Below are 43,304 nucleotides of genomic sequence, written 5' to 3'. Positions count from 1 at the left end.
CGCACCAACGCCTCGCGGTCCAACGCCGCCACCGACGCGATCACCGGCAGGCGCCCGATGAACTCCGGGATCAACCCGAACCGGTGCAGATCCTCGGGCCGCACCTGCGCGAACAGGTCCTCCCCCGCACCCGTCTCGATCGGCGCACCAAAACCCACACCCCGCTTGCGCGCCCGCGCCGCCACGATGTCGTCCAACCCCGCAAAAGCCCCCGCCACGATGAACAGCACGTTCGAGGTGTCCACCTGGATGAACTCCTGGTGCGGATGCTTACGACCACCCTGCGGCGGCACCGACGCGCTCGTGCCCTCGATGATCTTCAACAACGCCTGCTGCACACCCTCACCCGACACGTCCCGCGTGATCGAGGGGTTCTCCGCCTTGCGCGCCACCTTGTCGATCTCATCGATGTAGATGATGCCCGTCTCAGCCTTCTTCACATCGAAGTCCGCCGCCTGCACCAACTTCAACAAGATGTTCTCCACGTCCTCACCGACATACCCCGCCTCGGTGAGCGCCGTCGCGTCCGCGATCGCAAAAGGCACGTTCAACATCCGCGCCAGCGTCTGCGCCAGATACGTCTTGCCCGTCCCCGTCGGACCGATCAACAAGATGTTCGACTTCGCCAGCTCCACGAAGTCCGCGTCGTCGGGGTTCGACGGCTTGGCCTGCTCCCCCGCCTGCACGCGCTTGTAGTGGTTGTAGACCGCGACGGCCAGGGCCCGCTTCGCGGCGTCCTGGCCGATGACGTACTGCTCGAGGAACTCGAAGATCTCCTTGGGCTTGGGCAGCTCCGTGAGGCCGAGCTCAGTCGCCTCGGCGAGCTCCTCCTCGATGATCTCGTTGCAGAGGTCGATGCACTCGTCGCAGATGTACACGCCGGGGCCCGCGATGAGCTTCTTGACCTGCTTCTGCGACTTGCCGCAGAACGAGCACTTCAGCAGGTCGGCACCGTCTGAGATACGAGCCACTACGCGTCTCCTTGTCCCGGTGCCCGGTCCTCCGGCCGTCGGGTTCGACGGCTCAGGGCCCGGGCACGGCCGAGCGGGTCCTGCTCCCCATTCCACACCACGGGGCCCCCGTTGTCAGGTGGGCTCTCCGCACGGGGCGCAAACGTGTCGCGCCGCCGGCCCCGACGGGGACGGCGGCGCGGCGCGTGGTCAGGCGTGCCGGGTCACGGCTTGTTGATCGCGACGGCCTTGCGGCTCTCGAGGACCTGGTCCACGAGGCCGTACTCCTTCGCCTGCTCGGCGGTGAGGATCTTGTCGCGCTCGATGTCCTGGCGGACCTGCTCGACCGACTTGCCCGAGTGCAGCGCGAGGGTGTCCTCGAGCCACTCGCGCATGCGGATGAGCTCGTTCGCGTGGATCTCGATGTCGGACGCCTGCGCGTAGCCGCCGCCCTCCATCGCGGGCTGGTGGATGAGCACGCGCGCGTTGGGGAGCGCGAGACGCTTGCCCGGCTGGCCCGCGGCGAGCAGCACGGCCGCGGCGGAGGCCGCCTGGCCGAGGCAGACCGTCTGGATCTGCGGCTTGATGTACTGCATCGTGTCGTAGAGCGCGGTCATCGCGGTGAACGACCCGCCCGGCGAGTTGATGTAGAGGATGACGTCGCGGTCCGGGTCCTGGCTCTCGAGCACGAGGAGCTGGGCCATGACGTCGTCCGCGGACGCGTCGTCGACCTGGACGCCCAGGAAGATGATGCGGTCCTCGAACAGCTTGGTGTAAGGGTCCTGCCGCTTGAAGCCGTAGGCCGTGCGCTCCTCGAACTGCGGGAGCACGTAGCGGGCGGACGGCGCGCCGCCCGGCAGGGCGACGCCGCCGGGACGGGCCGCGGGGCCGGCGAGGCGCTGGGCGGTGGACAGGTACTGGGACTCGGCGCTGAAGCTCACGGGTTCTCCTCGGTGAAGTCTGGTGTCCGGTGCGGGGTCAGGAACCCGTGGTGCCGCCGCCGCCGGTCACGGACGACGCGTTGGTGACGACGTGGTCGATGAAGCCGTACTCCAGCGCCTCCTGCGCGGTGAACCAGCTGTCCCGGTCGTTGTCCTTGAGGATCTGCTCGAGCGGCTTGCCGGTCTGCTCGGCCGTGAGCTCGGAGAGCACCTGCTTCATGTGCATGATGAGCTGCGCGTTGATGCGCACGTCCGTCGCGGTACCGCCGATGCCACCGGACGGCTGGTGCATCATGACGCGCGCGTGCGGCGTCGCGTACCGCTTGCCCTTGGTGCCGGACGACAGCAGGAACTGCCCCATCGAGGCCGCCATGCCCATGGCGATCGTCGCGACGTCGGGCTGGATGTACTGCATGGTGTCGTAGATCGCCATGCCGGCCGTGATCGAGCCGCCGGGCGAGTTGATGTACAGCCAGATGTCCTTGTCCGGGTCCTCCGCGGCGAGCAGCATCATCTGGGCGCAGATCGCGTTCGCGTTCTCGTCGCGCACCTCCGAGCCGAGCCAGATGATGCGCTCCTTGAGGAGCCGGTTGTAGATGGAGTCGTTGAGTCCGAGGCCCGGACCCTCGGCGCGGTTCACCGGGGCCGTCGCGTCGGACGGCAGGTACAGCTCGTTCACATCCATCTCCTTCGTCGCTCCCGCGGGTCGCCCCCGCCTGCGCTGCCCTGGCCGGCCGGGACGGCGTCCCGGTCCAGCCGTGCTGCAGTGACCCTAACGCGGTCCGTGCCCGCCGTTCGTCCCGGCGGGCCGCGTTTTCGCTGACGGCGCACCAGGTGCGCCGACCCTCGCCGACGACGACGGCCCGCACCCTCGCGCAGAGGGTGCGGGCCGTCGTGGGGACCGTCCGGCCGAGGCCGCCGAGGCGTCAGGCCTTGGTCGCGTCCTTCTCGTCGTCCTCGACCGGGGCGTCGGCCGCGGGGGCGGCGGAGTCGTCCACGAGCGCCTCCTCGACCGGCTCACCGGCGACGTCCTCGACGGGCTCGTCCGCGGCGGCGTCCTCGTCGTCCGAGCCGATGAACTCGGTCAGGTCCACCACGTTGCCGGCGGTGTCCTTGACCTCGATCTGGCGCAGCGCGACGGCGAGCGACTTGGAGCGCGCGACCTCGCCGACCATCGCGGGGATCTGCCCGCCCTGGTCGAGCGACTGGATGAACTGGTTCGGGTCCATCCCGTACTGGCGCGAGGCGCTCACGAGGTACTCGAGGAGCTCGTTCTGCGCGACCTTGATCTCGAGCTGCTCGGCGAGCGTGTCGAGCAGGATCTGGTTGCGCAGGGCGTCGGTCGCCTCGACCGTGACCTCGGCGCGGTGCGTGTCGTCCTCCAGGCGGCCCTCGGACTCGAGGTGGCGGTGCACCTCGGCCTCGACGGCGCCCGCGGGGACGGGGATCTCGACGGCGTCGTTGAGCGCCTTGAGCAGCTCGTCGCGCGCCGCGACGGCCTGGTTCGACGTCTTGATGCTCGCGACCTGCTCGCGCAGGTCCGCGGTGAGCTCCTCGAGCGTGTCGAACTCGGAGGCGAGCTGGGCGAACTCGTCGTCGGCCTCGGGGAGGTCGCGCTGCTTCACGGAGGTGGCGGTGACGGTGACCGCGGCCTCCTTGCCCTCGTGCTCGCCGCCGGCCAGCGGCGCGTTGAACGTGGTCGTCTCCTCGGCAGACAGGCCGGTGAGCGCCTCGTCGAGGCCCTCGAGCATGTTGCCCGAGCCGATCTGGTAGCTGACGCCGGAGACGGAGTCGACCTCCTCGCCGTCGATCTCGGCCTTCAGGTCGAGCACGACGAAGTCGCCCTCGGCCGCGGGGCGGTCGACGCCGACGAGGGTGCCGAAGCGCTCGCGCAGCGCGTCGAGGCGCTCGGTGACGTCCTCGTCCGTGACCTCGGCGGGCTCGACGGTGATCGCGAGCGAGTCGAGCGCGGGCAGCGTGATCTCGGGGCGGACCTCGACCTCGGCGGTGAAGACCAGCTGACCCTCGCCGGCCTTCGCCGGGATCTCGGTGACCTCGACCTCGGGCTGGCCGAGGGGGCGCAGGTTCTCCTCGCTCGCGGCCTGGCGGTAGAAGCCGGAGAGCGCGTCGTTGACGGCGTGCTCGATCACGGCGCCCCAGCCGACGCGCTGGTCGATGACGCGGGGCGGGACCTTGCCCTTGCGGAAGCCGGGGATGTTCACCTGCTCCGCGATGTGCTTGTAGGCGTGGTCGATGCTCGGCTTGAGCTCGTCGTACTCCACCTCGACGGTCAGCTTGACCTTGGTGGGGTCCAGGGTCTCGACGGCGCTCTTCACTTCGATGATCTCCAACTGATCGGGGCGGGCCGCGGACGGCCGGGGACGGCACCGCACGCGGGCGTACGGGCAACCGTCCCATCGTACGCGAGCGGTCAAGCGCGCTCGACGCGGCGGCTCGCCCGTGGCGCCCGTCGCGGCACGGCGAGCAGCACCGCGAGCGCCACGACCGCCGTCGCCGCGACGGTCGGCCACCGCAGTCCGACCGCGCCGACCGCGTCGAGGAGCACCGCCATGACCATCTGCCCGCCGACGACGGTCAGCGTGAGGACGAACGTGCCGAGGTGCCGGACGGCGCACGCGGCCGCGACGGTGACGAGGGTCCCCAGGGGGCCGCCGAGGTAGAGCCACCACTGCGCCGGGAGGGTGACGCCGTCGAGCAGCCCGAGGGGGACGCCGAGGGCGCACACGAGCGTGATGCCGGCGAGGCCGCCGGTGACCGAGGTGAGGGTCGCCACGACGGGGTCGCCCGTGAGCTCCGTGACACGGCCGTTGCCGGCCTGCTGGCCGCACAGCACCGCGCCGCCGACGAAGAGCGCCGTACCGGCCGCGACCACCGCCCACCCGGGGCCGCCCGCGCTGCTGCCGAGCACCGCGATCCCGAGCCCCGCCACCGCGGCGAGGCCCGCTCCCGCGCGACGCGGCGTGAGCCGAAGGGGCGCGGGCAGCCCGACGCCCCGCGCGTCGAGCGCGAGCCCGGCGACGGTCTGGCCGGCCACGGCGCAGACCGAGGCGACCGCGACCCCGACGAGCGGGATCCCCGCGGCCATCGCGACGACGATCGGCACGCTGCACAGCCCGACCGCGAACCACCACCACGAGGCGGTCGAGCGCACGACGGCGAGCGTCGACCGGACGCGGCGGCGGACGACGATCACGAGCACGGTCCCGAGGAGGGTGCCCACGTAGGAGAGCCATGCGGCGAGGACGGGTCCCGTCCCTGCGGCACCGAGATCGCCGTTGAGGCGCCCCTGGAGCGAGAGCACCGCGCCGCTCCCGGCGGCGACGAGCGCGGCGACGGTGACGCGGGCCGCCGGGCCGGCGGGCGCGAAGGCCTCGCTCAACGGGCACCTCCTGGGGACCGGGGCCGCCGCGACGGCCCGGACGTCGGCGACGTCCCGCGACGCCCCCGCAGGGCGCCGCGCGAAGGTCGGGGTGACAGGATTTGAACCTGCGACCTTCCGCTCCCAAAGCGGACGCGCTACCAACCTGCGCCACACCCCGTCGTCCGCCGCGGCGGGCGGACCAGGGGCAAGTGTACTGGCGGGACGGTGCGCCACCGACGGCGCCGGCCGCGCACGGACGCGCAGGGCGACGACGCGGGCACCGGCCGCCCGCCGACGTTTGCTAGGGTGGCGGCCGCAGGTCGGTGGCACGCCGTCCCGGGCGGCCGCAGAGGCCGACCACCGGACGCATCTCACGACCCGCGCGGGCGTAGCTCAATGGTAGAGCCCCAGTCTTCCAAACTGGCTACGCGGGTTCGATTCCCGTCGCCCGCTCCGATCGTCCTCGACACCACGGGCGCCCCGCCTCCACGGCCGGGCGCCCGTCGTCGTCCCCCGTCCGTCCTGCCGCGCACGGCGCTCCGGGCCCGACGCCGCCCGCACGCTGCCACGAGCCCTCCCCGGACGGCGTTGCAGGGCCGCGCCGCGGACCGATAGCCTCAGGGCACGCGCGCCGTCGGCACGCCCGGAGCTCCGGGCGGCTCCCGGCGCGACCGACCAGGAGGAGCGAGGAATGACCGCGACGACCGCGCGTCCTGCATCGCTGCACCGCGCCGCGCCGCGCACCTCCTGTTGTCGCTGTCTCGGCTGCCGCTGACGACGGCCGTCCCCGCGTGCCCCGGCACGCCCGCGCACGTCCCTCGTCCCGCCCGAGCCCGTCCCGCCGTCCGCGCGCGTCCGCGCCGCCCCCGCGAGACGCTGGACCCCGGCCACCGGGCGCGCCCCGCTCCCCATCGGTACCCCCACCTGGCTCACCCCGAGCCGTCGACAGAAGAGGAAGACATGGCACGCATCTACGACGACGTCACGCAGCTCGTCGGCAACACCCCGCTGGTCCGGCTCAACAAGCTCACCGAGGGGCTCGGCGCCACCGTGGTGGGCAAGCTCGAGTTCTACAACCCCGCCAACTCGGTCAAGGACCGCATCGGCGTCGCGATCATCGACGCCGCCGAGGCGTCCGGGGAGCTGAAGCCCGGCGGGACGATCGTCGAGGCGACGTCGGGCAACACCGGCATCGCGCTCGCGATGGTGGGTGCGGCGCGCGGGTACGACGTCGTGCTGACGATGCCGGAGACGATGTCGAAGGAGCGCCGCGCGCTGCTGCGCGCGTTCGGTGCGGAGCTCATCCTCACGCCGGGCTCCGAGGGCATGAAGGGCGCCGTCAGCCGCGCCGACGAGATCGTCGCCGAGCGCGAGGGCGCGATCCTGGCCCGCCAGTTCGCCAACGAGGCGAACCCGGAGATCCACCGCCGCACGACGGCGGAGGAGATCTGGGCCGACACCGACGGCGCGGTGGACATCGTCGTCGCGGGCATCGGCACGGGCGGCACCATCACGGGCGTGGGCCAGGTGCTCAAGGAGCGCAAGCCCGGCGTGCAGATCGTCGCGGTCGAGCCGGAGGAGTCGGCCATCCTCAACGGCGGCCAGCCCGGCCCGCACAAGATCCAGGGCATCGGCGCGAACTTCGTGCCGGAGATCCTCGACACCTCGGTCTACGACGAGGTGATCGACGTCAACGCCGAGACGGCCGTCGAGTACGCGCGCCGCGCCGCCAAGGAGGAGGGCCTGCTCGTCGGCATCTCGTCGGGCGCCGCGATCGCGGCCGCGCTGCAGCTCGCCGCGCGTCCCGAGAACGCGGGCAAGCTCATCGTGACGATCATCCCGTCGTTCGGCGAGCGCTACCTGTCCTCCGTCCTCTACGCCGACCTGCTGGACTGACGTGACCGACCCCCACCCCCGCGCACGGACGGCCGGCCACCGGCTGCGCCGGTTCGTGCGCGTGCTCGGCGAGGACCTCGAGGCGGCCCGACGGCGGGACCCCGCCGCGCGCAGCCGCCTCGAGGTCGCTCTCGCGTACCCCGGCGTGCACGCCGTGTGGGCCTACCGGCTCGCGCACCGCATGTGGCGCGAGCCGCTGCTGCGCCTGCCGGCACGCCTCGTGTCGCAGGCGGCGCGAGCGCTCACCGGCGTGGAGATCCACCCCGGGGCGCGCATCGGCCGACGGCTGTTCATCGACCACGGGATGGGCGTCGTCGTGGGCGAGACCGCCGTGGTCGGCGACGACGTCGTGCTCTTCCACACGTCGACGCTCGGCGGGCGCTCGATGAAGCGGGGCAAGCGCCACCCCACGCTCGGCGACCGGGTCGTCGTCGGTGCCGGGGCGAAGATCCTCGGCCCGGTGTGGGTCGGCGACGACGTCCAGGTCGGGGCCAACGCCGTCGTCGTCAAGGACGTGCCCGCGGGCGCCGTCGCCGTGGGCGTGCCGGCCACGGTCCGGATGCCGGCGGGCACGCCCGCCGCGCGCGAGACCGTCGAGGACCCGTCGCTCCTCATCGAGTACGTCATCTGAGGGCCGCGACGGCGCCCCCGGATCGGCTAGTGTGGTCGCGGGCGGTACCTGAGACCGCGCGTACCGGATACCCCCCTGCCCGGTACGCCCTCGGGTACCGCCCGCTCACCGCCGCTCGCGGCCGCCCGTCCGCGGCAGCCCGGCCCGGCACCACGACCCTCGACGAGGAGGAGCGCGCATGCGCCTCGGCATCCACACCGGCTACTGGTCGGCCGGTCCCCCCGACGGCATCCAGGACGCGATCGTGGCGGCCGACCGCCTCGGCGTCGACTCGGTCTGGACCGCGGAGGCCTACGGCTCCGACGCGTTCACGCCGCTCGCGTGGTGGGGCTCGCGCACGACCCGCATCCGCCTCGGGACGGCCGTCGCGCAGGTCTCCGCACGCACCCCGACCGCGACGGCGATGGCCGCGCTGACGATGGACCACCTCTCGGGCGGCCGGTTCGTCCTCGGCCTCGGCGTGTCCGGGCCGCAGGTGGTCGAGGGCTGGTACGGGCAGCCGTACGCGAAGCCGCTCGCGCGCACGCGCGAGTACGTGCAGGTCGTGCGCGACGTCCTGCGCCGGGAGGCGCCCGTGACGTCGTCCGGGCCGCACTACCCGCTCCCCCTGCCCGAGGGCGCCGGGACGGGCCTGGGCAAGCCGCTGCGCTCGACCGTCCACCCGCTGCGGGCCGACCTCCCGATCCATCTCGCGGCCGAGGGACCCAAGAACATCGCGCTCGCGGCCGAGATCGCGGACGGTTGGCTCCCGCTGTTCTACTCGCCGCGCATGGACGCCACGTTCCGCGAGCTCCTCGCCGACGGCTTCGCGCGGCGTGCGCCCGACCGCTCGCCCGAGTCGTCGTTCGAGGTGAGCGCGACCGTCCCCGTCGTCGTGCGCGAGCACGTCGAGCAGGCGGCGGACCAGGTGCGCCCGTTCCTCGCGCTGTACGTCGGCGGGATGGGCGCCAAGGGCGCGAACTTCCACCGCGACGCGCTCGACCGCCTCGGGTACGCCGAGGCGTGCGACGAGATCCAGGCGCACTACCTCGCGGGCCGCAAGGACCTCGCCGCCGCCGCCGTCCCGACGTCGATGGTCGAGGACGTCGCGCTCGTGGGGCCGCCCGAGAAGATCGCGCGCGACCTCGCGGCGTGGCGCGAGACGGCGGTGACGACGCTCCTCGTCCAGGGCGACGCGACGGCCGTGCAGACGCTCGCCCCGCTCCTCGCGGCACCGACCCCGGGCTGATCCCGACCGCGGCGGTCAGTCGTTTGCGCCGGGGAACCAGACGGCACGGCGCAGGTCCACACGGCGCCCGTCGCGCGACAGCGGGCACCCCTCGGCGCGGAGCTCCGCGAGCGCCGCGTCGAGGTGGTGCGCGGGCGGCGACCCCGCCGCGTTGACGATCCGCCACCACGGGACCGGGGCGCCGTCGTCGTCCACCCCGGACGACCCGGCGAGCACCTGCCCGACCTGGCGCGGGCCGCCCCGCCCCAGCGACTCCGCGACGATCTCCGCGACGAGCCCGTAGGTCATGGCCCGCGCGGGCGGGACGCGCCGCACGAGGTCGAGCACCGCGGTCGCGTACTCCTGGGCGAGGGCCCGGGGGTCGGCGCGGTCGTCGTCGCCGGCTCCGTCACGTCCGGGGGTGCGTCGTGCCATGGCGCCCGACCCTAGCCGTCGCGAATGTCCTGGCGCGAGCACCGCCCGGGACGCCAGGATCGGGGGCATGAACGACCACCGACCCGCCCGCCTCCCCGACGGCTACGAGATCGTCCCCCTCACGTCCGCCGACCTGCGCGACGTGCTCGACCTCGACACCACGACGTTCCCCTCGCCGGTCGAGGTCGACGAGCTCGTCGACCTCCCCTTCCCGCTCACCTGGGAACGCGCGCTCGGTGTGACGGTCGAGCGCGAGGACGTCGACGCGCCGCCGGTCGACGGTGCGCGCCCCGTGCGGCGCGAGCTCGTGGGGATGCACGCGTCGTACCCGTTCGCGCGCTTCCCGGTCCCCGGGGCGACCGCACCGGTCGCGGGCCTCACCTGGGTGGGCGTCCACCCCGCGCACCGGCGGCGCGGCATCCTCAGCGCGATGATCGACACGCACCTCGCCCGGTGCCGCGAGCGGGGCGAGCCGGTCTCGGCGCTCTTCGCGGCGGAGGCGGCCATCTACGGCCGCTTCGGGTACGGCAAGGCGGCCGACGACGTACGGCTCACCGTCCCGCGCGGCGTCGCGCTGCGCGACGTCCCGGGTGCCGAGCGCCACACCGTGCGCATCGAGCGCGCCGACCGCGCGCGGCACGGCCAGCTCGTCGCGACGATCCACGAGCGCGCGGGCGCCGACCCGACGGGCCAGGGCGCCGGCATCAACCGTCCGGGGTGGGCGACGCGCGAGACGCCCGAGCTCCAGGCGACGTTCTGGGACGACGCCAAGGTGTGGCGCAAGGACCGCGAGCCCACGCGCATCGCGGTCGTCGAGCTCGACGGCGAGCCGCGCGGGTACGCGCGCTTCCACCGCAAGCTCTCGTGGGAGGCGACGGGCCCGCGCGGCCCGGTGAGCACGGGCGAGGTCGTCGCGCTCGACGCCGCGGCCGCCCGCGCGCTGTGGGGCGTGCTCACCGACCTCGACCTCACGCACGAGGTGACGCCCTTCATGCTGCCCGTGGACGACGTCGTCACGAGCCTGCTCGTGGACCCGCGCTCCGCGTCGCCGCGCCTCGCGGACAACCTGTGGGTCCGGGTCGTGGACGTGCCCGGCGCGCTCGCCGCGCGCCGGTACGCGGCGGACGTCGACGTCGTCCTGCACGTGACCGACGCGCGCCTGCCCGACAACGCGGGACGCTGGCGCCTGCGGGCGGAGGCCTTCGGCGCGGCGACGGCCGAGCGGACCGACGACGCGGCGGACGTCTCGCTCGACGTGCGCGAGCTCGGCGCGGCCTACCTGGGCGGGACGTCGCTCGCGGCCCTCGGCGCGGCGGGTCTCGTCGCCGAGCACTCCCCCGGCGCGCTCGCGCGCGCGAGCGCGGCCTTCGGCTGGCCCGTCGCGCCGGTGTGCAGCTGGGTGTTCTGACGCGGCGGGTGCACCCGGGTCCCGGGTGCACCCGCGGTCACGTCTGGCAGACGCCGCACCAGAAGAGGTTGCGCCCCGCGAGCTCCTTGAGCAGCACGGGTGTGCCGCACACCCGGCACGGCAGCCCGTCGCGGTGGTACACGTAGAACGCCTCGTCCGCGGGCACGGCGTCGGGCGCGACGTCGGTGTTCTGCCGCACGCGCCGCCGCCCGGTCGCCGCGCCGCCGGGGGCCGTGCCGTCGGGGGCCGTGCCGTCGTCGCGGTGCTCCGGGCGGGTCGTGACGATCGCGCCCGTGCGCGCGCCGTCGCGCATGAGCACGACGAGGTCGTCCCACACGGTCCGCAGGTCCTCCGCGGGCACGTCGCGGCCGGGGCGCATCGGGTCGAGCCCGGCCCGGAACAGCGCCTCCGCGCGGTAGATGTTCCCCACGCCCGCGACGACGTCCTGGTTCATGAGGAGCAGCCCGACGGGGCTCCGCGAGCGCCGCACCGCGGCGACGAACGCGTCGCGCGCGTCAGGCTCCCCGGGGCCCGGAGCACGGATCGGGTCGGGCCCGAGCCGGTCCTCGACGGCACGCTTCTCGTCGGCCGTGACGACCTCGCACGCCGTCGGGCCCGTGAGGTCCGCGACCGCGTGCGCGCCGACGAGCCGGACGCGCACGGCGCCGCGCGGCGGCGGGGGCGACCAGGCGCCGTCGGGCGCCTCCCCCGGGCCCGCCGGGACGGTCTCACGCTCACCGATCCGGCGCCGGGGCGCGCCGATCGCGTGCACGACGGCGGTGCCGCCGTCGCCCGCGAACGTCCACGCCCCGTAGAGGCCGAGGTGCACGCGGAGCCAGCGGACGTCGTCGGACGCGGCACCCGGCGCGGCGAAGCCGAGGAACATCTGCTTGCCCCACGCCTCGCTCGCGACGAGCACGCGCCCGTCGAGCAGGGCCGCGCCGGGGGCGAACCGGCCCTGCGGGCTGCTCACCGCGAGCGGCTCGCCCGTGAAGAGCTCGCCGAAGGCGCGCGCGAGGCGGTGGACGGTGTGGCCCTCGGGCACGTCAGGCCGAGGTGCTGCGTGCCGCCTCGTACGCCGCGAGCTGGTCGATGCGGCGCTGGTGGCGCGGGTCGCCGCTGAACGGCTCCGCGAGGAACGCGTCGACGAGCTCGACCGCCTCGTCCACCGAGTGCTGGCGCGCGCCCACCGCGACGACGTTCGCGTCGTTGTGCTGCCGCCCGAGGCGCGCGGTCTCCAGGTTCCAGGCGAGCGCGGCGCGCACGCCGACGACCTTGTTCGCCGCGATCTGCTCGCCGTTGCCGGAGCCGCCGATGACGACGCCCAGCGAACCGGGCTCCGCCGCCACCGCCTCGCCCGCCGCGAAGCAGAACGACGGGTAGTCGTCCTGCGCGTCGTACGTGTGGGCACCGTGGTCGACGACGTCGTGACCCGCCGCCCCCAGGTGCTCGACGAGATGGGTCTTGAGCTCGTAGCCGGCGTGGTCCGCGGCGATGTGAACGCGCATGGGCTCATCATGCCCCAGCGGGCCCCCTCGCCGCCGGGGTGAGGCCGTAGCCTGAGACGCATGACACAGACCTCCCCGACGTCCACGCCTCCGGCCTCGTCCGGCACCCCCGACGCCGCGCGCTCCGGCATCGACCTCGACGCGCTGGACCCCGCCGTCCGCCCGCAGGACGACCTGTACCGCCACGTCAACGGGCGCTGGCTCGCGACGCACGAGATCCCCGCCGACCGCGCGATGGACGGCGCGTTCCGGGCGCTCTACGACCAGGCGGAGGTGCACGTCCGCGAGATCATCACGGACCTCGGGGAGCAGGTCGCGGCGGGCGGCGCGGACGTCGGGCCGGACGCCGCGAAGGTCGGGTCCCTCTACGCGAGCTTCATGGACACCGAGCGGATCGAGGCGCTCGGGACCACGCCGCTGCAGCCGGACCTCGCGCTGATCGCGTCCGCGACGACGCAGGCCGAGCTCACCGGCGCGCTCGGCGCACTGCAGCGCACGGGCGGCGCCGGCGCCGTCGGATTCTGGGTCGACAACGACGCGAAGGACCCCGAGCGCTACGTCGCCTACCTCTACCAGTCGGGGCTCGGCCTGCCGGACGAGGCGTACTACCGCGAGGACCAGTACGCGCCCGTGCGCGAGAAGTACGTGCCGCACGTCGCGCGCATGCTCGCGCTCGCGGGCGTGACGTCCGAGACGTGGGGCGCGACGCCCGAGGACGCCGCCGAGCGGATCATGGCGCTCGAGACGAGGCTCGCCGCGAAGCACTGGGACGTCGTGCGCGACCGCGACGCCGACCTCACCTACAACCCGCGCACGCTCGCCGCGCTCGTGGAGGAGGCGCCCGGGTTCGACTGGCGTGCGTGGGTCCTCGCGCTCGGCGCGCCGCAGGGCTCGCTCGACGACGTCGTGGTGCGCGAGCCGGACTTCGCCGCCGGGTTCGCCGAGCTCTGGGCGAGCGAGCCGCTCGAGGACTGGAAGCTGTGGATGGTGTACCACCTCGTCACCGCCCGGGCGCCCTACCTCTCCGACGACCTCGTCGAGGCGAACTTCGACTTCTACGGGCGCACGCTGTCGGGAGCGCAGGAGGTGCGCGAGCGCTGGAAGCGCGCCGTCTCCGTCGTCGAGGGCGCGCTCGGCGAGGCCGTCGGCGCCCAGTACGTCGCGCGGCACTTCCCGCCCGCGCACAAGGCGCGCATGGAGGAGCTCGTGGCCTCCCTCGTGGCCGCCTACCGCGAGTCGATCACGACGCTCGACTGGATGACCGACGAGACGAAGGAGAAGGCGCTCGCCAAGCTCGAGGCCTTCACGCCGAAGATCGGCTACCCCGTGCGGTGGCGCGACTACTCGGCGCTCGTCGTCGACGCGCACGACCTCGTGGGCAACGTGCGCCGCGCGCACGCGTTCGAGCAGGACCGCGAGCTCGGCAAGATCGGGCGTCCGCTCGACCGCGACGAGTGGTTCATGACGCCCCAGACGGTCAACGCGTACTACAACCCGGGCATGAACGAGATCGTCTTCCCCGCCGCGATCCTCCAGCCCCCGTTCTTCGACCCCGAGGCCGACGACGCCGTGAACTACGGCGGCATCGGCGCCGTGATCGGCCACGAGATCGGTCACGGGTTCGACGACCAGGGCTCCAAGTACGACGGCGCGGGCCGCCTCGAGGACTGGTGGACGGCACGCGACCGCGAGGAGTTCGAGAAGCGGACGACGGCGCTCGTCGCCCAGTACGACGCGTACCGACCCGCCCAGCTCGGCGAGGACGGCCCGCACGTCAACGGCGCGCTGACCATCGGCGAGAACATCGGCGACCTCGGCGGCCTGTCCATCGCGCTCAAGGCCTACCGCATCGCCCTCGGCCGTCCGCTGGACGAGGCGCCCGTGGTCGACGGGCTCACGGCCATCGAGCGCGTGTTCCTCGGCTGGGCCCAGGTGTGGCAGTCGAAGGGCCGGGACGAGGAGGTCGTGCGGCGCATCGCGACCGACCCGCACTCGCCCAACGAGTTCCGCTGCAACGGGGTCGTGCGCAACGTGGACGAGTTCTACCGCGCCTACGACGTGCAGCCGGGCGACGCGCTCTACCTCGCGCCCGAGGAGCGCGTGCGCATCTGGTGACGCCGGACGCACGAGGGCCCGCGGCGGGTCGTCCCGCCGCGGGCCCTCGTGCGTGGTGGTCGGTCCGGTCAGAGCGTCCGGATGCCCGCGCGCGCGATCGTGAAGCCCTTGCCCGTGGCGTCGTCGCGGCACGTCATGCCGGTCTCCGCGCTGTCGCACGTGAAGGGGCCGACCGTCTTGGACGTGCCGTAGTCGAGGATCGCGGTGTCCCCCGGCGCGGGCTGCGGCTGCTCGGCCGCGGGCACGCACGGCTGGTCGACGCCGCCGCCGGCCTCCAGCACGACCTTGTAGCCCACCGTGCCGTCGCACCCGTCCACCGGGGCGGGCTGCGCGCCGAGCTGGGCGATGACGCACGTCGCGCTGACGTCCGTCACCTCGCAGGTGATGTTCCGCGACTCCGACGCGAACGTCTCGGACACCGTGGGCTCGGCCGGAGGCGTCTCCTCCGCTCCCTCCGTGGCGGACGCCGCCGGGGACGTCGACGCCCCGCCGAGCGGTTCCTCGTCGCCGCCGCCGAGCAACGAGATCGCGAAGACGATCGCCCCGAGGACGAGCAGCGCGTCGACCACGATGAACGCGATCCATCCGGCGCCCAGACGGTTCGAGCCGCGACCGTCGCCGCTCCCCCCGCGCCCGCCGCGACCGCCGGTCGACGGCCCGGACGGTGCGCCCGTCGACGCCGCGCGCGGCGCGGCGGCCGGGGCCGCCGAGGCCGGCGGGTGGTACGCGGGCTGCTGCGACGCCGGCGTGGCCGCCGCGTGGGCGGGCTGGCCGGTCGGCTCGTACGCCGCGGTACCGCCCGCGTACGGGCCTGCCGCGGCGTACCCGGCCGACGTGTCGCCCGGCGCGTAGCCCGGACGGCCCGCGGCCGTCCCGACCGGGGCCGCGACGCCGAAGCCGTTCTGCTCGGTCGCGTAGCGCACGCGCTGCGGCGGCACGGGGGACGGCGAGGGCGCCGGGACGGCGGGCTGCGCCGCCGTCGGGAGCTGCGTGATCGGCGTGACGTGCTGGACCGTCGTCGCCTGGAAGGACGCCGCCGACGCGACGACGGTCGGCTGACCGTCCGCGGGCGTGGCGCGCGGTGCCTGGGCCGTCGGTCCGCTCGTCGGGGCGAAGGAGGGCGGCCCGGAGGACGCGTGCGCGGGCACGGGTGCGAACGCCGTGGTCGGCTGGGCGTCGTCACGACCGACCGCGGCCCCCGGGACGCCGCCGGGGGGCGGCGGCGGCGGTGGCACGGGTGCGTTCGGGGACATGCTCGGCTCCTCGCGGGCTTCCTCGGCGGACTCGCCCGGTGCGACCGGGCGGCGGGCGCTCCTGACACCGCCCGCGAACTGACGAAGCATGGCACGAGCCACCCGCACCGGTCGAACCCCGGGAGCCCCGCGACGCCCCTGCCCCCGCGGTCTGCACGACGTCGGCACGACGTCCGCACGACGGCGACGCCGTGCCCGACGTCAGTCGAAGACCGGCCCCTGGGTGCGCGTGCGCTTGAGCTCGAAGAAGCCCGGCGTGCTCGCGACCAGCACGCACCCGTCCCACAGCCGGCCGGCGGCCTCGCCCTTCGGGGCGGGCGTCACCACGGGACCGAAGAACGCCGTCCCGCCGAACGCGACGACGGGGGTGCCGACGTCCTCGCCGACGCGACCGATGCCCTCGGCGTGCGACGCGCGCAGCTGCTCGTCGTAGGCGTCGGAACCCGCCGCCTCGGCGAGCGACGCGGGCAGGCCCACCTCGGCGAGCGCCTCGCGCACCACGGCGTCGTAGTCCGTGCGACCGCCCGGGTGCAGGCGCGTCCCGATCGCGTCGTAGAGGGGCTTGACGACGTCCTCGCCGTGCTCGACGCGCGCGGCGGTGACCACGCGCACCGGGCCCCACGCCTTCTCCATGAGCTCGCGGTACTCCTCCGGCAGGTCCCGGCCCTCGTTGAGCACCGCGAGGCTCATCACGTGCCAGCGGACGGTCACGTCGCGCACCTGCTCGACCTCGCCCATCCAGCGGCTCGTCATCCACGCCCACGGGCACACGGGGTCGAACCAGAAGTCGGCGACGCGCAGGTCGTCCTCGGTCGCGGTCGGGTCGGTCGTGGCGGTGAGCGTCACGGGGCGGTCTCCTTCGTCGTCGGTCGCGCCCGGGGGTCCGGGTCGCCGGGGCGCGCGGCCGGGCCGACGGCGTCCCCACCTCGTTCCGACACCGCGCGACCGCAGCGTATTCCCGGGAGCGGGCGCGGGCACGCGTGGGATGATCGTCCGTGGCCCACAGGCCGCCGTCGAGGCCGACCGGCCCGACCACGAGACCGAGGAGATGCAGTGCCCGGAGAGAACCTCACCCGCGCCGAGGCGAGCGAGCGCGCGGCGATCGTCGACGTCCAGTCCTACGAGGTCGACCTCGACCTCACGACGGGGGCGACGACGTTCGCGTCGACGACCGTGGTGCGGTTCACCGCGACCGAGGGCGCGAGCACGTTCGTCGACCTCGTCGCGCCGACCGTGCGCGAGGTCGTGCTCAACGGCCGCCCGCTCGACCCGGCGCAGGTGTTCGCCGACTCGCGCATCGCGCTCGACGGCCTCGCGGCCGACAACGAGCTGCGCGTCGTCGCCGACTGCGCGTACACGAACACGGGCGAGGGCCTGCACCGGTTCGTCGACCCCGTCGACGGCGAGGTCTACCTCTACACGCAGTTCGAGGTCCCGGACTCGCGGCGCGTGTTCGCCGTGTTCGAGCAGCCCGACCTCAAGGCCACGTTCGCGTTCACGGTCACCGCGCCCGCGGCGTGGGAGGTCGTGAGCAACCAGCCGACGCCGGCACCCGAGGCGCTCGGCACGAAGGCCGACCCGACCGGCACCGGCGCCGGCGACGTCGAGGTCGCGCGCTGGGCGTTCGAGCCGACGCCGCGCATCTCGTCGTACATCACCGCGCTCGTCGCGGGTCCCTACGTCGTGGAGCGCAGCGAGCTCACGTCGTCCGACGGCCGCACGATCCCGCTCGGGGTCTTCTGCCGCGCGTCGCTCGCCGACCACATGGACGCCGACTACGTGTTCGACAAGACGCGCGAGGGCTTCGCGTTCTTCGAGTCCGCGTTCGAGCACCCGTACCCGTTCGACAAGTACGACCAGCTCTTCGTGCCCGAGTACAACATGGGCGCGATGGAGAACGCCGGGTGCGTGACGTTCACCGAGACGTACGTCTTCCGGTCCAAGGTCACCGACGCGGTCAAGGAGCGTCGCGTCGTGACGATCCTCCACGAGCTCGCGCACATGTGGTTCGGCGACCTCGTGACCATGAAGTGGTGGAACGACCTGTGGCTCAACGAGTCGTTCGCGGAGTACGCGTCGACGCTCGCGACCGCCGAGGCGACCGAGTGGCGCGAGGCCTGGACGACGTTCGCCGCGATGGAGAAGTCCTGGGCCTACCGCCAGGACCAGCTGCCCTCGACGCACCCCATCGTCGCGACGATCAACGACCTCGAGGACGTGTTCGTCAACTTCGACGGCATCACCTACGCCAAGGGCGCGTCGGTGCTCAAGCAGCTCGTCGCGTGGGTCGGCAAGGAGCAGTTCCTCGCCGGCGTCGCGGCCTACTTCCGCAAGCACGCATGGGGCAACACGGAGCTGCGCGACCTGCTCGTCGAGCTCGAGACCACGAGCGGCCGCGACCTCACCGCGTGGTCCGCGCTGTGGCTGGAGACCGCGGGCGTGAACACGCTGCGACCCGAGTTCGACCTCGACGCCCACGGCCGCTTCACCACCTTCTCCGTCGTGCAGACGGCGGCCGCCGACCACCCGACGCTACGCCCGCACCGGCTCGGGATCGGCTTCTACGACGTGCAGGAGGTCGACGGCGAGCAGGTCCTGACCCGCGTGCACCGCACCGAGGTCGACGTGGCCGGGCCGCGCACCGAGATCCCCGAGCTGCTCGGCCTCGACCGCCCGCAGCTCGTCCTGCTCAACGACGACGACCTCGCGTACGCGAAGATCCGCCTCGACCCCGCGTCGCTCCAGGTCGCGACCGAGCACCTCGCGGACCTCGCCGACCCGCTGGCCCGCTCGCTCGTCTGGGGCTCCGCGTGGGACGCGACGCGCGACGGCGAGACCCCGGCCAGCGACTACGTGCGCCTCGTGCTGGGCAACATCGCCCGCGAGACCGAGTCGACGACGATCCGTACGACGCTCAACCAGCTCGCGCTCGCCGCGAAGACGTACGTCGCGCCGGAGCGCCGCGAGGAGACGCTCGCGCACGTCGGCGACGTGCTCTGGTCGCTCGCGCAGGACGCCGCCCCCGGCTCGGACCTGCAGTTCCAGCTCGTGAAGTTCTTCGCGCACCTCGCGTCCACGCCCACGCACGGCGAGGCGCTGCGGTCGCTGCTCGACGGCTCCGCGGCCCTCGACGGGCTCGAGATCGACACCGACCTGCGCTGGGAGATCCTCGAAGGGCTCGTCCTGCTCGACCTCGCGGACGACGCCGAGATCGAGGCGACGCTCGACGCCGACTCGACCGCGACGGGTCAGCAGTCCGCCGCGCGGGCCCGCGCGACCGTGCCCACCGCCGCGGCGAAGCGCGCCGCGTTCGACCGCCTCGTGGGCTCGGACGACGCCCCCAACGCGATCGTCCGCGCCACCACGCTCGGGTTCCAGCACGTCAACGACCCCGAGTCGCTCGCCCCGCTCGTCGGCGCGTACTTCGACGCGCTGCTCCCCCTGTGGGACCAGCGGTCCTACCACATCGCCGAGGCGCTGGTCACGGGCCTCTACCCCGCGCCGCTCGCGAGCACGGTGCTGCGCGACGCGACGCAGGAGTGGCTCGACGCCAACGCCGACGCCGCCCCCGCGCTGCGCCGGCTCGTCGTGGAGAACCTCGCCGGCGTCGAGCGCGCCCTCGCCGCCCAGGCCGCCGACGCCTGACCCGCCGGGCCGGCGCCCCGCACGACCCCGCGCCGGGTCGCTCCGTCCGACGGAGCGACCCGGCGCTCGTCGTCCCGGGCGGGTCCGCGACCAGGCGGTACCGGCGCGTCGAGCAGGCGGTCCCGGCGCGTGCGGCGGTCAGGACGGGCCAGGACGGCCTGCTCGGCCGGTCAGAGGGAGTCGTTCATCGCCTTGGCGAGCGAGCGCAGGCGGGCGGAGTCGAAGAGGTCCTCGAGCAGGACGAGGTTGCCCGACGAGTCGCCGAGCGGCACCTTCCAGTTCGGGTACTCCTGGTCCGTGCCCGGCTGGTTCTGCGAGCGGCGCTCCCCCACGGCGTCGGCCAGCGAGACGCCGAGCAGCACGGCCGGGGTGCTGCGGACGAGGCGGTGCAGGGCCTCGACGAGCTCGCGCTCGGACGGGTCCTCGCCCACGAGCGAGCGCTCGCGCAGGAACGCGATCATCGCGTCGCGCTCGGCACGGGCGGCCCGTCGCACGTCGGCGACGTCCTCCGTCAGCACGCCCAGACGGTCCCGCAGCTCGACGTGCTCGCCCGCGAGGTACCCGGCGGTGGGCGGCAGGTCGTGCGTCGTGACGGTCGCGAGCGCGAGGCGCCGGTAGTCCTCCGGGGGCAGCGGCCGGCCGTCGTCGGTCTTCTCGAACCACAGGACGGACGTGCCGAGGACGCCGCGGTCCGCGAGGTAGTCGCGCACCCAGGGCTCGAACACGCCGAGGTCCTCGCCGATGACCATCGCGCCCGCGCGGTGCGCCTCGAGGCACAGGATGCCGACGAGGGCCTCGTGGTCGTAGCGGACGTACGCGCCCGCGTCGGCGCGCGCGCCGCCCGGGATCCACCACAGCCGGAACAGGCCGATGACGTGGTCGATCCGGATCGCGCCCGCGTGCCGCAGGACGGTGCGCAGCATGTCGCGGTACGGGGCGTACCCGGCCCGCGCGAGCGCGCGCGGGTGCCACGGCGGCTGGGACCAGTTCTGCCCCTGCTGGTTGTACATGTCCGGGGGCGCCCCGACGGACACCCCGGTGGCCAGCACGCCCCGGTGCGACCAGACGTCCGCGCCCTCGGGGTGCACGCCGACCGCGAGGTCGTGCATGATCCCCACCGACATCCCCGCCTCGCGCGCCGTGCGCTGCGCGACGCGGAGCTGCTCGTCGGCCACCCACTGGAGCCAGCAGTAGAACTCGACGCGGTCGGCGAGCTGCTCGCGCAGCGCCGCGACGGTCGGGCCGTTCGGGTCGGACGCGCCGGGCGGCCAGTCGCGGTCGCCGTAGTGGTCGGCGAGCGCGCACCACGTGGCGAAGTCCTCGAGCCCCTTGCCCTGCTCGGCGCGGAACGCGTCGAGCGACGCCTGCCGGGCGGTCGACCGGGGCGCGGTGAACACGACCTCGAGCGCCGCCTTCTTGGCCTCCCACGCGGCGTCGCGGTCGATGGGGCCGGGGTCGGTGTCGAGGTCGCGCACCGGGTCGAACGCCCACTCGACGAGCGAGCGGTCGGCCGCGGACAGGTACCCCGTCTCGCGGATGTCCTCGACCCTGATGTACAGCGGGTTGACGAAGCGGCGGCTCGTCGGGAGGTAGGGCGAGGGCGTCATCGGGGTGCGGGGCTCGGCGGCGTGCAGCGGGTTGACGAGGACGAAGTCCGCGCCGGCCTCGTGCGCGGCGAGCCAGGCCAGGTCCGCCAGGTCGGCCAGGTCGCCGACGCCCCAGGACGCGCGCGACCGCACCGAGTACAGCTGGGCCATGAAGCCCCACGCGCGGCGTTCCGCGACGGCTGCGGGCAGCTCGAGCCGCTGCGGCGTCACGACGAGCGTCGCGCGCGCGTGGGCGCCGTCGCTCTCGGCGTGCAGGTCGTGCCACCCGAGGGGCAGGTCGGCCGGGATCTCGAACGTCGCGCGGCCGACGCGCCGACCGTCGACCGTGCGCGGCTCGACGAACAGGTCGAGCTGGCCGAGGTCGCGGCGCTCGCGCGCAGGGCGCGCGGCGTGGTGGCCGGCCGCGCCGCCGTGGCGACCCTGCTCGGCCTCGAGCTCGACCCAGACGTCGACGGCGGAGCCGTCCTGGACGTGCACGGGGACCGGCACCGCGTCCCCCTGCCGGACGACCACGGTCGGGGGCAGCATCTGGCGCCACGCGTCGTCGCGCGAGTGCTCGAGGCTGACGGCGACCTTCTCCGGGGACGACGCGGGGACGCCGAGGGCCTCCAGCACGGCGACGAGGGTCGAGGCCCGGACCTGGCGGCGCGTCCCGTCGAAGTCCCAGAAGTCGGACGCGACGCCGTGGGCGTCGGCCAGCTGCACCAACGGCTCGGGCAGGTCCGTCTGCGGGGGTTCGCTCACGCCTGCATCCTGCCAGACCAGGGCCTTGCGGGCAGGACGATCGCCCGGCGTGCCCGGGGCGCTCTCATGTGCCCCGGGTACCCTGCCCGCATGTCCCTCCCCCTTCTCGCTCCTGCCGTGCGCGCGCCCGCGGAGGTCACGGAAGAGCTCGCCAACGGCTTCGACGCGAGCAACCCCGACGACTGGTTCGAGTGGTTCGTCGGCCTCCCGCTGCGCGTGCTGCTCATCGTCGTGATCGGCGCGCTCGTCCTCGCGGTCGTGCGCCGGCTCATCCGCCGCGTCTCCGAGCACATCGCCGAGGGCACGCCCACGCTCCGGGGCAAGCGGCTCAAGGGCCTGGGCCAGTCCGAGGTCGGCACGGTGCTGCTGCGCGCCAACCCGCTCGCGAGCGCCCGTCGGGCGCAGCGGGCGCGGACCGTGGGCTCGGTGCTGCGCTCGACCGCGAACATCGTCATCGGCGCGACGATCGTGCTCATGGTCCTCACCGAGCTCGGCGTGAACATCGCGCCGTTCCTCGCGTCGGCCGGGATCGCGGGCGTCGCGCTGGGCTTCGGCGCGCAGAGCCTCGTGAAGGACTTCCTCTCGGGCACGTTCATGCTCCTCGAGGACCAGTACGGCGTGGGCGACACGGTCGACTTCGGCGAGGTCACGGGCACCGTCGAGGAGGTCGCGCTGCGCGTGACGAAGGTCCGCGACGGCAACGGCACGCTGTGGTTCGTCCGGAACGGCGAGATCCTGCGCACGGGCAACAAGACCCAGGAGTGGGGACGCGCGGTGGTGGACGTCCGCGTCGCGTACTGGGCCGACGTCGAGGCCGTGCGCGCGGCGCTGCTCGCGGCCGCCGAGGACGTCGGGAGCGACCCGGTGCTCGGCACGTACTTCCTCGAGCCGCCCGAGGTCACGGGCATCGAGGCCATGACGGCCGAGGCCCTGCAGCTCAAGGTGCAGGTGAAGACGCAGGCCGCGATGCAGTGGGAGGTGGCGCGCGCGCTGCGCTCGCGCGTCCGGCAGGCGCTGTCCGACGCGCGCATCCCGCTCGCCGGGGCGCAGCAGGTGGTCGTCCTCGACCACTCCCCGTCCCTGCCCGACGACCGGGCAGACGCGCGGTCCGGCACAGGGCCCGACGACCGGCCCGACGACACGGACGACAGGTCCGCGCAGGCGGCTCGCGAGAGGCGCGGTGCCGCCGCGGCGACCGTGGTGCAGGACGCGGCGGGGGGCACGGCGCCCTGAGCCGCGCGGCGCCGTCGGGCACGACCACGACGGCGCCGGTCCCTCCGTGCGGAGGGACCCGGTGGAGGCTCAGCGCAGGCCGTCGAGCTCCGCGGCGAGGTTGTCGGCCTCCGGGCCGACGATGACCTGGACGACGCGGCCCGAGCGCACGACGCCGAACGCGCCCGTCGCCTTGAGGCGCGCCTCGTCCACGAGCTGGGGGTCCGTGACCTCCACGCGCAGGCGCGTGATGCACGGCTCGAGGTCGACCACGTTGCCCTGACCCCCGAGGGCGTCGAGGATGTTCTGTGCCTTCTGGTCCGAGGGGGTGCTCATCGAAAGTGTCTCCTGAGGCGAGTCGCGGGTGGGGATCCGCGCGGGGGATCCGGGGTGTCGGGGTGCCGAGCACCTGGGAACAGCCTAGTCTCCTGGCGAGGTTGTCACCGGATCGACGCGGCCCCGCAACGCCCCCGCAACAGGGACGTGCACGGCGGCCTGGCGGTCGACCGTGACGGGCACGCGTGCGCACCGGCCCGGGCACCCGGGTCGCACGCCCGAGGCGGACAGGAGCGAGGGTCGTGACGGGCGGAACCGAGGACGAGGCACGGCAGGTCATCACGGGCATCGGCGTGTGCCCCGGCACGGTCGTCGGGCCGGTGGTGCTCATGCCGGAGGCGATCGACGAGCCGGCACCCGGGCTGCGGATGGGCCCGCGCGAGGACCACGAGGCGCAGGCCCGGCGTGTCGACGCCGCGGCGGAGCAGGTCGCGGGCGACCTCCAGCGCGCGGCCGACGCCGCCGACGGCGACGCGCGCGACGTGCTCGAGGCGACGGCGGCCATGGCGGCCGACCCCACGCTCGCGGCCGACGCGCGGCGCCGCGTGCTCGACGAGCACCTCGTGCCCGAGCGCGCGGTGTGGGAGGCCGCGGAGGAGGTCGTGCGGCAGTTCACCGAGCTCGGCGGGTACTTCGCCGAGCGCGCCCGCGACGTCGCGGACGTCCGCGACCGCCTCGTCGCGGCCCTCACCGACCGTCCCGCGCCCGGGGTGCCCGAGCACGCCGAGCCGTTCGTCCTCGTCGCGTACGACCTCGCGCCGTCGGCCACGGCCGCGCTCGACCCCGCGCGCGTGCTCGCGATCGTCACCGACGGCGCCGGGCCGACGTCGCACACCGCGATCGTCGCGAACGCCAAGGGCATCCCCGCCGTCGTGGCGGCCACGGGGGCGAGCGCGGCGCTCGCCCCGGAGGACGTCGTCCTCGTCGACGGCGCGGCGGGGACCGTCGTCGTGCACCCGTCGCCCGAGCAGGTGGCCGCGGCGCGGGCCCGCTCGCAGCAGGTGCGCACGTTCGACGGCACGGGTCGCACGCGCGACGGGCACCGCGTGCAGCTCCTCGCGAACGTCGGCGACCCGGCGGGCGCCGCGGCGGCGGCCGCGTCCGGCGCGGAGGGCGTCGGGCTGTTCCGGTCCGAGTTCTGCTTCCTGGACCGCGAGCAGCCGCCCACCGTCGAGGAGCAGGTCGCCGCCTACCGCACCGTCTTCCACGAGTTCGGCGGGCGCAAGGTCGTGATCCGCACCCTCGACTCCGGCGCGGACAAGCCGCTGCACTTCCTCACGGTCGACGACGAGGAGAACCCGGCGCTCGGCGTGCGCGGGCTGCGCACCGCCGCCCGCTGGCCCGAGCTCCTCGAGCAGCAGCTCGACGCGATCGCGCAGGCGGCCGCGGCCGAGGAGGCCGAGGTGTGGGTCATGGCGCCCATGGTCTCGACCGTCGGGGAGACCGAGTGGTTCGTCGAGCGCTGCCGCGCGCACGGGCTCGACGTGGCGGGCGTCATGGTCGAGGTCCCGAGCGCGGCCCTGCTCTCCGGGCCGATCCTCGCGCGCGCGGCGTTCGCGTCCATCGGCACGAACGACCTCACGCAGTACACGATGGCCGCGGACCGGCTCCTCGGGTCGCTCGCCGAGCTGAGCGACCCGTGGCAGCCCGCCGTCCTCCGGCTCGTCGAGGCGACGTGCGCGGGCGGGGCCCAGCAGGGCCGGCCCGTGGGGGTGTGCGGCGAGGCGGCGTCCCAGCCGGTGCTCGCCGTCGTGCTCGTCGGGCTCGGGGTGTCGTCGCTGTCCATGACGGCCCGCGCCATCCCCGACGTCGCGGCGCTCCTGCGCGAGGTCGACGTCGACGAGTGCCGACGGCTCGCGCGCCTCGCGGTCGAGGCGGAGAGCGCGGCGGAGGCGCGCGCCGTCGTCCGCGAGAACCTGCCGGTGCTCGCCGAGCTCGGGCTGTGACGTGCGCCCGGACCGCCCCGGGCGGCGGCTCCGGGCTCGGGAGCGCGCCGCGGCCGGTGCGATGATGGGCCGGTGACGACCGAGCCCACCCCCCGCCCGACGCTGCCCGTCGTCGGCCTCTCGAACGGCGCGCCGGCCGGCCCCGCGGGCGCGGCCGCGCCGGTCCGCCCGAGCCGCACGTTCTACGACGAGGTCGGCGGCCACGAGACGTTCGTGCGCCTCGTCGACGCGTTCTACGAGGGCGTCGCGGACGACCCGGTCATGCGGCCCATGTACCCCGAGCAGGACCTCGGCCCGGCGCGCTGGCGGCTCACCGCGTTCCTCGAGCAGTACTGGGGCGGCCCGACGACGTACAGCGAGCAGCGCGGGCACCCACGCCTGCGCATGCGGCACGCGCCCTTCAAGGTCAACCCCGACGCGCGCGACCGCTGGCTCGCGCACATGCGCGCCGCCGTCGACACCCTGGACCTGGCGCCGATCCAGGAGGCGACGCTGTGGGACTATCTGGAGCGCGCGGCGCACTCCCTCCTCAACACCTTCGAGGACTGACCGACCCGCCGCCCGAGCGAAGGAGCCCCCACCCGTGACCCCCGAGCCCACCCCGCCGTCGACCTCGTCGGCCTCCCCCGGCCCGACGTCGGACACCGCCCCGCGCGAGCAGGTCCCGAACCCGCTGCACCACCTCCTCGACGTGCTGCGCCTCGAGCGGGTCGGCGACGGCGACGGGTCGGCCGCCGACCCGGAGCACTTCCGCGGGGTCTCCGTGCACCAGCCGACGGGCCGCGTCTACGGCGGGCAGGTGCTCGCGCAGGCGGTCCTCGCCGCGGGCCGCACGGTCCCCGAGGGCCGGCTCCCCCACTCCCTGCACGGGTACTTCCTGCGACCCGGTGGCCTCGACGTGCCGATCGACTTCGCGGTCGAGCGGCTGCGCGACGGGCGCTCGTTCAGCGCCCGCCGGACGCACGCGATCCAGCACGGCAAGCCGATCCTGTCGATGATCTCCTCGTTCCAGGAGGAGCAGGGCGGCATCGAACACTCGTCCGAGATGCCCGACGCCCCGGCGCCCGAGGACGTACCGTCCGCGCTCGACGTGCTCGGCGGCATCGACCACCCCATCGCGCGGTTCTGGTCGCACCACTCGGCGTTCGAGCTGCGGCACGTGGGCGGGTCGCTCTACCTGCACCCGGACCACGAGCCCAAGGACCACCAGATGGTGTGGATGCGGGCGCGGGGCGACGTCGGCGACGACCAGCTGCTGCACCGCGCGCTCATGGCGTACGCGTGCGACCAGGTGATGCTCGAGCCGATCCTGCGGCAGGCGGGCACGAGCTGGGTCACGCCCGACATGTCGATCGCGAGCCTCGACCACGCGATGTGGTGGCACCGCGACGCACGCGTGGACGAGTGGCTGCTCTACGTCCAGTCGGCCCCGAGCGCCCAGGGCGGCCGCGGTCTCGGCGCGGCGCGGGTGTTCGCGCAGGACGGCACGCTCGTCGCGTCGATCGCCCAGGAGGGCATGGTCCGCCTCCCCGCGCTCTGACGGGCGACGGACGCGCGTCGGCCCGACACTGTCCTGGTGCGACTGCGCCGCGTGACCGTGACCTCGCCGGGGTACACCCGCCGCCCCAAGGGCGACGCGTGGGTGTTCCTCGACGTCGAGGGCCTGCCCCTGGCCGACGAGGAGGAGGTCGTGCGGTGCGAGCGCCTCGCGGTCCCGCCCGCGTGGTCCGACGTCTGGATCTGCCGGTACCCCAACGGGCACATCCAGGCGTTCGGCCGGGACGTCGCCGGGCGCGGCCAGTACCTCTACCACGAGCAGTGGCAGGTGCGGCGGTCGCGCCGCAAGCACGACCACGTGCTCGACGTCGGCCGTCGCCTGCCCGCCGCCCGGCGCCGGGTCGCGCGCGAGCTCGAGCTGCCCGGCATGCCGCGCGACAAGGTGCTGGCGCTCGCGTTCCGGCTGCTCGACCTCGCGTACTTCCGCGCGGGCGGCGAGATCTACGCGAAGCAGAACAACAGCTACGGCCTCGCCACGATCCGCAAGGAGCACGCGCGCGTCCGCCGCGACGGGAGCGTGCACTTCCACTACCCGGCGAAGTCGGGCCAGGTGCGCGACGTGGTCGTCGACGACCCGGTCGTCGCCGAGCTCGTGACGACGCTCAAGCGGCGCCGCGGCGGCGTCGAGCTGCTCGCCTGGCGCGACGTGGACGCGACCGGCAGCGCCGTGTGGCACGACGTCACGAGCGCCGACGTGCAGGCCGGCATCAAGGAGCGGCTGGGCGACGACGCGACGCCCAAGGACTTCCGCACGTGGCACGCGACGGTGCTCGCGGCGCGCGCGCTGGCCGACGCCGGTACGGCGCCCGCGTCCGAGCGCGCCCGGCGCCGGGTCGTCACGGGGATCGTCAAGGACGTCGCGGAGGAGCTCGGGAACACGCCCGCCGTGGCGCGGTCGTCGTACATCGACCCGCGGCTGTTCGACCTGTGGGAGCGCGGCGAGACCATCGGGTCGACGCGCTCGCAGGCGCGCGCCGAGCGCGAGGTCCTGGAGCTGCTCGGATGAGGGCCGCGGTCACCGGGGTCACCGGGTACGTGGGCGGGCGGCTCGTGCCCGAGCTGCTCCGCGCCGGCTTCGAGGTCCGTGCGCTCGCCCGGCACCCCGAACGGCTCGCGGGCCGCGAGTGGGCGGACGACGTCGAGCTCGTCGAGGCGGACGCGAGCGACCTGGACCAGATCCGGGCGGCGCTCGAGGGCGCCGACGTGGCGTACTACCTCGTGCACTCGCTCGGCACCGGGCGCACGTTCGAGGTCCGCGACCGGCGCACCGCGCTGACGTTCGCCCGCGCGGCGCGCGAGGCCGGCGTGCGACGCATCGTCTACCTCGGCGGGCTGTTCCCCGACGTGCCGGAGGGCGAGCTGTCGCCGCACCTCGCGTCGCGCAAGGAGGTCGGGGAGATCCTGCTCGCGTCGGGCGTCCCGACGACGGTGCTGCGTGCCGCGGTGATCCTCGGGTCGGGCTCGGCGTCGTTCGAGATGATGCGCTACCTCACCGAGCGGCTCCCGGCCATGACCACCCCGAAGTGGGTCGACAACCGCATCCAGCCGATCGCGGTCCGCGACGTCCTGCGCTACCTCGTCGGCTCGGCCTCGATGCCCGACGACGTCTCGCGCGGCTTCGACATCGGCGGTCCCGACGTGCTCACCTACCGCGACATGATGCAGCGCTACGCGCGCGTGGCGAACCTCCCCCGGCGCCGGATCGTCAGCGTGCCCGTGCTCACGCCCCGGCTGTCGTCGCACTGGGTGGGGCTCGTGACGCCCGTGCCGAGCGGCATCGCGCGACCTCTCGTCGAGTCGCTCCAGCACGAGGTCGTGTGCCACGAGCACGACATCGCGCAGTACGTGCCCGACCCGCCCGAAGGGCTCATCGGCTTCGACCGGGCCGTCGAGCTCGCGCTCGAGCGCATCCACGACGGCGAGGTCACGACGCGCTGGTCGTCGGCGTCGGTGCCGGGTGCGCCGTCGGACCCGCTGCCGAGCGACCCCGACTGGGCGGGCGGCTCGCTCTACGTGGACGAGCGCCGCACCGTCGTGGACGCGCCGCGCGAGGTGCTCTGGCGCGTGATCGAGGAGATCGGCGGGCAGGGCGGCTGGTACTCGTGGTCGCTCGCGTGGCGCGTGCGCGGCCTCATGGACCGGGTCGTCGGCGGGCCGGGCCTGCGCCGCGGCCGGCGCGACGAGCGCTACCTCCGCGTCGACGACGAGCTCGACTGGTGGCGCGTCGAGGCGATCGAGCCCGGCCGCCGGCTGCTGCTGCGTGCCGAGATGCGGCTCCCGGGCCTCGCGTGGCTCGAGCTGCGCGTCGACGAGGCCGCGGCCGAGCTCCCGGACGCGACCGACCCCGACGCGCCGGGCCCTTCCCCGGAGGACGCCAGCGGGCCGGGCCGCACGTACTTCGCGCAGCGCGCGCTGTTCCACCCCCACGGGCTCGCGGGCCAGCTCTACTGGTGGGCGGTCAAGCCGTTCCACGGCGTGGTGTTCGGCGGGATGCAGCGCAACGTCGCCGAGGCCGCCGAGCGCGCCGCCCGCAGCGGCCGCCCCTCCGCGGACCGGCCCGGCGCGGGCGCCGGACCCGGTCGAGGGACGGGCTGACCGGGGCGGCGGCGCGCGCCGCCGTCCCGAGGGCTCAGCGGCGCCGACGGAACGTCAGCGGCTCCTCGACGAACGGCTCCCACGCCGCGCGCTCGGCCTCGCTGATGCGCCGGGGCGAGCCCGTCGCGGCGTCGACCACGACGATCGTCGTCGCGGCCTTCGCGTACGGGGCCCCGCCCGAGGTGGGGCCGGTGCGCTCGAAGCGCGCTGCGCCGTCGTGCACCTCGTAGCAGACCTCGAGGCTGGCCCCGCCGAGGTGCCCGATCCACAGCTCGACGCGGACGGGCGTGCGCGTGAAACCGAGCGGGCGCAGGTACTCGATCTCCTGGCGCGCGACGAGCGTGTGGCTCGTCGCGTGGGGGCCGGTCTCCAGGACGGCCGTCGGCCAGGCGTCCTCGCCCGCGTCCGGGTGGGTCCAGAACGCGGTGATGCGGGCGTCCTCCAGCAGGCGGAACATCTCGACGTTGTTGACGTGCGCGTACGCGTCGAGGTCCGACCACCGCAGGGAGACGGGGACGTGCAGACGGGTCATGGAGGGTCCTTTCGCTCGACGGGCGGCCCGGCGCGACCGGCAGGACGGATGCCCCGGTCACCGGACCGGGTCCATTCTCCACCGGCCCGCCGACCACGAGGCTCCTCCGCGCCGAGCACGAGGCTGCCGTCGTCCTGGCGCCCAGAACGACGGCAACCTCGTGCTCGGCGTCAGGAGGGGGCGGCGAGGTCAGGACGCGGCGACGAGGGCCGCGGCGCGGCAGCTTGCGAGCGCGGAGAGCTCCTCGCCCACGGGGAGCCGCACCCGGCGGTCGGCCACCTGGCCGACGGCGTCGCGCAGGCGCCGTCGGGCGCGCGCCGCACGCCGCCGTCCGCCCACCGCGGCCGCGGCGCGGGACACGAGCGCGACGAGCACGCCCACGACGACCCCGCCGAGCGCGAGCAGCGTCGGCCACGGGAGCTCCGGGGCCCCCGGCCCGCCGAGCGTAAGGACTGGCGTCGGCGGCTCCGGCAGGCGCAGGTAGGTGAACCCCCACAATGCGGCGAGCCACAGCAGGCCCACGACGAGCGCCGCGAGCACGAGCCACTGGAACGCGCCGACGACGCGCCACCACACCGGACGGCGGGCCGCCTCGAGCTCCGTCCCCGCGACGGCCTGGTCGAGCGCGTCGGCGAGGTCGGCCGCGCCCTCGGACGCCCGACGGCGCACGGCGAGCGCCCAGTCGTCCGGCACGCCCGCGGTGGCCTCGGCCGCGTAGTCGCGCACGGCCGTCTGGGCTCCGGCGCGCAGCGCGGCACCGACCGCCGGGAGCGAGGTCCGCGCGAGCTCGGGCCGGCTCACGGTGTCGGCCGTGCCCAGCTCCTTCGCCGCCCGCGCGCGCGACGAGCCCGGCGCGGGGCCGGTGCGCAGCCCGATGCGGCGCAGGGGGTCGGGCCGGAACCGGCCGACCCAGCGCGTCACGGGCCAGCCCGTCGCGGCGCGCGCGTCCCGCACGGCCGAGCCGCGCACGGCGGCGACGACCGTCGGGACGCCCGCCGCGGCCTCCAGGGCGTCGACCAGGCCGTCGCGCGCGCGGCGCGCCGCCCGCTCCGGGACGGGCTCGCCGCACGCCGCCGCGACGCGACGCGCGACCGCCCGCACGTCGGCCGCGAGCCGGTCGTTCGACGCACGACGCCGGGCCGCGGCGTCCGCGAGCAGCCCGCGCAGCTCGTCCAGGCCCTGACCGGTGCGGGCCGAGACGCCGAGCACGCGCGCGTCGGCGAGCCCGTCCTCCGCCGCGAGCCGGCGCAGGTCGGCGAGGCACGCGTCGGCGTCGGCGGGCGTGAGCCGGTCCACCTGGTTGAGCACGAGGACGACGACGGACCCGTGGCCCGCGAGCGGGCGCAGGTAGCGCTCGTGCAGCGCGGCGTCCGCGTACTTCTGCGGGTCGACGACCCACACGAGCAGGTCGGCGCGCTCGACGAGGCGTTCCGCGCGCACGCGGTGCTCGACGACGACCGAGTCGTGGTCGGGCAGGTCGAGCAGCACGAGGCCGCTCGTCAGCTCGCCCGCGCGGCGACCGCGCAGGAGCGCGCGCAGGCCGCCGCCCGCCCGCGCGTCGGCGGGGTCGCCCGACGTGAGCGGCGTCCCCATCTCGTGCCGTCGCCGCACCTCCAGCCAGTCGAGCAGCGCGGCCGGTCCCGCCGGGCCGGCGGCGGGTCCCGACGCGCCCCACACCGCGGCGAGCGGGTGGGACGTCGTGGGCCGCTGCACCCCGACCGTCGCGAGCTCGGTGCCCGCGAGCGCGTTGAACACCGACGACTTGCCGGAGCCGGTCGCGCCCGCGAGCGCGACGACGGTGTGGTCGGCCGAGAGCCCGGCCCGCTCGCGCGCGCGGGCGACCACGGTCCGCGCGTCGGCGAGCAGGTCGGCGTCGACGCGTCCCTCCCCCGCGCGCACGGCGGTCTCCAGCGCGGTCGTGCGCGCCGCGAGGTCGATCGTCATGCCTGGTCACCCCCCAGCAGGCGGCGCCAGAACCCCGGCCGCCGGGCCGGCTCGGTACCCTCGCCCCCCGGCGCGGCTGCGGGCTCGTCCGGGGGCGGCGGGGTCCACCCAGCGCCGCGCAGGAGGCGCGCGGCGTGCCGGCCCACGGTGGACCGGCCGCCATCCCCACCGGCCGCGCGGTCCGGGCGCGCGGACCGCTCGACCCGGGCCGCCGCCTCGACCGCGCGCGCCGCCTCGAGCACCGAGCGGGCGGTCTCGTCGGCGTCGGCCGTCCCGAGCGCGTCGAGCTGCGCGGTGTAGCGCAGCGCCTCGTCGTCGAGCACGACCCGCACGCGCTCCGCGAGCCGCTCGCGCGCGGTCCGCGTCAGACGCCGCACGGCGTCGTCGCCGAACACGGCCTCCAGGAGCTTCTGCGCGAGGATCGCCGTCCCGCCCGCGATCCCGACCTCGGCGCCCGTCAGGCCGCCGGTCGAGGCGAACACCACGACCATGAGGCTCAGCCCCAGCCCGTTGATCCCGAAGGACAGCGCTCGCGCCGCGCCACGCTTGCCCGCGCCCTGCTCGCCCACGAGGTCGAGCACGTCGGACTGCCAGCCCCGGATCTCCTCCGCGACGCGCGCCCGCACGCCCGCGGACGACCGCGCCAGGTCCAGACCGTCGAGCAGCGCCGACCCCGCCGGGTCCGCGCGCCACCCGCCGTACGCCCGCTCGGCCGCGGCGTCCGTCGCGTCGAGGACCACCGCCTCCAGGCCGTGCGCGATCGCCTGCTCGACCTGCGGCGCCTGCGCCGGACGCCCGCGGAAGAACGCCGCGAGCGCGTCGCGCACCCGGCCGACGCCCTGCTCGACCGAGCGGAACAGCTCGCTCGTGCCCACGAAGTCCTGCCAGCGCGCGAGCACCTCACCACGCAGCAGCACACCGTCGCTCGTCGCGGCGTCCACGGTCGTCGCCGCCTCGTCGTACGCGCGCTCGACGACGGCGCGCAGCCGCGCGTCCGACGCCGCCTGCGCGTCGGCCGCACCCGCCACGAGGACCGCCCGGCGCACGAGGTCGTCCACGACCCCGTCGCGCGTCGCGGTCGCGACCCGGTCCCGCTCGTCGCCGTCGGCCCCGAGCGCGGACAGCCACGACGCCACTTCGGCCACCGCCTGCTCGGGGAGGAAGCCGTCGACCAGCTCGGACTCCCCCACGACGAAGAGCGACGCGGCGTCGAGGCCGTTCTCGTCCATCATCCGGCGCAGGTCGTCCGCCACGGCCTCAGCGCCCGGGTCCACCCGGTCGAGCACCATCGCGACCTGGGCGCGGCGCTCGGCGGCGCGGTGCAGGAGGTCCCACGGGACGGCGTCGGCGTAGCGGGCGGCCGTCGTGACGAACAGCCACAGGTCGGCCGCGGCGAGGAGCTGCGCCGCGAGCTCGCGGTTCGCGGTCTCCACGGAGTCGACGTCGGGCGCGTCCACGAGCGCGAGGCCCTGCGGCAGCGCGTCGCTCGCCACGAGGCGCAGCGTCCGCGTCGGGTCCGGCGGGGTGACCGGCTGCCCGGTCCTGCTCCCGGTCGCGCTGCCGATCGACGTGCCGGTCGACGTGCCGGTCGACGTGCCGGTCGACGTGCCGGTCAGGGCACCGGTCACGCTGCCGGTCGGCGTGCCGGCGGCCGCGGACCGCGCGCCGTGCTCGCTCACGCGCGCGAGCCCGGGCAGCACGCGGTCGGTCGAGAACCAGCGCTCGTCGAGCGGGTGGTGCACGAGGACGGGAGCCCGCGTCGTCGGGCGCAGCACGCCGGGTGCCGAGACGTGCTCGCCGAGGAGGGAGTTCACGAGCGTCGACTTCCCCGCTCCGGTCGACCCGCCGACGACGACGAGCAGCGGCGCCGCGTGCGAGCGCAGCCGGGGCAGCAGGTAGTCGTCGAGCTGGTGGACCGCAAGACCGAGGTCCTCGCGCGCGAGCGCCGCGCCGGGCAGGTCGAGCGGGAGCCGCGCGGCGGCGAGCCGCCCCCGCAGGATCTCCAGCGCCTCGACGAGCCCCGTGGTCGCCGCGGCGCCCGCCGCGACCCTACCGGCGCGCGAACCGTCGGGAGGCGGGCCGTCGAGGCGCGGCCTGTCGGGACGCGGGCCGTCGGGTGCCGACGCGCCAGAGTGGACTGCGTCGTCTCCGGAGTCACCGCTGGCCGTCATCCCGCCAGTCTGCCGGAACGCCGCTGGCCAGGCCCGATATGACACCACAAGCCGCCGACACCACCGGCGAGATCGACCCGCCCGGCCCGACATCGCCCTGCGGAAGGTCGATCTCGACCGCACGGGCCGATCTCGCGGTGGCTCCCTCCCCCACGCGATGCCGGAGCCACGCCACCCCGACCTCCGCCTGCGCCCGCTGGAACGCGCGCGGGTGCGGGATGCCCGGCGGGAGCATGCCGACCGCGTCCCAGAACGCGGCGCAGCGCGCCGCGCCCGGCCAGTCGACGGCGACGGCGGCGCGGTCGACAGGCACCGTGCTGTCGCCCCGGAGGTCGCCGTGGACGAGGTGGTCCCCCGCCGTAGCCTGGCGGTCTGGACGGCTCCACGGCTCCCACCGGCTCGGTCGGCCAGGGCGGGCCCGGACGCGCCGACGCCGGGCGGGAACGGGTCCCGCCCGGCGTCGTGCCGAGCCGTGCGACGAGGGTCGCTCAGTCGCGCGTGAGCTTGCGGTACGTCACGCGGTGCGGGCGAGCCGCCTCCGCGCCGAGGCGCTCCACCTTGTTCTCCTCGTAGGAGGCGAAGTTCCCCTCGAACCAGTACCAGCTCGCCGGGTTCTCCTCGGTGCCCTCGTACGCGAGGATGTGGGTCGCGACCCGGTCGAGGAACCACCGGTCGTGGGACACCACGACGGCGCAGCCGGGGAACTCGAGCAGCGCGTTCTCGAGCGAGCCCAGGGTCTCGACGTCGAGGTCGTTCGTCGGCTCGTCGAGCAGCAGGAGGTTGCCGCCCTGCTTGAGCGTGAGCGCGAGGTTGAGGCGGTTGCGCTCACCACCGGACAGGACGCCCGCGGGCTTCTGCTGGTCCGGTCCCTTGAACCCGAACGACGCGACGTACGCGCGCGACGGGATCTCGACGTTGCCGACCTTGATGAAGTCGAGGCCGTCGGACACGACCTCCCACAGCGTCTTCTTCGGGTCGATGCCGCCGCGCGACTGGTCGACGTAGGAGATCGACACCGTCTCGCCGACCTTGAGCTCGCCGCCGTCGAGCGGCTCGAGCCCGACGATCGTCTTGAACAGCGTCGTCTTGCCGACGCCGTTCGGGCCGATGACGCCGACGATGCCGTTGCGCGGCAGCGTGAAGCTCAGGCCGTCGATGAGCTGGCGGCCGTCGAAGCCCTTCTGCAGGTTCGACGCCTCGAGGACCAGGTTGCCCAGGCGCGGACCCGGCGGGATCTGGATCTCCTCGAAGTCGAGCTTCCTCGTGCGCTCGGCCTCGGCAGCCATCTCCTCGTAGCGGGCGAGACGCGCCTTCGACTTGGTCTGGCGGCCCTTCGCGTTCGAGCGCACCCACTCGAGCTCGTCCTTGAGACGCTTGGCGAGCTTCGCGTCCTTCTTTCCCTGGACCTGCAGACGCTCCTGCTTCTTCTCCAGGTACGTCGAGTAGTTGCCCTCGTACGGGTAGAGGCGACCGCGGTCGACCTCGCAGATCCACTCCGCGACGTGGTCGAGGAAGTAGCGGTCGTGCGTGACGGCGAGGATCGCGCCCGGGTACGTCGCGAGGTGCTGCTCGAGCCAGAGCACGGACTCGGCGTCCAGGTGGTTCGTGGGCTCGTCGAGCAGCAGCAGGTCCGGCTTCTCGAGCAGGAGCTTGCACAGCGCGACGCGGCGTCGCTCACCACCGGAGAGCACCGACACGTCGGCGTCCGGCGGCGGGCAGCGCAGCGCGTCCATCGCCTGCTCGAGCTGCGAGTCGAGGTCCCACGCGTCGGCGGCGTCGATAGCCTCCTGGAGGGTGCCCATCTCGGCGAGGAGCGCGTCGAAGTCCGCGTCGGGCTCCGCCATGAGGGCGGAGATCTCGTCGAAGCGCTGCTTCTTGGCGAGGATGTCGGCCACGGCCTCCTGGACGTTGCCGAGCACCGTCTTCTCCTCGTTGAGCGGCGGCTCCTGGAGCAGGATGCCGACGCTGTACCCCGGGGAGAGGCGCGCCTCGCCGTTCGACGGCGTGTCCAGGCCGGCCATGATCTTGAGGATCGTGGACTTCCCGGCGCCGTTGGGGCCCACGACGCCGATCTTGGCGCCGGGCAGGAAGTTCAGGGAGACGTCGTCGAGGATGACCTTGTCTCCGTGCGCCTTGCGCGCCTTGTACATGGAGTAGATGAACTCAGCCACAGCCTGTCGTTCCACCGTTTCGGTCGGGAGAGGTACGGGATTCGTCGACCACTCAGCCTACGCGGTCGGGCCGCCGGGACGCGCCCGACGGCGCCGCGACCGGTCGAAGGTCACGGCGCCGCCCGGTCCCGCGGCTCAGGCGGCCGCCGTCGCGCTCCCCGTCCGGGCGGCGCGGGCACGCGGCGCGCGGGCACCCGACGCGCCGGGCTCTCCGCCCAGCGCCGCCGCGACGTCCGCCGTCGCCCAGGGGTCGTCGGCCGGGGGCTCCTCGCGTACGGGCTCACCCGGAGCGGGCTCACCGTGACCGTCGCCCGGACCCGTGCCCGCATCGCCCCCACCCGCGGCGTCGGACGCCCCGGTCGGGTCGATCGTGCCGGCCGCGGCGGGCGGGACGCCGTCGACCTCGTCGGCGGGGCCGCCCTCGCTCCGGCGCGCGGCGTCGTCGTCGCGCCGGTGCACCGTGCGCGTGAACCGCGCCTCGCCAAGCGTGAGGTCCGGGCCGAGCGCCGTCGCCTCGACGACGAGGCTCGTGCGCGGGCCGTCCGGGCCGTCCCACTCGTCGAGCGAGAGCCGGCCCGTGACGACGACCGGGTCGCCCTTGTGGAGGGAGAGCGCGACGTTGCGCGCGGTGTTCTTCCACGCCTTGACCGTGAACCACAGGGTGCGGCCGTCGACCCACTCGCCGCGCTCGCGGTCGAGGTAGCGCCGGGTCTGGGCGATCCGGAAGCTCGTGAAGTCGTTGCCCGACTGCGAGCGGAACAGCGTGGGCGTGGTCGCGACGAAGCCGGACAGCGTGACCGTGACGTCACCGGGCATGGTTCCTCCTGAGGTCGACGGCCGGGCAGGTCCCGGCCACCGCCTCAGGGTGCGGTGGGAGCGGCGGTGCCGTCCGGCGTCGGACCCTCGCCTGTGGACGGGCCTGCGCCGTCCATGCCTGGGGGTAGCCGTAGAGCCCCGGTGAGCGGCGCGGCGGGCGTCTTGTCCCGCGCCGACTGCGCCAGCTCGCGCACCTGCCGGTGCAGGTCGAGGAGCTCCTGGGTGGGCCGGCCCATCGCGTCCTGCACGACGCGCTCGATCGCGCCGCGCCCCGAGGCGAGGACCTGCTGCTCGCGGCGTCGGGCGAGCGTGCGCCGCACCTGGAGCGCGACGAGGAACGCGACCACGGCACCCAGGACGGCGACCGCCGCCACGACCGCGCACACCGTGACGAGCGTGCGCCCCAGGTCGAGCACGCGCAGCGATCCGAGCACCGCCAGGACCCCCGCCACGACCCCGACCGCGAGCGCCGACCAGGCCGCGCGCCGCGTGGGCCGCGAGGACGACGGCCCGCGCGTGTCGAGGGGGATCTTCGCGAGCGCGGACCGCGTCGCCTCGGCGACGCGCGGAGACGGCGCGACGGCCTCGTCGAGGGCCTTCTGCCAGCCGGACCGCAGCGAGCGCCCCGCGCGCGCGAGCCAGCGCGAGCGCGACAGGGAGACAGCGTCGGGCTGCGGCGGCGAGAACTCGGGCCGCCCGTACCCGTTGCGCACGGCCGCGCCGACCTGGCCCGCGACCGCGGCGAGGCCCGTCGCGTCGGCGAGCGCGTCGACCTCTTCCTCGACGGCCGTGCTCATCGTCCACGGGACGTCGCCCGGGAGCTGCTCCAGCAGGAGCGCCCCGGCGCGGTCGAGCTCTCCCGCGACGCGGCTCGCCGCGACGCTGCGCCGCGCGACCGCCTGCTCGAGCAGGGAGCGCAGCTCGTCCAGGCCCTCGCCGGTGCGCGCCGAGACGGTGGTGACGTAGACGCCGTCGAGCCCGTCCTCCTGGAGGAGGCGGTCCATGTCCTCGACGAGCGACGCGCGGCGCGCCTCGGGGACGGTGTCGATCTGGTTGAGCGCGACCACCATGGAGCCCTCGAGCCCCGTCGACTTCTGCAGGTAGCCCGAGTGCAGCGCGTCGTCGGCGTACTTCTGCGGGTCCACGACCCACACGAGCAGGTCCACGAGCGGCAGCACCCGGTCGACGACCGCGCGGTGGGCGGGCTCGATCGAGTCGTGGTCCGGGAGGTCGAGCAGGACGAGGCCGCCGAGCGCCGACTCGTCCTCGGCGTCGAGCTCGCCGTCGCGCGTGATGCGACGCTCGGGGTCGACGTCGAGCCAGTCGAGCAGCGCCGTCGCGGCGTCGCTCCACGAGCACGCCGTGACCCGGGCCGTCGTGGGCCGCTTGACGCCGACGTCCGCGAAGTCGAGGCGCGACACCCGGTTGAAGAGGCTCGACTTGCCCGACCCGGTGCCGCCCGCGAGCGCGACGACGGTGTGGTCGACGCCGAGCGCGAGCCGTTCGCGCACGCCGCCGATCGCGTCGCGCACCTGGGCCGCGACGGCGGGGTCGAGGCGGTCGCCCGCGAGGTCCACTGCGCGCGCGAGGTCGTCGACCCGGGCACGCAGCTGGGCGTCGTGGGACGTCACATGAGCCTCCTCAGCTCGGCGAGTCGTAGGCGCAGGCCGACGGCGGCGTCCGCGGCCAGCGCGGGGTCGGCGAGCGTCGTGAGGACCGGCTCGGCCTCCCGCTCGACCATGGTCGCGGCCCGGTCGGCGAGGTCGTCGCGCAGCGCGGCGACCGCCTCGTCGCCCTCGTCGGCGAGCACGGTCCCTACGAGCCGGGCGGCGTCGTCGTTCCCTGCCGCGGCGGCGAGGAGCAGCGCGGCGACGCCCGTCTCCCCGAAGGCCTTCACCGCGGCACGGCCCGCCTCCGACGCCGACGGCGCCCCGAGCGCGGCCACCACGTGCTCGGCGCGCGTCGCCCACTGCTGCACCTGGGTCGTCGCCGACGCCTCCCGGCGCGCGGCGGCCGCGTCCTCGGCGGGCAGGACGTCGGCCCCGCCGGGCAGCGGGCGGTCGCCGTCGAGCGCCGCGCGCAGCGCTTCGTACGCGAGGACACCGTCCGCGGCGAGCGTGCGGCGCGCCGCGTCGCGCGTCTCGTCGAGCAGCGGGGCGAGCACCAGGTCGCGTGCGCGGCCCCGGCGGCGCGACGACCGCACGACGCCGCCGCGCACCTTGACGCGGTCGACCCGCCCGGCGCCCGTCACCTGGGACCAGCGCGCCTCGAGCGACCCGTGCGCGACGGCGCCGTCCAGCGCGGCGCGGCGCACGGCCTCCTGCACCGGCGGCAGCGCTCGCTCGACCGCGGAACGCAGGTCCGCCGCGGCCTCGACCTGCTCCTCCACCGCGTCCGAGACGCCGGTGACCCAGTCGGGCAGGGCCGCGAGCGACCCCTTGAGCGTGCGCACGATCACCGCGCGGGAGCGGTCCGGGCCCGCGAGCATCGTCAGCCAGCGCGCGACCGGCGCGACGACCGAGCGGTCGAGCAGGCCCTCGTGGGGGCCGACGTCGGGCACGACGAACAGCGGCACGCCGTCCATGCCGTGGTCGCGCAGCCGCTGCAGCAGGTCGCCGCGGATCGTCGTGAGCGTCTCGCGCGGGACGCGGTTGAGGACCATCGCGACGCTCGCCCCGCGCTCCTTCGCGCGCGACAGCGCCTGCCAGGGCAGCGCGTCGCCGTAGCGCGACGCCGTCGTGACGAACAGCCACAGGTCCGCCGCCTCGAGGAGCAGGCTCGCCGTGTCCCGGTTCTCCGACAGCAGCGAGTCGAGGTCCGGGGCGTCGAGCAGGCCCGTGCCGCGCGGCACGCCGTCGTGGTCGATCACCCGCGCCACGCGCGTCACCGGGCCCTCGACGATGACGTCCGCGTCGAGCGGGTTGAACGCGAGCACCGGCTCGCGCGTCGTGGGCCGCAGCACGCCCGCCTGCGACACCTCCTCGCCGAGCAGCGAGTTGTACAGCGTCGACTTGCCCGCGCCCGTCGACCCCGCGATGACCACGATCGCGGGGGACGACAGCTCCCGCAGCCGCGGCAGCAGGTGCTCGTCGAGCTGGGTGAGCAGACGGCGGCGCGAGGCGTCGGCCTCGGTCGCGCCGTCGATCGCGAGCGGGAGGCGCACGTCCGCCACGTCGCGGCGCAGGTCGCGCGCGACGTCGAAGACCGTGACACCGAGCTCCTCGGTCGCCTGAGCGGGGCGCCACGAGCCCGGCGACCGGCCGGCCGAGGTGGCGCTCGCGTCGCTCGTGGCGGCGTCTGGGGTTCTCACGGGTTCATAGTGACCGCTGTCGAGGGCCCCGCCAAACGCACGCGCCGGACGACGCACGACCACCCGACCTGCGGCTCCACCGCCGCGGCTCCACCTCCCGAGCACGCCCGGCTCCCACTACGATGGGCGCGCGCCTCGATAGCTCAATGGATAGAGCAACGGCCTTCTAATCCGTAGGTTGCAGGTTCGAGTCCTGCTCGGGGCACCACGCAGGACCGTCGGAGTCCCAGCAGTTCTAGGACTCGAACACCCAACCACTGAGGCACGCCGGAGTCCCGGCCCGCGACCTTCCCGCACCCGCGCTTCGCCGCCTACTCCCACGTGACGCCCGGGACGCCGTGCGTGCCCGACGACATCGCGGGCGTCTTCAACGCGATCGCGTGGGAGGAGATCGAGCGGCTCGGGGCCCGTGGGCTGCCAGGTGTGCGACGTCCGGTGACGGTTCGTCCCGGACCGCGTCGGGTGGTGGTGGAGCTCGGGCACGTGCGCGACGCGCTGCTGGGCCTCTCGGAGGACGATCTCCGGGACCTGGTCGTCGTCGAGCTCGACCGCGAGCGGCCGACCCTCCGTCCCGCGCGGGAGGCGTTCGCGGAGGCGGTGACCGTCGCGCTCACCCCCGACGGGGAAGGGCGCACCTGGTTCTACGACGAGCACGTGCCCGAGGAGAACGTGCGCGCAGCGGAGCTCGTGATCGAGGCCTTCACGAGCTCGCAGCGACAGGACTCACGCACGGGCCGCGGGGCGGAGAATGCGGTCACCGACCCTGGACGGACGACGGGACGCGAGTCGCGGTCGGCGACGGCGCGAGGCGCAGCGAGGAGAGGGACGTGAGCGCGCTCGGGAATCTGATCGCTGCGGTCGGGCGGATCGAGGCGGGCCAACCGGGCCCCGACCCGGTGACGCTCGCGCTCGAGCCGTTCCCGGGCGGTGTGCGCGTCCAGACCGTGCAGGGCGGGAGCGTGGACCTGCTCGTGGCGCAGGACTCGCGGGCCGTCCGGGCCGCGCTCGCGGCCGGCGTCCCCGGGCTGCGCACGGCCGCCCCGGCAGTGGGGGAGAGTGGTTTCACGCCCTGGTCGCGGCGCCTCGGGTGGGCCGCCTACCTGGTCGATCTGGGGACCTGGGAAGACCTGCTCCGCGACTTCGGGCAGCCGCTGGCCTACGCGCGGATCCGCTGGCACGAGGACACGCTCCACGTGACGATCACCGACGGCGCCCGCGCCCAGGAGCTCACGCGACCGCTGGACGGCACCGGGTTCACCGGGGCCACGCCCGCAGAGCTCGCCGCGGACTTCCTGCGGTCGCCCTCCTGAGGTGGTGTGCGCGCCCCCGACGGAGCACCCCGACGCACCGACGCACGAGCCGAGGGGCGGAACTCGCGGACGGCCCGAACGTTGGTCTGACATGGGGAGTTCTCACCCTCCCGATCCCCGGAAAGGGTAAAGATCCGGCCACCGGTCGTAGATATACTCGCCCGACCGGCGCAGGCCGGTTCCACCCGGTTCGCCCGGGTCGAGGGGGAGCCCGCGAGGGCGTCCTCCACCCGCCACCGACGGCGTCCGACGGCACGCACGAGCGAAGGACCGACATGACCGAGGCAGCACCGCTCCAGCCCCCCGCCCCGACGGAGACGCTCACGCTCAGCGCCCCGGAGCCCGTCAAGCCCGTCGCGGCGACCCAGGCCCCGGCGCTCGCGCCGCGCATCGACGAGGCGGCCATCCCGGGTCTCGAGTCGAAGGTGTCGTCCTACCTCGACCAGCTCCTGACCACGGACACCCGCTCCCCCGAGTTCGGCGCGAAGGCGGACGACGTCCGCAAGATGGGCGACAAGGACATCCGCGCCGCGGCCGACGTCTCCAACCGCATGCTGGAGATGCCGGTCAAGGAGCTGCGCGAGGGCGGCGTGTCCGACAGCTCGAAGGTGAGCAAGTCGCTGCTCGAGCTGCGCCGCACCGTGGAGGACCTCGACCCGAGCGAGGCGAGCGTCGGGAAGAAGTTCCTGGGCCTCATCCCGTTCGGCGGGAAGCTCCAGGACTACTTCCGCCGCTACGAGAGCTCGCAGAAGCAGCTCAACGCGATCGTCCAGTCGCTGTACAACGGTCAGGACGAGCTCCGCAAGGACAACGCCGCGCTCAACCTGGAGAAGCAGAACCTCTGGGACACGATGGCGCGGCTCAACCAGTACATCTTCATCGCCGAGCGCCTCGACACCGAGCTGTCCACGAAGATCGCGGAGATCGAGGCGAGCGACCCGGAGCGGGCCCAGGCGCTGCGCGAGGACGTGCTGTTCTACGTGCGCCAGAAGCACCAGGACCTGCTCACGCAGCTCGCGGTGTCCATCCAGGGCTACCTCGCGATGGACATCATCATGAAGAACAACCTCGAGCTCATCAAGGGCGTCGACCGCGCGACGACCACGACGATCTCGGCGCTGCGCACCGCCGTCATCGTGGCGCAGGCGCTCGCGAACCAGAAGCTCGTGCTCGACCAGATCACGGCGCTCAACACGACGACGTCGAACATGATCGCGTCGACCTCGAAGATGCTGGCGGACCAGTCGGCGAGCATCCAGCAGCAGGCCGCGAGCGCGACCGTCGGGCTCCCGCAGCTCCAGCAGGCGTTCGCCAACATCTACGCGACGCTCGACTCGATCTCGACGTTCAAGACGCAGGCCCTCGACTCCATGGCGCAGACCATCGGCGTCCTGGAGACCGAGACGACGAAGGCGAACGAGTACCTGGACCGCGCACGCCGCTCCGACCAGTCGCAGGCGGGCAGCGGCTCGCTCGACATCGGTCGGCTGTGACGCGCCGTCCCCCGACCACCCCTCCCCGCACCACAGATCGGACCCCGAGCTAGATGGGCTGGTTCTCCGACGTGATCGGCCGCCTCGGCGGCCGGTCCTCCGCGCCCGAGCCCGAGCACGAGCTCCCGGCCCCGCCGACGTCGACCGACATCCTCGCGTCGGTCGAGCGGGTCGAGCAGCAGATCGAGG

Annotated in this window: 36 protein-coding genes and 3 tRNA genes (1 of these 39 running past the window's edge); 18 read left to right on the top strand and 21 right to left on the bottom strand. The window is 74.7% G+C overall.

The window, feature by feature from the left end:
* From clpX to ABIE39_RS15315, 6 genes are all read right to left on the bottom strand, one after another.
* Nucleotides 1-971, bottom strand: a 971-nt coding sequence (clpX, locus tag ABIE39_RS15340) for an ATP-dependent Clp protease ATP-binding subunit ClpX (protein ID WP_354052413.1), incomplete at its 3' end; no start/stop codon positions are given.
* 203 nt (nt 972-1,174) lie between these two features.
* Nucleotides 1,175-1,891, bottom strand: coding sequence for an ATP-dependent Clp protease proteolytic subunit (locus tag ABIE39_RS15335; RefSeq protein WP_074810524.1), 717 nt, complete (start codon nt 1,889-1,891; stop codon nt 1,175-1,177).
* A 37-nt stretch (nt 1,892-1,928) separates the two neighbouring features.
* Nucleotides 1,929-2,576 (bottom strand): ATP-dependent Clp protease proteolytic subunit, encoded by a 648-nt coding sequence (locus ABIE39_RS15330; protein ID WP_044144211.1) that lies wholly within the window; start codon nt 2,574-2,576, stop codon nt 1,929-1,931.
* Between the two features lie 241 nt (nt 2,577-2,817).
* A complete protein-coding gene (gene tig, locus ABIE39_RS15325) occupies nt 2,818-4,227 on the bottom strand; it encodes a trigger factor (RefSeq protein ID WP_209827519.1) in 1,410 nt (469 codons plus the stop codon).
* Nucleotides 4,228-4,322: 95 nt separating this feature from the next.
* Nucleotides 4,323-5,291 (bottom strand): DMT family transporter, encoded by a 969-nt coding sequence (locus tag ABIE39_RS15320; protein WP_209827517.1) that lies wholly within the window; start codon nt 5,289-5,291, stop codon nt 4,323-4,325.
* An 86-nt stretch (nt 5,292-5,377) separates the two neighbouring features.
* Nucleotides 5,378-5,451 (bottom strand) — tRNA-Pro (locus ABIE39_RS15315).
* A 204-nt stretch (nt 5,452-5,655) separates the two neighbouring features.
* On the opposite strand from ABIE39_RS15315, the gene ABIE39_RS15310 reads away from it, so the two are divergent.
* The 4 genes from ABIE39_RS15310 to ABIE39_RS15295 all read left to right on the top strand — a co-directional run bounded on the left by ABIE39_RS15310 (nt 5,656) and on the right by ABIE39_RS15295 (nt 9,028).
* Nucleotides 5,656-5,726: transfer RNA gene (locus ABIE39_RS15310), tRNA-Gly, on the top strand.
* Nucleotides 5,727-6,233: 507 nt separating this feature from the next.
* Complete coding sequence (cysK, locus tag ABIE39_RS15305; RefSeq protein ID WP_021482934.1) at nt 6,234-7,169, top strand: cysteine synthase A; 936 nt, start codon at nt 6,234-6,236, stop codon at nt 7,167-7,169.
* Between the two features lies 1 nt (nt 7,170).
* Nucleotides 7,171-7,800: a serine O-acetyltransferase EpsC gene (epsC, locus tag ABIE39_RS15300; RefSeq protein WP_255180981.1), complete on the top strand. Its 630-nt coding sequence runs from the start codon at nt 7,171-7,173 to the stop codon at nt 7,798-7,800.
* Between the two features lie 178 nt (nt 7,801-7,978).
* A complete protein-coding gene (locus ABIE39_RS15295) occupies nt 7,979-9,028 on the top strand; it encodes an LLM class F420-dependent oxidoreductase (RefSeq protein WP_175008171.1) in 1,050 nt (349 codons plus the stop codon).
* A 15-nt stretch (nt 9,029-9,043) separates the two neighbouring features.
* Here the strand turns inward: ABIE39_RS15295 and ABIE39_RS15290 are convergent, their stop codons facing one another.
* Complete coding sequence (locus ABIE39_RS15290; RefSeq protein ID WP_175008170.1) at nt 9,044-9,442, bottom strand: MGMT family protein; 399 nt, start codon at nt 9,440-9,442, stop codon at nt 9,044-9,046.
* 67 nt (nt 9,443-9,509) lie between these two features.
* On the opposite strand from ABIE39_RS15290, the gene ABIE39_RS15285 reads away from it, so the two are divergent.
* Nucleotides 9,510-10,850, top strand: a complete 1,341-nt coding sequence (locus ABIE39_RS15285; protein WP_354052410.1) for a GNAT family N-acetyltransferase — start codon at nt 9,510-9,512, stop codon at nt 10,848-10,850.
* A gap of 37 nt (nt 10,851-10,887) precedes the next feature.
* On the opposite strand, the gene ABIE39_RS15280 is transcribed toward ABIE39_RS15285, so the two are convergent.
* Both ABIE39_RS15280 and ABIE39_RS15275 read right to left on the bottom strand, forming a co-directional pair.
* Nucleotides 10,888-11,895: an Fpg/Nei family DNA glycosylase gene (locus tag ABIE39_RS15280; RefSeq protein ID WP_354052408.1), complete on the bottom strand. Its 1,008-nt coding sequence runs from the start codon at nt 11,893-11,895 to the stop codon at nt 10,888-10,890.
* A 1-nt stretch (nt 11,896) separates the two neighbouring features.
* On the bottom strand, nt 11,897-12,358 hold the full coding sequence (locus tag ABIE39_RS15275; RefSeq protein WP_209827511.1) for a ribose-5-phosphate isomerase: 462 nt from the start codon (nt 12,356-12,358) through the stop codon (nt 11,897-11,899).
* Nucleotides 12,359-12,418: 60 nt separating this feature from the next.
* On the opposite strand from ABIE39_RS15275, the gene ABIE39_RS15270 reads away from it, so the two are divergent.
* Nucleotides 12,419-14,473 carry a M13 family metallopeptidase gene (locus ABIE39_RS15270; protein ID WP_354052406.1) on the top strand — a complete coding sequence of 685 codons (2,055 nt, stop codon included), beginning with the start codon at nt 12,419-12,421 and terminating at the stop codon, nt 14,471-14,473.
* Between the two features lie 68 nt (nt 14,474-14,541).
* On the opposite strand, the gene ABIE39_RS15265 is transcribed toward ABIE39_RS15270, so the two are convergent.
* Both ABIE39_RS15265 and ABIE39_RS15260 read right to left on the bottom strand, forming a co-directional pair.
* Nucleotides 14,542-15,726, bottom strand: coding sequence for a hypothetical protein (locus ABIE39_RS15265; RefSeq protein ID WP_175008166.1), 1,185 nt, complete (start codon nt 15,724-15,726; stop codon nt 14,542-14,544).
* A gap of 201 nt (nt 15,727-15,927) precedes the next feature.
* On the bottom strand, nt 15,928-16,572 hold the full coding sequence (locus ABIE39_RS15260) for a mycothiol-dependent nitroreductase Rv2466c family protein (protein ID WP_400109818.1): 645 nt from the start codon (nt 16,570-16,572) through the stop codon (nt 15,928-15,930).
* 207 nt (nt 16,573-16,779) lie between these two features.
* Here ABIE39_RS15260 and pepN point away from each other — a divergent pair, with 207 nt between their 5' ends.
* Entirely contained in the window at nt 16,780-19,371 is a 2,592-nt protein-coding gene (gene pepN, locus ABIE39_RS15255; RefSeq protein ID WP_354052404.1) for an aminopeptidase N, read from the top strand.
* Between the two features lie 170 nt (nt 19,372-19,541).
* On the opposite strand, the gene malQ is transcribed toward pepN, so the two are convergent.
* Nucleotides 19,542-21,722 (bottom strand): 4-alpha-glucanotransferase, encoded by a 2,181-nt coding sequence (malQ, locus tag ABIE39_RS15250; protein WP_175008164.1) that lies wholly within the window; start codon nt 21,720-21,722, stop codon nt 19,542-19,544.
* 90 nt (nt 21,723-21,812) lie between these two features.
* On the opposite strand from malQ, the gene ABIE39_RS15245 reads away from it, so the two are divergent.
* A complete protein-coding gene (locus ABIE39_RS15245) occupies nt 21,813-22,955 on the top strand; it encodes a mechanosensitive ion channel family protein (protein WP_354052402.1) in 1,143 nt (380 codons plus the stop codon).
* A gap of 69 nt (nt 22,956-23,024) precedes the next feature.
* Here ABIE39_RS15245 and ABIE39_RS15240 read toward each other — a convergent pair whose 3' ends face one another.
* Nucleotides 23,025-23,306, bottom strand: a complete 282-nt coding sequence (locus ABIE39_RS15240; protein ID WP_255181276.1) for a PTS sugar transporter subunit IIB — start codon at nt 23,304-23,306, stop codon at nt 23,025-23,027.
* Nucleotides 23,307-23,512: 206 nt separating this feature from the next.
* On the opposite strand from ABIE39_RS15240, the gene ptsP reads away from it, so the two are divergent.
* The 5 genes from ptsP (at nt 23,513) to ABIE39_RS15215 (ending at nt 29,368) form a co-directional block, all read left to right on the top strand.
* Nucleotides 23,513-25,216, top strand: a complete 1,704-nt coding sequence (gene ptsP / locus ABIE39_RS15235) for a phosphoenolpyruvate--protein phosphotransferase (protein WP_175008162.1) — start codon at nt 23,513-23,515, stop codon at nt 25,214-25,216.
* Nucleotides 25,217-25,318: 102 nt separating this feature from the next.
* On the top strand, nt 25,319-25,765 hold the full coding sequence (locus ABIE39_RS15230; protein WP_354052416.1) for a globin: 447 nt from the start codon (nt 25,319-25,321) through the stop codon (nt 25,763-25,765).
* A 34-nt stretch (nt 25,766-25,799) separates the two neighbouring features.
* Nucleotides 25,800-26,756 carry an acyl-CoA thioesterase gene (locus ABIE39_RS15225; RefSeq protein ID WP_175008161.1) on the top strand — a complete coding sequence of 319 codons (957 nt, stop codon included), beginning with the start codon at nt 25,800-25,802 and terminating at the stop codon, nt 26,754-26,756.
* Nucleotides 26,757-26,789: 33 nt separating this feature from the next.
* Nucleotides 26,790-27,779, top strand: a complete 990-nt coding sequence (locus ABIE39_RS15220) for a DNA topoisomerase IB-related protein (protein WP_175008160.1) — start codon at nt 26,790-26,792, stop codon at nt 27,777-27,779.
* A complete protein-coding gene (locus ABIE39_RS15215) occupies nt 27,776-29,368 on the top strand; it encodes a DUF2867 domain-containing protein (protein WP_175008159.1) in 1,593 nt (530 codons plus the stop codon). Before ABIE39_RS15220 ends, ABIE39_RS15215 begins: the two co-directional genes overlap by 4 nt.
* A gap of 34 nt (nt 29,369-29,402) precedes the next feature.
* Here the strand turns inward: ABIE39_RS15215 and ABIE39_RS15210 are convergent, their stop codons facing one another.
* From ABIE39_RS15210 to ABIE39_RS15175, 8 genes are all read right to left on the bottom strand, one after another.
* Nucleotides 29,403-29,900 (bottom strand): acyl-CoA thioesterase, encoded by a 498-nt coding sequence (locus ABIE39_RS15210; RefSeq protein WP_043658693.1) that lies wholly within the window; start codon nt 29,898-29,900, stop codon nt 29,403-29,405.
* Between the two features lie 189 nt (nt 29,901-30,089).
* Nucleotides 30,090-31,844, bottom strand: a complete 1,755-nt coding sequence (locus ABIE39_RS15205; protein ID WP_175008158.1) for a GTPase — start codon at nt 31,842-31,844, stop codon at nt 30,090-30,092.
* Nucleotides 31,841-34,015 carry a dynamin family protein gene (locus tag ABIE39_RS15200; protein ID WP_175008157.1) on the bottom strand — a complete coding sequence of 725 codons (2,175 nt, stop codon included), beginning with the start codon at nt 34,013-34,015 and terminating at the stop codon, nt 31,841-31,843. The genes ABIE39_RS15205 and ABIE39_RS15200 overlap by 4 nt, the downstream gene beginning before the upstream one ends.
* Complete coding sequence (locus tag ABIE39_RS15195) at nt 33,999-34,328, bottom strand: hypothetical protein (RefSeq protein WP_354052399.1); 330 nt, start codon at nt 34,326-34,328, stop codon at nt 33,999-34,001. The genes ABIE39_RS15200 and ABIE39_RS15195 overlap by 17 nt, the downstream gene beginning before the upstream one ends.
* A gap of 175 nt (nt 34,329-34,503) precedes the next feature.
* Nucleotides 34,504-36,186 carry an energy-dependent translational throttle protein EttA gene (gene ettA / locus ABIE39_RS15190; RefSeq protein ID WP_021483138.1) on the bottom strand — a complete coding sequence of 561 codons (1,683 nt, stop codon included), beginning with the start codon at nt 36,184-36,186 and terminating at the stop codon, nt 34,504-34,506.
* Between the two features lie 135 nt (nt 36,187-36,321).
* Complete coding sequence (locus ABIE39_RS15185) at nt 36,322-37,002, bottom strand: single-stranded DNA-binding protein (protein WP_354052397.1); 681 nt, start codon at nt 37,000-37,002, stop codon at nt 36,322-36,324.
* 44 nt (nt 37,003-37,046) lie between these two features.
* A complete protein-coding gene (locus ABIE39_RS15180) occupies nt 37,047-38,633 on the bottom strand; it encodes a P-loop NTPase family protein (RefSeq protein ID WP_354052395.1) in 1,587 nt (528 codons plus the stop codon).
* Nucleotides 38,630-40,312 carry a GTPase gene (locus ABIE39_RS15175; protein ID WP_074810589.1) on the bottom strand — a complete coding sequence of 561 codons (1,683 nt, stop codon included), beginning with the start codon at nt 40,310-40,312 and terminating at the stop codon, nt 38,630-38,632. Before ABIE39_RS15175 ends, ABIE39_RS15180 begins: the two co-directional genes overlap by 4 nt.
* Before the next feature lie 132 nt (nt 40,313-40,444).
* Between ABIE39_RS15175 and ABIE39_RS15170 the strand changes: the two genes are divergently transcribed.
* The 5 genes from ABIE39_RS15170 to ABIE39_RS15150 all read left to right on the top strand — a co-directional run.
* Nucleotides 40,445-40,520 (top strand) — tRNA-Arg (locus ABIE39_RS15170).
* 134 nt (nt 40,521-40,654) lie between these two features.
* Nucleotides 40,655-41,143, top strand: a complete 489-nt coding sequence (locus tag ABIE39_RS15165) for a hypothetical protein (RefSeq protein WP_209827495.1) — start codon at nt 40,655-40,657, stop codon at nt 41,141-41,143.
* Nucleotides 41,140-41,622, top strand: a complete 483-nt coding sequence (locus ABIE39_RS15160) for a hypothetical protein (protein ID WP_354052393.1) — start codon at nt 41,140-41,142, stop codon at nt 41,620-41,622. Before ABIE39_RS15165 ends, ABIE39_RS15160 begins: the two co-directional genes overlap by 4 nt.
* Nucleotides 41,623-41,897: 275 nt before the next feature.
* Nucleotides 41,898-43,115: a toxic anion resistance protein gene (locus ABIE39_RS15155; protein ID WP_021482025.1), complete on the top strand. Its 1,218-nt coding sequence runs from the start codon at nt 41,898-41,900 to the stop codon at nt 43,113-43,115.
* 53 nt (nt 43,116-43,168) lie between these two features.
* Nucleotides 43,169-43,304, top strand: partial view of a hypothetical protein gene (locus ABIE39_RS15150; RefSeq protein WP_061268560.1) — the 5' portion only. It continues 431 nt past the right edge of the window; the window shows 136 of its 567 coding nt (coding positions 1-136); its start codon is at nt 43,169-43,171; its stop codon lies beyond the right edge, outside the window.

Origin of the sequence: Cellulosimicrobium sp. 4261 (assembly GCF_040546915.1) — a bacterium.
In the GTDB taxonomy this organism is placed as follows: Bacteria; Actinomycetota; Actinomycetes; order Actinomycetales; family Cellulomonadaceae; genus Cellulosimicrobium; species Cellulosimicrobium cinnabarinum.
Note: the sequence above shows the minus strand (reverse complement) of the source record. Positions and strands in the feature narration are given on the sequence as shown.

Coding starts and splice junctions, on each gene's coding strand:
- ABIE39_RS15330 (WP_044144211.1), bottom strand. CDS start 2,576: ATGGATGTGAACGAGCTGTACCTGCCGTCCGACGCGACGGCCCCGGTG.
- cysK (WP_021482934.1), top strand. CDS start 6,234: ATGGCACGCATCTACGACGACGTCACGCAGCTCGTCGGCAACACCCCG.
- ABIE39_RS15295 (WP_175008171.1), top strand. CDS start 7,979: ATGCGCCTCGGCATCCACACCGGCTACTGGTCGGCCGGTCCCCCCGAC.
- ABIE39_RS15290 (WP_175008170.1), bottom strand. CDS start 9,442: ATGGCACGACGCACCCCCGGACGTGACGGAGCCGGCGACGACGACCGC.
- ABIE39_RS15285 (WP_354052410.1), top strand. CDS start 9,510: ATGAACGACCACCGACCCGCCCGCCTCCCCGACGGCTACGAGATCGTC.
- ABIE39_RS15275 (WP_209827511.1), bottom strand. CDS start 12,358: ATGCGCGTTCACATCGCCGCGGACCACGCCGGCTACGAGCTCAAGACC.
- ABIE39_RS15270 (WP_354052406.1), top strand. CDS start 12,419: ATGACACAGACCTCCCCGACGTCCACGCCTCCGGCCTCGTCCGGCACC.
- ABIE39_RS15265 (WP_175008166.1), bottom strand. CDS start 15,726: ATGTCCCCGAACGCACCCGTGCCACCGCCGCCGCCGCCCCCCGGCGGC.
- ABIE39_RS15245 (WP_354052402.1), top strand. CDS start 21,813: ATGTCCCTCCCCCTTCTCGCTCCTGCCGTGCGCGCGCCCGCGGAGGTC.
- ABIE39_RS15215 (WP_175008159.1), top strand. CDS start 27,776: ATGAGGGCCGCGGTCACCGGGGTCACCGGGTACGTGGGCGGGCGGCTC.
- ABIE39_RS15210 (WP_043658693.1), bottom strand. CDS start 29,900: ATGACCCGTCTGCACGTCCCCGTCTCCCTGCGGTGGTCGGACCTCGAC.
- ABIE39_RS15205 (WP_175008158.1), bottom strand. CDS start 31,844: ATGACGATCGACCTCGCGGCGCGCACGACCGCGCTGGAGACCGCCGTG.
- ABIE39_RS15200 (WP_175008157.1), bottom strand. CDS start 34,015: ATGACGGCCAGCGGTGACTCCGGAGACGACGCAGTCCACTCTGGCGCG.
- ABIE39_RS15185 (WP_354052397.1), bottom strand. CDS start 37,002: ATGCCCGGTGACGTCACGGTCACGCTGTCCGGCTTCGTCGCGACCACG.
- ABIE39_RS15155 (WP_021482025.1), top strand. CDS start 41,898: ATGACCGAGGCAGCACCGCTCCAGCCCCCCGCCCCGACGGAGACGCTC.